Below are 57,671 nucleotides of genomic sequence, written 5' to 3'. Positions count from 1 at the left end.
AATGTAGTATGATAGAAAAGGGGTTGGCGTATCTTTGCTTCAAAAAAATAGTAAACTTGGTCTCACAATTGATGAAATTACAGTTGGCGAGAAGATCCATATAACAGAAAAAATCGAGGATAGGGATTTATTGCTGTATTTAGGGCTGACAAACGATAGTAATCCGCTTTATATTCAACATGATTATGCGGCGATGACACCTTTTCAAAAACCAATTGTGCCGACAATTATGTTAAATGGAATTATTACATCAGCTGTGTCCAAGTATATTCCGGGGCCAGGTGCGCGAATTATTGAGCAACATTTAAAATATTTAGGTCCTCTCTATCATTATGAATTATTTGATACGCTTTTAGAGGTAACGGCAGTCAATAAATACGACAATACGATTACGGTATCTGTACACTCATATAATGAGCAAAAGGAGCTTGTGATTGAAGGGATGCTGTTGGTGACACCACCGCTTATATTATAGACGTCTTGAGATTTGAAATGGGGGTTTCAAATCACTTACGGAGGCATTATACATGACAAAAACAATTTTAGTTATTGAAGATGAATTTTCGATTGCAACATTATTGAAATATAATTTAGAACAGGCTGGCTATGTCGTTGAAACGGCTGCTGATGGTCAGGAAGGACTTGAAAAAGCAATCGACCTACAGCCCAATTTAATTCTTTTGGATTTGATGCTTCCAAAACTAGATGGTATGGAGGTATGTAAACAAATCCGACAGCAACGTATGAATACGCCTATCATTATGTTAACTGCAAAAGATGACGAATTTGATAAAGTTCTTGGTCTTGAGCTAGGCGCAGATGATTATATGACAAAGCCTTTTAGTCCACGTGAAGTATTGGCACGTGTCAAGGCTGTGTTAAGACGTTTCACACAAAATGTTGTGGTAGATGATAAGGATGAGCCTAAAGAAAAAATGTATGAGTTTGGACAATTGAGAGTGTTTCCAGAGCGTTTTGAAGTTTTTTTACAAGACGAAGCATTGGAATTTACACCAAAAGAGTTTGAGCTACTTATTTACTTACTTGAAAATAAAAATCGAGTTTTAACACGTGATCAGCTATTAAGTGCTGTATGGAAATATGATTTTGCTGGCGATACTCGAATTGTGGATGTACACATTAGCCACCTTCGCGATAAAATCGAGGAAAATAGCCGTAAGCCAATGTTCATTAAAACAATCAGAGGCCTAGGTTATAAATTTGAGGAGCCGAAAACGACATGAAATCAATGAGCAACCGCTTATTCTTGACATTCATGCTTTTACTTGGAACGATACTAGCTGTCCTAATGATTGTTATAGGTCAGCTTTTTCCTGTTTATATCAAACAATACAATGAACAAGCAACCACGCAATTACAGGCGTCGATGGATCAAGTAATCGATGAACGCAAGATGGAATTATCAAAGGAAGATCAGGAAGCATTGTATGCAGTACAAAGCATGAAACAAGAGGAATCCTTGTTGTCCTATGTGCATGCCCGACTCTACTTAGTACTAGCTGTTCTTTTCACCATCACATTAATTTTAATCGCCATTGTAAGCCGTTATATGATTCGCAATTTTACGGCACCTATTGATAACGTGACAGAAACGGCTCTTGAGCTTGCCAAGGGAAACTACCGTGCACGTGCCCATGAAAATGAACATGAACGCATGATACCACTCAGTCATTCCATAAATATTTTAGCACGTAATTTACAGGATATTACGACGATACGTGAAGTAGAGGAAGAACGACTGAAGACCCTAATTGAAAATATGGGAAGCTCTCTCATGATGATTGGCCGTGAAGGAAATATTTCCATCGTGAATCGGGTATTTCTAGAGCGCTTTGATATGCAGCTTGATGATGTACAAGGAAAGGTATTTCGTACAATAGGTTTACCAAAATCATTAGAGCAATTTATCGATCATGTCTTTCTAACAGAGATGCCTTATCGACAACAAATCAAAATGGAAATACAGCAGGAGCTCTATAATAAAGAAGTCTACGGGGCACCTGTCATCGGGGATCATGGACGATGGCTAGGCGTTGTTATCGTTATGCACGATATAACGGAACTTGTTCGATTGGAGCAAATTCGAAAAGACTTTGTTGCTAATGTATCACATGAATTACGTACACCTATTACTTCTATTAAAGGCTTTTCGGAAACATTATTGGATGGGGCCTATAAGGATGAAAAAATGCTGATCTCCTTTTTAGAGATCATTTATAAAGAAAGTAATCGACTTCAAATGCTCATTCAAGATTTATTAGAGCTGTCAAAAATTGAGCAGCATGGCTTTACTGTCAATATTATGCCGATGGGCTTACAAGATGTTTTAATCCGTGGAGCAGAGCTGACTGCACCGCGGTTAGATGAGAAAAATATGAGCTTCCAAGTGGATTTCGAACGAGATGTCCAAGTAATGGGGGATGCCAACCGTATTATTCAAATCGTGACGAATTTAATTACCAATGCTATTACATATTCTCCTGAAAACACGACTGTTTCCATTCGTTTAAAGGAAAATGAAACACATGGCATTATCGAAATAGAAGACCAAGGAATCGGTATTGAAAAGCATGAAATTGCTCGTGTTTTTGAGCGTTTTTATCGTGTGGATCGAGCAAGAAGTCGTAATTCTGGCGGAACAGGATTAGGGTTAGCGATTGTGAAGCATCTTGTAGAGGCCCATCATGGTCGTATTCAAGTAGAAAGCGAAGTCGGAATGGGGACTAAAATGATTGTCATGATTCCAAAAGATTAACAATTCCTTTACATGAACAACATGTTATATTCATATTTGGGTACTATACTAATTACTAGAAACCCCCTATATGATTGTTAAGACGATAACCATAAAAAATCTACTATCTAGTTGGAGATTTTTTAATAAGGATTTTATTTTCACCACAGAAAGAATGTAGTGTCTTTTTTAGGCACTACATTCTTTTTCTGTTTTACAGGGAGGAAAAATAGGTGTAAAGTATAGTAGCATAAAGTTTAACAACAATTTTTTTGGCAATTGTTTGTTAAACCATCGCTTTGACAGTCAGTGAATCAACCTTCTTTTCATTTTGAATTGTGTTTTTCTGACTGTTGAGGCAGAGAAAAAAATGAGAGAAGGATGACCATGAAAATCGTCAAAAGTATCGTGCAGATCGGCTATCTTTACATCTTATTATTTATCGGAAATACTATTGCACGCCTACTTCACTTGCCGATTCCAGGGAGCATAATAGGGCTCGTCCTATTATTTTTACTTTTACAGTTTCATATAATCAAGCTTGAATGGATTGAATTAGGAGCAGCTGTATTACTAAGTGAACTCTTACTATTCTTTATCCCATCTGCCATCGGTGTAATTGATTATCATGCCTTATTCGGTGTGCAAGGAATGAAGGTTGTGCTGGTCATTGCTGTAAGTGCAATTGTCGTGATGTTTGTAACGGGCTATACAGCACAATGGCTAGAGCAACGAAAGAAGAGTGATACAGTATGAGTCTATTTATTGCTACCATCAGCTTATTAGGAACTATTGCTATTTTCTATATTTGTAAAATGTTCTATAAGAAATATAAAAAAGAATGGTTATCACCCATGTTGATGACGCCTTTAGTGATTATAGGTATTTTATTGCTGACAGGCATACCTTATAAAACCTATAATACTGGAGCGAATGTTTTAACAAATTTACTAGGGCCAGCAACCGTTGCGTTTGCGATTCCGATTTATAAAAATGTGAATCTATTAAAAAAACACGCATTCGAAATTTTCGTCAGTATTGCGGTTGGCTCTGCAGTTGCTATCGTATCATCCTTTATCATGGCTCTAGTGGTAGGGCTGAATGATGAGTTGGTGCATAGCTTAGTGCCACGTTCAGTAACAACACCTATAGCGATGGACATTTCAAATATGATTGGAGGTTCCCCTACTCTTACAGCCGTATTTGTTATGACGACTGGTATTTTAGGGAGCTTGTTGGCACCCATCGTTATTAAAATATGCCGTTTCCACAGACCTTCATCTAGAGGCCTAATGCTTGGGATGGGTGCTCATGGAACTGGTACTTCTAAAGCATTTGAACTTGGCGAGCTAGAAGGAACATTTGCTAGCCTGGCAATGATCGTTGCCGCCTTAATCAGCATTGTATTATCTACAACCATTTTCCCAGTATTTGAACATCTGGTTATCAATATCCTGTTGCCATAAAAGGTAACAGGATTTTTTTATCTTGCTTCAGAAATGTTTTTACAAAGCGTCACGTAAAAATAATTATATGAAAATATTTTGAAACTTTTTCTTAAGGTCTCCCGTAAACAATAGTACTAAGCAAAAGGGAGGAATAGACATGAGTGTGAAAAGGACACTAATGATAGTTGGACTTGGAATATTTGGTATTATTGCACTTATTACAGTTTTTACATCATGGTACACGGTGGATGAATCAGAACAAGCTGTTGTCATTACATTTGGTCGTGCCGATGATATGGTTACAAATCCAGGCCTTCACTTTAAATTACCTTGGCCAGTGCAGTCGGTCGAAATTTTATCAAAAGAAACATTTAGTTTACAATTTGGCTATAAGCAAAATAAAGAGGGAGATCTAGAGGCCTACGATGCTGAAACAAAGATGATTACAGGGGATGAAAATATTGTTTTAACAGACCTTGTTGTTCAATGGAAAATTACTGAGCCTAATAAGTTTCTATTTAATTCACAAGATCCTGAAAGAATATTACATAGCGCGACATCGAGTGCCATTCGTTCTATTATCGGAAGTTCTTCTATCGATGCAGCGTTAACAGAAGGTAAAGCTGATATCGAAGCAAAAACGCGTCAATTATTAGTATCTCTTATAGAAAAGTACGATATTGGAATTAGTGTTTTAGGTGTAAAATTACAAGATGTAGAATTGCCAAATAAAGATGTGCGTGCAGCATTCACAGCTGTTACAGATGCACGTGAAATGAAAAATACGAAAATAAATGAAGCTGAAAAATATGAAAACCAACGCATTAATGAAGCCCAGGGTGAACGAGATGCGATTATGTCAAAGGCAAAAGGTGCTAAAACAGCTCGTATTGAGCAAGCACAAGGTGATGTAGCTGTCTTTAATAAAATGTATGAGCAGTATAAAGGCAATCAACAAATTACACGTGAGCGTTTAATTTTAGAGACGCTAGAAAATGTCTTACCAAAAGCACAAATTTACATTATGAATGATGATGGTAGTACGATGAAGTACTTGCCGCTACAGTCACTACAACCTCAGCAGACACAAACAGAGAAAAAAGAAGGGAGCGGTAACTAATGGACCAAAAAAATAAGGATCTTGACAAATTCCTCAATTTTTTATCGGGCAAAAGTAAAAAAGCTGCTCCATCAGAAGGCGACTCAGGGGACAATGTAGTGAAAATGTCAAAAAAAGGTCCTAATAATCCAAAGAAGTATATCTCTTTAGCTGTAACATTAACAGCTATATTTGCTCTAGTGATTATTTTATTAACGAATATTTATATAGTGAAGGAATCGGAATATGCAGTTGTTCGACAGTTTGGAGAGGTTGTTAAGTTCGAGCGCGAACCCGGTTTAAATATGAAAATTCCATTTATTCAAAGTGTCACTAAGTTACCAAAAAACCAAATGACATATGAAATTTCAGAAGAAGAGATTAATACAAAGGATAAGAAGCGAATAATTATCGATAATTATGCTGTATGGCGTATTACAGATCCAAAATTATTAATTTCTAATGCTGGGACGATTGAAAAAGTGGAATCACGAATGGAAGAATTTATTTATTCTGTTATTCGATCTGAGCTTGGACGAATTGATTATAATCAAATAATTAATGATGAGGATTCTTCGAGAGGCAGCATTAATGATACGGTGACTGAACGTGTTAATGAACTGCTTTCAAACGATAAATACGGCATTGAAGTAGTAGATGTACGTATTCGTCGCATTGATTTGCCAACTGAAAATGAGCAATCTGTTTTTACGAATATGATTTCAGATCGTGAATCCATTGCCCAAAAATATCTTTCTGAGGGAGATGCTCAGAAACGTCGTATTGAAGCCAAAACAGATCAAGAAGTACAAGAAATGCTAGCTACAGCCAATAAAGAAGCTGCCATTATTCAAGCTGAAGGTGAAGCAGAAGCTGCAAAAATTTATAATAAATCATTCTCTCAAGATCCTGAATTTTATTCCTTATACCGCACGCTAGAATCATATAAGAAAACGGTTGGAGAAGATACGGTCATCATTTTACCTTCTACTTCACCATATGCCAATATTTTGTCTGGTTATATAAAATAAACAGTCAATTAAAGTCGTCTCTTATGAAAGAGGCGTCTTTTTTATTGCTACAAAATTATAATTATCTATTTATTTGGATTGTTATTTTATGAAAATAATAGAAATTTATAATTTTATATTCCCCAATCTACTATAATTTGATAGAATGAAAATGTTTAAAATGAATAGTTGGGGGTAAGAGCTTTGAAATTAAAAATTAGCACATGGCTCCAAAATTTAGGGATCGCTTGTAGTATAGCATCGTTATTGACACTCTTCTTTCGCCTATCTGAATTTTCCTGGGTGACGAAAAGTGTTTATCATATACCAGTCTTTTTTGTTTGTATCTTTTTAATGAGTATTATTATTGCAGCGGATGTAAGAAATTTGTTTAAAAAATTGTTTTGGTATGAAAAACGTAAGATTCAGCGTCCTATTTGGCAAGTAGGGATCGGCTTTATTTTCTTTTTGGCACAAATCAGTATGGTAATGGTATTTAGTCAAGAGTTAACACAGCCACAATTAGGTGGCATGCCATTATTTCTAGTGATTGCCTTTATGAATGCATTTATATTAACCGTCATATATGAAGAAATTTTTTATCGTACATCCAATCAATAACAGCTATCGAATATTGAAATTTCAGATGGACCCAGATTATAACCTTTTAACGATTTGATGATGTATTAATAAAGCCAATCGCATTGAGCGGTTGGCTTTTTGCTATGGATCGAGAGGCAGAAGTGATGGATAAAACCACAAATGTGATGGATAGCGTGCCGAAAGTGACGGTTAGCACCTCGAAGGTAGCGGATAATCTTGCGGATGACCGTCTGCTTTTTTTACTTGAAATGCATTGTTATGATAAAGTAGAGGGAAGTAGAAGACAACGCAGGAGGATAAAATCATGACCAAAGAAAAATTACTATTATTGGACGGTAATAGTTTAGCGTATCGCGCGTTTTTTGCGTTGCCATTGTTAACGAATGATAGTGGCATTCATACTAATGCTGTATACGGCTTTACAACAATGCTACAAAGAATATTAGAGGAAGAACAGCCAACGAAAATATTGGTGGCCTTTGATGCAGGAAAAACTACGTTTCGCCATGAAACTTTCACGGAATATAAAGGTGGACGACAAAAGACACCACCAGAACTATCAGAGCAGTTCCCTTATTTACGAAAGCTTATAGATGCCTATGGTATTAAGCAATATGAGCAAGAATTATATGAAGCGGATGATATTATTGGGACTCTTGCTAAAGAGGCTTCGTCACAAGATATGGATGTCATCATCGTAACGGGAGACCGCGATTTAACGCAGCTGGCGACAGAGCAAGTAACCGTTTATATTACGAAAAAAGGCATAACAGAAATTGAGAAAAATACACCTGCCTTTATTGCAGAAAAATACGGTTTATCACCGCTACAAATTATCGATATGAAAGGTTTAATGGGGGATGCCTCCGATAATATTCCTGGTGTGCCAGGTGTTGGTGAAAAGACCGCTGTTAAATTATTGAAAGAGCATGGCTCCGTTGAGGCACTTTATGAGGCGATGGATACATTGAAAGCTTCTAAAATGAAGGAAAAGCTGGTGGCTAATGAAGAGCAGGCTATCATGAGTAAGAAGCTGGCAACGATCTATACAGAAGCCCCTATTACGATTTCACTTGCTGACCTCGCCTATAACGGACCAAATGAAGAAGAATTAATCAATGTCTGGCGTGAGCTTGGCTTTAAATCACTCCTTGATAAAAGTGATTTTACAATGCAGGAAGAAGAGCAAGCACCTTTCGATTATGTACTAGCCGAAGAAGTGCAACCAGAGGATTTACTAGATGTAATGGCTGTCCATGTTGAACTGGAAAATGAGCATTATCACACTTGTCAGCTACTAGGAATTGCGTTGTCAGATGGAACAAAGACGCAATATATTCCATTTGATATTGCAGCAAAATCGGATGCGCTCCGTCGCTGGCTAGAAGATGCTACAAAAATAAAATATATGTCCGATTCAAAGGCAGCTCAAGCGGCATTAAAGCGAGTAGGTATTCAATTGGCAGGCGTTGACTTTGATCTGCTACTAGCCTCTTATATTAATAATCCTGGATTAAGTGGGGATGATGTAGCAACACTTGCGAAGGAATTAGGTTACTATGATGTTCAAGCAGATGAGACGGTTTATGGAAAGGGAGCTAAGCGTGCAATTCCTGACATGGATCAACTTGCACAGCATGTTAGCCGTAAAGCCTTTGCTGTGTGGTCATTACAGCCAAAGTTAGCAACCTTATTAAAAGAGAATGAACAATTTGAACTTTATAAAAACCTAGAGCTACCATTGGCAGGGATTTTGGGCGAGATGGAAAGTGAAGGGATTACTGTTAACCGTGCTACGTTAGAGAAAATGGGTCAAGAGCTTAATGATAAGCTGATAGTGATTGAGCAAGAAATTTATGCGGAAGCTGGAGAAACCTTTAATATTAATTCCCCTAAACAATTAGGTGTTATTTTATTCGATAAGCTAGGGTTACCTGTCATTAAAAAGACCAAAACGGGCTATTCAACAGCGGCTGATGTACTGGAAAAATTACAGTCAGAGCATGCTATCATCAAACATATTCTGTTGTATCGCCAGCTTGGAAAATTACAATCCACATATATTGAAGGCTTATTAAAGGAAATCCATGAATCAGATAGCAAGGTCCATACACGCTTCCAACAAGCATTAACGGCGACAGGGCGTTTAAGCTCCACTGATCCAAATTTGCAGAATATCCCGATTCGTTTAGAAGAGGGTCGCAAAATCCGTCAAGCATTTGTCCCATCAAAAGAGGGGTGGATTCTGTTTTCTGCTGACTACTCACAAATTGAATTGCGAGTGCTTGCACATATGTCGGAAGATAAAAACCTTGTAGAGGCCTTCCGTGAAGGGATGGATGTTCATACACGTACTGCTATGGATGTATTCCATGTAGCCGAAGAAGAGGTTGATAGCAATATGCGTCGTGCAGCGAAGGCTGTTAACTTTGGTATTGTCTATGGTATTAGTGATTATGGCCTTTCACAAAACTTAGATATTACACGTAAGGAAGCAGCCACGTTTATTGAAAAGTATTTCGCAAGTTTCCCAGGTGTGAAACAGTATATGGATGATATTGTGCAAAATGCGAAATTTAATGGTTATGTCACAACGATTTTAAATAGACGTCGCTATTTACCAGACATTACAAGCTCCAACTTTAATTTGAGAAGCTTTGCAGAGCGTACTGCGATGAATACGCCGATTCAGGGAAGTGCTGCGGATATTATAAAAAAAGCGATGATCGATATGGATGCTCGATTGAAAAAAGAAAAAATGCAGGCAAAGCTACTTCTTCAAGTGCATGATGAATTGATCTTTGAAGCACCTCAGGAAGAAATTGCATTGCTAGAAAAAATTGTACCAGAGGTAATGGAAAATGCTATTGAGCTTTCAGTACCGCTCAAAGTAGATTTTAACCATGGCTCGACATGGTACGAGGCAAAATAAGGAGGGATTCAAATGCCTGAATTACCAGAGGTGGAAGGTGTCGTCCAGGCATTGAAACCAAAGATTGAAGGACGCACCATTCAACAGGTTCAACTATCTGAAAGAGTACATTTCTCTTTTAGTGAAGGGAAACAATGTATTGTAAAACAAGCAGAGCCTGATGCTTTTGAAATAACGATGTCCCAGATGACCATTACCAAAATTGAACGACGAGCGAAATACATTTTCTTTCATTTGCTGAGGGATAATGTTCCATATGTCCTTGTCAGTCATTTAGGCATGACAGGTGCCTGGTTTGTTGTCAATTCACCAGAAGAAATCCATGAGGCAAAATTCCAAAAGCATATTCATGCCACATTTAAAATGGCTGATGGAGGATACTTGATTTATTCGGATATTCGCCGCTTTGGCGAACTTCGCTTTCTAACAAAAATTGAAGATCATGCGCCATTAACAAAAATGGCCCCAGAGCCATTTGATGAGCATGCATGTGACTTTTTTATAGCAAAATCTAAATTACCGAAATATGAAAATAAGGCGGTAAAAGAAGTGATTATGGATGGGCAAGTCATATCGGGCTGTGGCAATATTTATGCTACAGAGGCATTGTTTGCTCAGAAAATTCACCCAGCACGCAAAATGAACCGCATCAGTGAAAAGCGGAAGCGGGCATTATTCAAGGAAATTGTTACTGTCCTACGTCAAAGCATTGAAGCAGGCGGTTCAACAATATCTGACTATCGAAACATTAATGGGGAAGCTGGGAGTATGCAAAATCGACTGCAAATGTATGGGAAAAAGCTATGTCCAGTATGTGAAACGGCAACAAGTCAAATGACGATTGGTGGGCGTACCTCAGTTTATTGCCCAAATTGTCAACATTAAAGGGGATTTAACGATGATTATCGGACTTACAGGGAGTATTGCAAGCGGAAAAAGTACAGTAGCAAAAATGATGATCGAACTGGGGTTACCGATTGTCGATGCAGATGTTGTAGCACGAGATGTTGTAGAACCAGGAACAGAGACTTTAGCATTCATTGCTGAAAGCTTCGGACAAGCCATTTTGCTTGAGGATGGCCATTTAAATCGAACAATGCTTGGGGATATCATTTTCCATGAGCCTGCTAAGCGCAAAATATTAAATGATATTATGCATCCAGCTATTCGCAAAGAAATGCTACGTCAGCGCGATGCCTATTTAGAGGCAGGACATGAGCATGTGGTAATGGACATTCCATTGTTATTTGAAAGTAAGCTGCAGCATTTTGTAGAGCGTATCATTGTGGTATCAGTCAGTGAAGAAGTTCAGCTCCGTCGCTTAATGGAACGCAATCATTTATCGAAAGAGGATGCATTGGCGCGTATGCACTCGCAGCTACCGATGTCTGTCAAAGAAAAAGGTGCACATGCGGTCATTTATAATAATGAGAATATAGAAAACACAGAGGAACAATTAATAAAAATCCTGCGCTATTGGAGTGTTATTTAATTGGTCAATCAGGTGCGTAGCAAGCCAATCTTGCTGCGCATTTTTTTATGGGAAAATGCCATAATAAAGAATAATTTTTCAGAAAATAAGAACTTTTATATTCTCAATATATAATGTTCATCTTTTTTAAAATTGTGTTATACTAATCACCATAAAGTATATAATTAATTAATTTGAGTTTGTACTCACGGGAGGATATTATAAATGACAGTATCAATTGCTATTAATGGTTTCGGGCGTATCGGACGTATGGTTTTCCGCCAGGCTATCGTACAACAAGGTTTAAACATCGTTGCAATTAATGCAAGCTATCCAGCAGAAACGTTAGCACATTTGATTAAGTATGACACAAATCACGGAACATTTGAGGGTACGGTAGAACCAGCAGGCGATGCTTTAGTTGTAAATGGTAAACGTGTTCAAATTATTAGTGAACGTGATCCATTAAAATTACCTTGGGCTGAAATGGGTGTAGATATTGTTATTGAAGCTACTGGTAAATTTAATGAGCGTGATAAAGCAGCTATGCACTTAGAGGCTGGGGCAAAAAAAGTAATCCTAACAGCACCTGGTAAAAACGAAGATGTCACAATTGTTTTAGGTGTAAATGATGACAAACTCGATATTGCGAAACATGATGTTATTTCAAATGCTTCTTGTACAACAAACTGCTTAGCGCCAGTTGCAAAAGTATTGAATGACACATTTGGCATTGAAAATGGCTTAATGACAACGGTTCATGCATATACAAACGACCAAAAGAACTTAGACAATCCACATAAAGATTTACGTCGTGCACGCGGCTGCGCACAATCTATTATTCCAACATCTACAGGTGCTGCAAAAGCATTGAAATTAGTTTTACCTGAATTAGAAGGTAAAATTCATGGTATGGCACTTCGCGTTCCTACACCAAACGTATCTTTAGTAGACCTTGTAGTAGATTTAAATACGGATGTCACAGTTGACTCTGTCAATGCAGCATTCGTAAAAGCTGCAACAGAGGGGCCAATGAAGGGCATTCTCAACTTCTCAGTAGAACCATTAGTATCTGCTGATTACAATACAACTACTTACTCTTCAACAGTTGATGGACTTTCTACAATGGTTTTAGGCAATCGCAAAGTGAAAGTACTTGCTTGGTATGACAACGAGTGGGGCTACTCTGCACGTGTTGTAGACCTTGTGAAAAAAGTGGCGAATGCTTTAGAGACAGTAAACGCGTAATAATTTTTTATAGAGAGCACATTGAAATCGACATGGTTTCAATGTGCTCTTTTTTTGGAGAAACTTTCCTTGTGCTTTAGGTTCTTTAGGTTTATCATGAGCACACAAACATGAATGCACTTTTCTTACATGTAGGAAATTTGTTATAATAGAAATATTAAAATGTTGTAAATCAGGAGAGTAATTATATGAGATGTCCATCTTGCCAATTTAACGGAACGCGTGTTGTGGATTCGAGGCCAGTAGATGATAACAAAGAAATTCGTAGACGTCGTGAATGTGAGTCATGTGGCTTCCGTTTTACAACGTTTGAAAAGATTGAAGAAACACCATTAGTTGTAGTGAAAAAGGAAGGTTCACGAGAGGAGTTTAGCCGTGAGAAGGTACTTCGTGGGCTTATTCGTGCTTGTGAAAAACGTCCAGTGGCGCTTGATGTACTGGAGGAGCTTGTCCTGTCAATTGAAAAGGATCTTCGCCGTATTGGAAATTCAGAAGTACGTTCAGAAGATGTTGGTGAAATGGTAATGGACCGCCTAGCCAAAATCGATGAGGTCGCTTATGTGCGTTTTGCATCGGTTTACCGTCAGTTTAAAGATATCAATGTCTTTATTGAGGAAATAAAGGACATTATTCAACGTCAGACGGAGAAGAAATTATAGCAAACAGAGAGGATGAATGACGTTGATTCATTTATATAAGGAATTGCAGCCTGGCGATCCTTTCGACATTCGTCTACCTCATGCATTTTCTACACAGGAGCGTCAATTAGTTACATTATTTTATCAACCATTAACGGGTTCAGAGCCAATCAGCCTTTATTTAACATTATGGGCGGAAGCAGAGCAAATGCCAAAACAACAAATGACACATTATTATTTAATGAATGTGCTTGGATTGCCCATTGGTAAAGTGTTTGAAGCTCGTATTGCACTAGAGGCAATTGGTTTGCTGCGTACATGGAAAAAGGAAAATGCTGGTGAGCGTAGTTTTTTATATGAGCTACAGCGCCCACTAGATGCAGATAGCTTTATGAAAGACCCGTTGCTGTCGATGTTTTTGTTTAGCAAAATTGGCGAACAGGCCTATCGAAATTTACGTCAGCGCTTTATGTCACCAATAAAGGATACGGAGCTTAAGGATGTGTCCCGTGCCTTTATTGATGTCTTTAAGCCTGTTCACGCTAATATTCCAGCAGATATACAAGTAGATACGAGTCATAAGGATAAACAACCGAAAGTATATCCTTTTTATTTGGAGCAATTTGATTTTGAGCTATTACAAGCAGGTTTGTCAGAGCAATTGGTACCTTCCAATTTGCTGACATTAGAAGTACGTGAAGCGATAGCAAAACTGGCGTTTTTATATCATTTAACGGCCCTTGATATGCAAAAAGTTGTGATTCTTGCTTTGGATGATGATTTAGGAATTTCCCAGGAACGTTTACGTAAGGCTGCTGCCGATTTTTATAAATTAACCGTGTCAAAGGAGCCGCCAAAATTAGCACGGGTAACTGAACCATTACCAGCAGCAGAAGCAGGGCAAAAAACGAAGGATCAAGAGCTCCAACACTATTTAGAAACGACAGCACCTGTACAAGTGTTACGTGATATTAATAATGGAAAAGAGCCTTTGCAAACTTCTGTCCAGCTAGCGGAAAATTTAATCGTTCAGCATGGTATGCCTATTGGAGTGGTCAATGCTTTGTTAGAATACGTTATGCTAACGACAGATATGAAGCTGCCAAAAAAATATGTGGAAACGATTGCGGATCACTGGGTACGTAAAAATGTTCAAACAGCCAAGGAAGCTATGGAGCTTGCACGTCAAGAGCATGATAAATATACGGCTTGGAAAAATAAGCCACAGACTACAAGTAAAACGAATCAGCAAAACAAAAGACGTTCAGGACAGCAACGTGAAGAAAAAGTGCCTGAATGGTTCTATAAACGGAATGAAAAACAAGAGGAATCTACTTCTAGCACAATAGATTTTGAAAAAGAGCGACAGAAAATATTAGAGATGCTAGGAAAAAGTGAATAGTAAAGAAGGTGAACAACTATCGAACCTATAAATGGACCATTAAAACGAGCAATTAATGTACCCTCGTTTCAAGAACGCTATGAAGCAATGCGACGTGAAATTTTAGAACATCCACGTGTGCAGGAATTCTTAGCTCAGCATGCAGATGAATTAAACTATGACAATATAGAGCGAAATTTACCTAAGCTTCATGAGTTTATTAGTCAATCTACTGAGTGCTGTGGCTGTGACAATACGGAACATTGTACAAACTATTTAAAAGGCTTCCTTCCTACATTAAGGGTAGTACGGAATTCTATTGAAATGGACTATGTACGCTGTGAGCAAAAAATCAGAGAAGAAGAACGTCGAGATGTTGCGAATATGATTGCCAGTATGCACATGCCAAAAGACGTGCTTCAAGCAACTATTCAAGATTTAAGTATTGATGATGAATCACGTGTGACAATTGCACAAAAGGCAGCTCAATTTGTAAAAATGACAAAAGAAACAGGTCAATTACCTTCAAAAGGTTTTTACTTATACGGTAAATTTGGTGTAGGGAAATCTTTTGTACTTGGAGCACTAGCTAATGAATTAGCGTCCACTAAAATTCGCTCTGTTGTGGTTTTTGTTCCAGAGTTTTTACGAGAAATGAAAAACGCCATTGGCGACAATACCTTGAACGAGAAAATTGATTATATAAAAAAAGCTCCTGTTTTAATGCTAGATGATTTAGGCGCAGAAACGATGACGGCTTGGACACGAGATGAAATATTAGGAACTATTTTCCATTATCGTATGGCAGAGCAATTGCCAACGTTTATTACATCTAATTTTAATTACGATGAATTAGAGCATCATTTAGCACAGTCACAAAAAGGTGATATCGAGGTTGTAAAGGCAGGACGTATTATGGAACGAATAAAAGCCTTGACTGAGCCCATTGAAATGCGAGGTAATAATCGTAGAATGTAACATGGCATTGATAGTTGCATTTTTCGACAATCGAGCGTATACTGACTCATATACTTAATATCAATATGCATTGATGAGGACATGAATTTTGTGTATCGGCTTATAGAGAGGGAAGTCATTGGCTGAAAACTTCCTAGTGTGAGCACATCATTTACTACCTACTGAGCAGCGAAAGGGATAATCTTTCGCCGGTCCCTAGCCCGTTAGCTAGCCTTGAGCTTCGTCTGACTTTGGATAAGTCGGAAGGAAGAAGGGTGGAACCACGAGCATACGCTTCGTCCCTTTCGTAGGGACGGGGCTTTTTTATTTGTCTCAGATTTCATTGAAATCGTTGTGTGAAATGGTGGCTCCGCTCATAAAAGGAAAGAAGTAGCTCATGAAAGTAATGTCTCCACTCTAACCGAGTAGGACCCCGCTCAATTCAAGCCGAAGTCACACAAACAATGACTCAAGCTAATCATCAAGCATTATGTATTCAACAAAATGAAGGAGTGCAAAGAATATGTCAGAAATGATTAAATTAACTTTCCCAGATGGCGCTGTAAAGGAATTTGCAAAAGGTACATCAACTGATGATGTAGCATTATCTATTAGCCCTGGCTTACGTAAAAAAGCTTATGCCGGTAAAATCAATGGTGTGTTAGTAGATTTAAAAGCACCAATTGAAGAGGATGCAACAATTGCGATTATTACACAAGATGATGTGGAAGCACTTGAAATTTTACGTCACTCTACTGCCCATTTAACAGCACAAGCTATTAAACGTCTATTCCCAGATGTGAAGCTTGGTATTGGCCCAGTCATTGAAGGTGGTTTCTACTATGATATTGACTCACCAACACCAATTACTGCTGAAGATTTGCCAACAATTGAAAAAGAAATGAAAAAAATTATTGCTGAAAACCTAGAGGTAGAACGTAAAAATGTAAGCCGTGCCGAAGCACAAGCAATCTATGAGGAGATTGGCGATGAATACAAATTAGAATTACTTGAGGCCATTCCAGCAGATGAGCAAGTATCTATTTATTATCAAGGCGAGTTTTTCGATCTTTGCCGTGGTATTCACGTACCATCAACTGGGAAACTACGTGAATTCAAGCTGTTATCATTAGCAGGTGCATATTGGAGAGGGAACTCTGATAACAAAATGCTACAACGTATTTATGGTACAGCGTTCTTCAAAAAAGAAGAATTAAAACATCACCTACAAATGCTAGAAGAAGCAAAAGAACGTGATCACCGTAAAATCGGGAAAGAGTTAGAACTATTTACAACTTCTCAAAAAGTAGGTCAAGGTTTACCACTTTGGTTACCAAATGGTGCAACAATTCGTCGTGTTATTGAACGTTATATTGTCGATAAAGAATTATCACTAGGTTATAAACATGTTTATACACCTGTATTAGGTTCGAAAGAGCTTTATCAAACTTCGGGTCACTGGGATCATTACCAAGATTCTATTTTCCCACCAATGGAGATGGATAACGAGACATTAATTATGCGTCCGATGAACTGTCCTCACCATATGATGGTATACAAAAACAGCATGCATTCTTATCGTAACCTACCATTACGTATTGCAGAGCTTGGTACAATGCACCGTTATGAAATGTCAGGAGCGGTTTCAGGTTTACAACGTGTACGAGGAATGACTTTAAACGATGCACATATTTTTGTTCGTCCAGATCAAATTAAAGCGGAGTTCCAAAAAGTAGTACAGTTAATTTTAGAGGTTTATAAAGATTTCGATTTAAATGATTACTCATTCCGTTTATCTTATCGCGACCCAGCAGATACTGAAAAATACTTCGATGATGATGCAATGTGGGAAAGAGCACAAAGCATGTTAAAAGAAGCAATGGATGAGCTTGGCTTAGATTACTTCGAAGCAGAAGGTGAAGCGGCATTCTATGGTCCTAAACTTGACGTTCAAGTAAAAACAGCGATTGGTAAAGAAGAAACTTTATCTACAGTTCAATTAGACTTCTTATTACCAGAGCGATTTGACTTAACGTATGTTGGGGAAGATGGAAAACCACATCGTCCAGTTGTTATTCACCGTGGAGTTGTATCAACAATGGAACGTTTCGTTGCCTTCTTAATTGAAGAATACAAAGGGGCATTCCCAACTTGGTTAGCACCAGTACAAGTAGAAGTTATTCCAGTATCGAATGAAGCCCACTTCGACTATGCAAAACAAATTGAAGAGCAATTAACAGCAGCTGGCTTACGTGTGGAAATGGATGATCGTGAAGAGAAATTAGGCTATAAAATCCGTGAAGCACAAATGAAAAAGATTCCGTATATGCTAGTAATTGGTGACAAGGAAGTAGAGGCGAATGGCGTAAATGTTCGACGCTATGGCTCAAAAGATTCAGAAACAATTAGCTTTGAGGATTTCCTAGCAACTATAAAAGCCGAAATTACAAAATAAGCTTTCATAATAAAGTACGCTTGCCAAAGTGAGGGTTTCTGTGTAAAATGAATCTTGTTTTTGTATAGAACATTTGCATTTAGGCTAAGCTAGTAGTGATAAGAAAATAAACATTTGACAGCTTATCATATACATGCTAATATAGTTAAGGTTAATGAATACAAAGTTTGTGGTTGAAGTAGAGGCTGCCCGCTTCTCACCTGATACAACGCTTTAAAGGCTGTGAACAGGTATGACACGTTGAATTGTTTTGCGTAGACTTGCGCATGCACATATAGCGGGCGGACATCTTCAAAAATGTCCGTCCTTTTTTTATGGACATGACAAGAGGATGTACCGTTCAACCGGGCAAGACTTTGCCCAAACCATGTATTCGCGACAACTACTTGGAGGTGGATTACTATTAGCAAAGACATGTATGTAAACGAAGGCATTCGCGCACGTGAACTTCGATTAATCGATCACAATGGTGACCAGCTTGGTGTAAAGACACGTAATGAAGCGCTAGAAATCGCCACTCGTGTAAACTTGGATCTTGTCCTTGTGGCCCCTCAAGCCAAGCCGCCAGTCGCTCGTATCATGGACTATGGTAAATTTAAGTTTGAACAGCAAAAGAAAGACCGTGAAATTCGTAAAAATCAAAAGGTCATCGTCATGAAAGAGGTTCGTTTGAGCCCATCAATCGATGAGCATGATTTCCAAACGAAGTTACGTAATGCGATTAAATTCCTTGAAAAAGGCGATAAAGTAAAATGTAGCTTACGTTTCAAAGGTCGTGCGATTACACATAAGGACATTGGTCAACGTGTGTTAGATCGTTTTGCTGAAGCTTGTGCTGAAGTATCAACGGTAGAACAAAAACCGAAGATGGAAGGCCGAAGCATGTTCTTAGTTCTTCAACCAAAGAACGAGAAATAATATTAGACGAACAGTTTAGGAGGAATTCGACATGCCAAAAATGAAAACTCACCGTGGAGCTGCGAAACGTTTCAAAAAAACGGGTTCAGGTAAATTAAAATATGACCGTGCTTATGGAAGCCACTTATTCGCAAACAAATCTACGAAACAAAAACGTCACTTACGTAAAGCAAACATCGTTTCATCTGGTGACTTCAAACGCATCAAATCTTTACTTGTTTACATGAAATAATTGACTACAAAAATACTAACATTCATTTTTAAATGAAAAGCAGGAGGTAATTCATATGCCACGCGTAAAAGGCGGAACAGTGACGCGCAAACGTCGTAAAAAAGTATTAAAATTAGCTAAAGGTTACTATGGTTCAAAACATACATTATATAAAGTTGCTAACCAAGCGGTAATGAAGTCAGGTCAATATGCATACCGTGACCGTCGTCAGAAAAAACGTGATTTCCGTAAATTATGGATCACTCGTATCAATGCAGCTGCTCGTATGAACGGTCTTTCTTACAGCCGTTTAATGCACGGTTTAAAAGTTGCTGGTATCGAAGTTAACCGTAAAATGTTAGCTGACCTTGCTGTAACAGATGCTGCAGCATTCACTCAACTAGCAGACGCTGCTAAAAAAGCAGTAGCTAAATAATAGTTGACGTAGTCAACTATTATTTCTGCACCGAAAGCGCAGCGGCAGGTGCAAAATAGGAATTTTCTGCACCGAAAGCATAAGCGACAGGTGTTAAAAAAGACTGATGGATTTTTCCATCAGTCTTTTTTGTGTTAGATTAGTAGTATAACGTTTTCTAGATAAAGGAGTAAGAAATGGGACAAGCATTATTAGCGTATATGAGCATTGTATCGATTGTGCTGCTCATTTTAATGGGTATGGATAAATCACGTGCTAAAAAACATGAATGGCGTATTGCGGAGCGCACGTTGTTTACGCTTGCCATAGCAGGAGGGGCAGGAGGTGGCGTGCTAGGTATGTATTTATTCCGCCATAAAACACGCCACAATCGTTTTGCATTTGGTTTTCCACTATTAGCAGCCATTCAAATTTTTATCATTGTACAATTGTGGTCATAATTGACATGAATTAAAAACACATCCTCATGATGGGGATGTGTTCCGCATAAGCTGTTCAATGGGCTGCTTCCAATTAATTTTTGCGTTTGGATAGTTCAATAAAATTTCCTGCTGTAAATATTCAAAGTCGCTTTTGGAGAGGCCTTGCAGCGTCGCAGCGTCACGCGCACCGACAAAAATAGTCACAACCTCGAAAGCATCCTCTGTCGTGCCTAGGTATTTTTCACCTTCAAAAAGAGCACCCTTATAGGAAATGAAGAAATTCTTTCGCACATTTTTAACGTCATCGTAAAAATAATATTGGCCTTTTTCATAGGCTTCATCAAGTTTGCGTTTAGGATCGGTTATATAACGAATCGCTTTATAAAATACATAGATAATAAGCGCTATCACAGCAAGTCGAATTAGTAACGGCAACATTTTTAAATTTTCCCCCTTGAAGAAAGGTTATTCTTTCCTATACGATTAGAGAGGTCAAATAGTTTCATTTTATTTAAAATATTTTTTTAGAAATTTAGGAGATAAAAATGAATTTACAACAATTGTTTACAATGCAACAAGAGCTGGATGATTTTATCGAGCAAACACAAAATATTCAGCAAGATGTGTTTCAGGAAAAGGGCTTAGCCTTAATGGTAGAGTTAGCAGAGCTTGCGAATGAAACGCGCTGCTTTAAGTTTTGGAGCACAAAGGGGCCTTCAGCACGTGAGGTTATTTTAGAAGAATATGTGGATTCTATTCACTTTATCTTATCGCTTGGCTTATTAAAGGGCTATACATCGATTGAAAAGTGGCCTGTGGTAGAAGAAAATCGAGATTTAACAGCCATTTTTTTAGAGACACAAAGTGCTATTTTAACATTTATTCAGCAACCTACCAAGGAGCGCTACTTAGCCATTTGGCAATGCTACGGGGTACTCGCGTATAACCTCAGTTTTACATTTGAGGACGTGGTTGGCGCTTATATTGAGAAAAACCAAGAAAATTACCAGCGTCAGCGTTCAGGATATTAAAGTAAGAAATACACTAATTTTCAGACGATTAAGCTAGGAATATTTCGGTAAACGAAGTATAATAAAGTAGATACGAGAAGTAGGAGGCAAAAGGATGACACAACTAGATTCAACATTACAAATGTTTAAAGATTTAACAGATGCGAATGGTATTGCAGGTAATGAGCGTGCACCTCGTGAGGTCATGAAAAAATACATTGCACCATATGCAGACACTGTAGAAACAGATAACTTAGGTAGTGTAATTGCTAAAAAAGTAGGCGATGAAAACGGTCCTAAAATTGTCGTAGCAGGACATTTAGATGAAGTAGGTTTCATGGTAACGCAAATCGATGACAAAGGCTTTATCAAATTCCAAACTGTAGGTGGCTGGTGGAGTCAAGTAATGCTTGCACAGCGTGTAACGATTACTACTCGCAAGGGTGATGAAGTGATTGGGGTTATTGGTTCAAAACCACCTCATATTTTACCTGCAGATGTACGTAATAAAGTAGTAGACATTAAAGATATGTTTATTGATATTGGTGCTGCTTCTAAAGATGAAGTACTTGAGTGGGGCGTGCGTCCTGGCGATATGGTAACACCATACTTTGAATTTAATGTTATGAAAAATGATAAGTATCTATTAGCAAAAGCTTGGGATAACCGTATCGGTTGTGCTATTGCGATTGATGTTATGAAAGCGTTACAAAATGAAAAGCATCCTAACATTCTTTATTCAGTAGGGAATGTACAAGAAGAAGTGGGGCTTCGCGGTGCTAAAACAGCAACACATAAAATCCAACCAGATATTGGATTTGCAGTAGATGTAGGTGTAGCAGGAGACACGCCAGGTGTTACAGCTAAAGAATCAACTAGTAAGATGGGTGCTGGCCCACAAATCGTTGTGTATGATGCATCTATGGTATCACATCGTGGCTTACGTGAATTCGTATTAGATGTAGCAGATGAGCACAATATTCCATATCAATTTGAAGCGATGGCTGGCGGTGGGACAGACGCTGGCTCCATCCACGTAACAGCAAATGGCGTACCAGCACTATCCATCGGTATTGCGACACGCTACATCCATTCACATGCAGGTATCCTACATCGTGATGATTATGATAACGCTGTTAAATTAATGGTAGAAGTTATTAAAAAATTAGACCGTGATGCAGTCAATAAAATTACATTTGATTGATTGAATGATAAGAACTAAATAGAATTCCCATAGTTTTGCCTTCTAACGACAATGTTAGGAGGCTTTTTTCGTTGCTTAAACCAATATAGCTTACTTAAGAGGGAATAGTTAGGATATCATAGCAAATATTACACAATAGTCATTAGTACATACTAGATAGCAAGTTGAAAATGAAACCAAAATACTATTTTTGAAAATTAATTTTGTATGGTATAATTTCCTATAAAAGGAGTGGATTTATTTGGTAATTCAAAAAGTAATCAAGTTTTTATTATGTTTATCTCTTAGTTTATGTATCATAAATTATCCTAGTATTTCTTTTGCTGAAACACTTGATATGAATACATCTAGTGAAAAAAGCATATCTGACATTGATACAGGTATAGCAAACTTGAACTACAATAACAAGGAAGTATTAGCAGTGAATGGTGACAAGGTTGATAGCTTTGTTCCAAAAGAAGGTATTAACTCAAATAATAAATTTATAGTGGTTGAACGTAATAAAAAATCACTTACAACTTCACCGGTGGATATTTCAATTATTGATTCTATGGCGAATCGTACATATCCAGGAGCATTACAACTTGCAAACCGAGCTTTTGTAGACAATCAACCTAGTTTATTGGTAGCTAAAAGAAAACCCCTAAATATTAGCATTGATTTACCTGGCATGAAAAGGGAAAATACTATAACGGTGGATAATCCAACATATGGTAATGTGTCTGGTGCAGTAGATGAGTTAGTATCTACTTGGAGTGAGAAATATTCCACAACACATACTTTACCTGCAAGACTACAATATTCTGAATCTATGGTTTATAGCAAATCTCAAATAGCGAGTGCTCTGAATGTCAACGCTCAAGTTCTTGACAATTCACTAGGGATTGACTTTAATGCGATTGCGAACGGCGAGAAAAAAGTGATGGTTGCAGCATACAAACAAATATTTTATACCGTAAGTGCTGAACTACCTAACAATCCATCAGACCTTTTTGATGATAGTGTCCATTTTGAAGAATTAACGCGTAAAGGGGTAAGTAATGATGCTCCTCCCGTTATGGTATCAAATGTAGCTTATGGTAGAACAATTTATGTGAAATTAGAAACAAGCTCTAAGAGCAAGGATGTACAAGCTGCTTTTAAAGCCTTACTGAAGAATGTCAATACGAATGTAGAAACTAGTGCACAGTACAAGGATATTTTTGAAGAAAGCTCCTTTACGGCTGTAGTATTAGGAGGAGATTCACAAAAGCATAATCAAATTGTCTCAAAGGACTTTAATGATATTCGAGGAATAATTAAAGATAATGCAGAATTTAGTCTTAAAAATCCAGCATATCCAATTTCGTATACAAGTGTTTTCTTAAAGGATCATTCAATTGCTGCTGTTCATAATAATACAGATTATATTGAGACGACATCTACAGAATATTCTAAAGGAAAGATCATCCTTGATCATTATGGTGCATATGTTGCTCAATTTGAAGTAGCCTGGGACGAATTTTCCTATGATGAAAATGGAAATGAAGTATTAACCCATAAAACTTGGGATGGAAATTGGAAGGACAAAACAGCTCATTTCTCTACAGTAATACCACTTCCTGCTAATTCAAAAAATATAAGAATTTATGCAAGAGAGTGTACAGGTCTTGCCTGGGAATGGTGGAGAACGGTTATTGATGAATATAATGTTCCAATGTCTAATGAAATCAAAGTCTCCATTGGAGGAACGACATTATACCCAACAGGTAGTATTAATTAACATCAAAATTCATCATAATGATGTGAAAAATGATATTCAATTTCGATAATAGCGTTTTACCTCCTAACAAATTATTGTTAGGAGGTTTTTTGCGTTGGTTAGAACCTGTACAAGTCCGATTGGTGAAAGCAATTAATCCGTGGGAGATGAAAGCCCCCACGGATTGCATTCAAGATTCATAAACCATCTTATTGTTGAAAGAGGTGATGATAGTCTGTAAAGATAATAATTCAATAGCATTTGCTTCAATAGCTTCAGTAGAGCAGCAAGCAAGCGAATATTGTCCTTCGAGATGGGTGGATAAAAAAGAAAGAATGTCACAATGGTTACCATGGAAATGAATAGTGCCATCCATTATTTTAAAAGAAAAAGATTGAAGTGGCGTTGATAAGCCAATGCCTAAGTATTTGATGTAGGCTTCCTTTAATGTCCAAAGCTTAAAAAAATAATCTAATTGATCCTTGTCCGATAACGTGATGAGATCCTTATATTCCTCAGAGGAGAATATATGCTGGGCAAGATTGAGATCCAATAAATGATGCTTTTCAATGTCAACGCCAATTTCTGTATTACTGACACCACAAAAAACATAATTTCCTGAATGAGAAACATTGAAAAAGGCATTTGGTAAATTTTTAATAAAAGGTTTGCCATACGAATTATTAGCAAATTCAATAGTACAGGGGGCTATATTAAAATTTGTTGAAATTAAATATCTAGCTAATATATCCCCTAATAGCCCTCGCTTGTAGTCTTCTTTATAGTGAAATTTTTGAAGTCTATTTTTTTTCTCATTGGAAATAAAAGCTGTAAGTTTCGAATGGTACATGTCAAAGTGTACATCTGTAATTGAAAGTAAAGCCAGTTTTATAATAATTATACCCTCCTATTCGTTTAGCCTTTCGATAATTGCTGTCTATATTCTTTAGGTGTGAGGTCTAGATAACGTTTAAATAGTTCTGAAAACCTTCCGGCACTTTGATAGCCTACTTTCCGAGCAATCTCATTAATAGGAAGCTCTGTATGAGCTAGTAGTTTCTCAGCCTGATGGACTCGTTGCTTTTGGATATATTCAGTAATTGTACAATGATACACTTCTTTAAATAGCTTTTTTAATTTTGTAGCACCCATACATGAAATTTTCGTTAAATGATCTAATGTTAGTTGAAGCGTATAGTAATTTTCGATATGAGCGGCTACATGCTCAATATGGTGAATATCTTCTTTAGAAATTTGTGAGCAATGACATGTTTTATCAGAAAGGGCTCGTTCCATAATGAGAGCCAATGCTTCATATACTTTTCCTTCATAAAAAAGGGCAGAAGTTAGGTCGGAACCTCGATAAGCAGCTATTTGTCGAAGGAGAATAACCATCTCTGAAAAAGTAGATGTCGCTTTTAATGTTGTTAACGCTTGTCGTGGATTCACATATTTTTCACCATATTTATATGCTAAAAATTGATCACAAAATGTAGCAGTAAACTCAATGCCAATTGATTGTACTGGAATATTTTTATGAATAATAGCACTATATTTTTCACCTTTGCTCCAATAGCTTCTTATATAGCCAGACTTTAATGGTTGATAAGGATGAAGCTCCTCGCCTGAAATAGATTCGTAGTATGTGATTGTTAGTAGCTCAGGCATCGTTAATTCTAATCGATGATCCTCAAAAAAATAAAAATCATGAATAAGAATAGAAAACATATCTTTGGCATGATATATCCAATAATACCCGTTACCTAAAGCTGGATCAATTGTGAAAGTAGTTCCTATGGCGTTATATTTACTCTTCTGATCATCTTGTGAAAATCCATTTTTTAATAATAGAGGTTCAAAATGTTGTAAAGTCATTTGCTTTCCCCTTCCCTCAATTAGACATTCCTTTTCCTTGATTAGACGTAAACACAGTGTGGGCATATTTTTATGTACTGTTATTCATTATAATAGATAATGATAATCGTTATCAATTAAAGGTGCTAATTATAGTAAAAATTACAATAGAAAGGGATTGTGATGTAAATATGTATACACAAACGATGCAACAAAAAACGCTTACGATGAAAGATTTAATAACAGTCGGTATTTTCTCAGCGCTTTTCTTTATATTTATGATGATTGGGTCAGCCTTTTTCGCACCCAACCCTGTATTGACTTTTTTAATGCCAGCGGGTGCAGCCCTATTAACGGGCCCTATTTATTTATTAATGCTAGCGAAAGTACCGAAATTTGGCCCAATACTAATTTTGGGGATATTGATAGCGATTATTACGTTCGTAACAGGAATGTACTGGTTATGGTCATTAGCATGTATAGTACTAGCTTTGCTAGGCGAATTCATTGCATCAATCGGCAAGTATAAAAATAATACGATTAATATGATGAGTTATATTGTTTTTTCACTTCATCCTATGGGGTCTTACATAATGCTATGGTTCAATCAACAAGCATATAAGGAGTATTTAGTAGGTCAAGGAACAGAACAAGCTTATATGGATACGATGCTAACAACGGCCCAAAACTGGATGCTACCAGCAATGATTATTGGTACAATGCTCTGCGCACTCATTAGTGGTTTTTTAGGGAAAAAATTATTGAAAAAACAGTTTGAGAAATCTGGGGTACTGGCATAGCTAGAGTGGTGAAACTTTAAGATTAAGGGAGAAGATTTATATGTATGAGCAGAGCAATGTGCATATGCAAGTTTCCACCGTCAAGCTTGATCCAAGAACAAAAATATACCTGCTACTGTTAGTGAATGTTGCGGTGTTTTTGTCACCTTCTTTTCAATACGAACTGCTATTAATGGTCATCATATTTAGTCTTTGTCTATTGATGGGTATGTTGTCATTTTCAATAAAAATGATGCTAGGATATGGATTTATTCTAGGTATTCACTTTATAAGTGAAAGATTTTTATCTGGTACATGGGAGCTAATGTTTGTCTCGTTTGCTATGTTTATTAGAAAAATTTTTCCATGTGTTGTCATGGGAGGGTTACTAGTTGGGACTACCAAAATCAATGAATTTATGACGGCCTTAGGAAAACTACGACTTTCAAAAAAAGTAATTATTCCATTAGCCGTCATGTTACGCTATTTTCCTATGATTGGGGAAGATTGGCGCTATATAAAGGATGCGATGAAATTAAGGGGCATTTCTCCCTCCATCATAGGCTTTCTAACAAAACCTATGCAAACGGTTGAATGCATATATGTTCCTTTAATGATGGCAGCATCCAAAATTGCTGATGAATTATCTGCTGCAAGTATAGCGAGGGGAATTGAAAACCCGAAAGAGCGCTCTTGCTTTCAACATGTACATTTTCAACTAAGCGATAGTATTGTCGTTTTTGTATTGACGTTTTTTGTATTTGGAGGGCTGTTCATATGTTGAAAATCGAGCAATATTCATTCCATTATACAGATGAGAAAAGTGAAGGTATCGAAAATATAAATTTTCACGTGAAAAGAGGACAGTGCATTTTATTATGTGGTAAAAGTGGCTGTGGGAAAACAACGATTATCAGAGCAATTAACGGTTTAATTCCTTATTTTTATTTCGGCCAACTTAAAGGGCAAGTGATGTTAAATAATCTACCTGTAGAAAATAGAAAGATGTATGAATTAAGTGAACAGGTAGGGACAGTTTTTCAAAATCCACGATCACAGTTTTTTAACGTTGATACAGATAGTGAGATTGTATTTGGAATGGAAAACATGGCATATCCAAAAGAAATGATGGAAGAAAGAATGCAAGAGATTACATTGGAACTTCGTTTAGAAAAGCTTCGTCGTCGTAATATTTTTCATTTATCAGGTGGTGAGAAGCAGAAGATTGCCTTTGCGAGTGTCTATGCTGTTGCACCAGATATTTTTGTGCTAGATGAGCCTTCGTCTAATTTAGATGCGGCTGCTATTGAAGAATTAAAGGAGATGATTGCCTTACTAAAAAGGCAAGGTAAGACGATTATTATATCTGAACATCGACTTTATTATTTAAGAGATTTAATTGATACTGCCATTGTGTTAAATAAGGGACAAATTGTATCAACTTATACACAAAAGGAATTTTTACAGCTTTCGAATCAACAGCTGGAACAATTGGGGCTACGCACGCTTTATTTAAGCAATGTACAGTTTCAACATCGACAGCAGCCTGCTAAACATAAAGTCCATGAACTTGTTGTGAAGGATGTTACGATTTCACATAAAAAGAGAAATATACTGGAAAATATACACTTTGCAGCCAAAAGCGGCGAAATTATTGCCATCACAGGACATAATGGGGCAGGGAAAACGACCTTTGCTAGATCGCTATGTGGTCTACATAAAATAACATCTGGAAATATTTATTTTAATAAACAAAAACTAACTTCGAAAAAACAAGCACAACTCTCCTATCTGGTGATGCAAGATGTTAATTATCAGTTATTTGCTGAAACAGTCGAAAAGGAATGTGTCTTTGGGGTGAAAAATCCTGATTCAAATTTAGTACAACAGGTATTGGAGGAGATGGATTTATTAGAGTTGACAGAACGACACCCTAATACATTATCAGGTGGACAAAAACAAAGGCTTGCAGTAGCGGCTAGTTTAATAAGTGAAAAGGAAATTTTAGTATTTGATGAACCGACAAGTGGACTAGATTATGACAGTATGCAAAAGGTGGCAAGTATTTTAAAAAGTTTAGCGGAGGCTAATAAAATTGTTTTTGTTATAACACATGACCTGGAATTTATAGCGACCTGCTGTCATCGTATTCTTCGTTTTGAAGATGGAAAGAAGCAAGACGATTATATACTGAATAAAGAAAATCAGCAGTATACAATTGATGCTTTCACTCTACAGCAAGGTTAGCGGCTGCTGAGTAAAGTACAATGTGAAATTACACAGATGATTGTGTAGGGAGGGGCTGAATAACAATGGAAAAAGCACTACAAAATAAAAATCCGATCTTCATGCTTCTTTCTTGGGCAGGAAAAGATAAAAAATATTTATATTTATCGGTTTTATGTTCTTTAATTAGTGGTCTTTCTACAATTGTACCTTATTTCGTTATTTATCAAATTATTGAGCAAGTCTATCACAATACCTTAACGGAAGCCTTATTAATTCAAAATTTATTACTTTTGATTACATCGATTATTGTTCGATTTGGGCTCTTTGCTATTTCTGGTACTCTTTCGCATAAAGGAGCCTATCGAACGTTATTTAAAGTGCGTTGTCAAGTAACAGAGCATATGGCACAAGTACCATTAGGCTCTTTAAATGAACGAAATACAGGGGAAATTAAAACATTATTAAATGAAGAAATCGAAAAATTAGAATTATTTTTAGCCCATCATTTACCAGAGCTCGTCTTTTATATGAGTGGTCCAATAGCTGTCTTTATCTATTTATGTACGGTAAATGTACCGTTAGCGCTTATTTCGTTTATTCCATTAATCATTGCAGTAGCAGTTATGGCCATCATGTTTCGTGGTACGAATCAAATGATGGATCGTGCAGCACGTTCTATAGCTAATTTAAATGCAATCATTATCGAATATATTCAAGGCATGCGTTTAATTAAGGCATTTAACATGAGCAGTTCATCTTTTCAAAAGTTTGCTAAAGCTGTAGATGATGAATTTAAGACATGGAAAGAAATATCTTTGAAAATGGGCCCACCATATGCGAGCTATATCATTATTATAGAGTGCGGTTTATTGCTAATGGTGCCCATAGGTGGCATGTGGTTCTTAAATGGTAGCTTAACAGGAAGTGTCTTTATTCTTTTTGCATTTGTAGGTTCATTGTATTTAACAGAACTACGCCCTCTACAAGAATTAGGCATGAACTTTGCACAAGTATTAAATGCTGTAAAGAAATGTGTAACTTTTTTAGAAACACCTGTTTTTGAACAAGGGCAAGCATTTCCAAAGAATTATACTATTGAATTGAAAAATGTTAACTACTCTTATGATGGGCAGAAAGAACATTTAAAAAATGTGAATCTAACGATTGCTGAAAATGAAAAAATAGCTATTGTCGGTGCTTCAGGTTCAGGGAAAAGTACAATTGTCCAGTTGATTTCACGCTTTAATGACGTTCAACAAGGGGAAGTGTTAATCGGTCATCAAAACGTGAAGGCTATTGAGTATGAGGAATTATTAAAAAATATAACGATAGTATTCCAAAAGACATTTTTAACGAGTGGGACCGTTTTCGAAAATATTGTTATGGGCTCTAGCGCCACACTTGATGAAGTAAGAGAAGCAGCAAAAAAGGCCCAAATTGATGATTTTATCATTTCATTACCAGATGGTTATGATACGAAGGTAGGGAGCTTTGGCATTAGATTTTCTGGTGGTGAAAAGCAGCGTATTGCGATTGCACGTGCCATTTTAAAAAATGCGCCTATACTAATATTGGATGAAGCCACATCCGCAGCCGACCCAGAAAATCAAGCCGAAATTGATCAGGCCATTGCTGAGCTTTGTATAGGTAAAACGGTTATTATCATTGCCCATCGTCTTGGAATGATTAAGCATTGTGATCGAGTGGCCATTGTCGAAAATGAAACAATTCAAGCGTGTGGAACACATCAAGATATGCTAGAAGAATGCCCTTCATATAAAAAAGTTTGGCAGGATTATAGCAAAGCTAGAGAAATTACGTATGAATTGTAAGATATTTATCTTGGTTCAGCAGATATCACATATTTGGAAGAAAATTACCTACGTGGCGACGGGTACAATTACGCCAAGGCGTAATTAATGGATGAAGGAGAATTTAGTATGGACAAAAAACATGCATTTAGAAAAAATATTTCTTTTTATCTTTCTGTTGTTTTCAATGTCATCGAAGGGATGCTAGCTGGTTTTAATTTTATCGTTTTATACTACACGATCAAAGCCTTAATTACAGAGCAATTAACGATGAGCATGTTAACTCAAACTATATTATTATTAGGTGCTGTTTTTGTTATTCGCTTAATTGTCTATGCATTTGGTTATACGAGAGGGCAAATTGGTGGTGCGCAAGTGAGTAGAATTCTTCGCTTGTCGCTGGGCGATAAAATGAAAAAAATACCACTTTCCTCCTTTACGAAGGCACAAATTGGCGAGTACATTAATGCAACGACAACAAGTGTTAATAATTATGAAAGTATTTTGACTCATAAAATTGGTGATATTATAAAAAATACTTCGTTTAGCTTACTGTTAATTGGCTTCGTTGCAACGCATTCGATATCTGCTGGAATAGTTCTTTTATGTTCAGGCTTATTATTATTACCATCACTTTACTTGTCCTTTTTAATGGTAAAAAAATACGGGAACGAGAAGAAAAATATTATGACAAAAAATACAAGTGATGTAGTGGAGTATATTAATGGTATTCAAACGCTACGATCATTTGGTTTAGGTGGTGTTAAAAATAAAGCAACAACTGATTCTATGAAAGCCTATAGTGATATTAGTTATGTATATGAGATCAAAGTAATTCCAATTGGTACGATATTTAGTATTCTCTGTTGGTTCAGTTTACCGATTGTTCTTTATTTAGCAGGTCATCAATGGTTGGCAGGAAATCTAGAGGCTTCTTCCTTCTTTCTAATTAGCATCAGCCCTTTATTTACATGTAAATTGTTTGGCACACTTTTTATTGACCTTACCTCTTATAAAAATTTTATGATTGCCAAACGTCAAATTGAAGCTGTATTAGATGCAGAGGAAGAGCCATCAAGTGATGCCTTTTTTGAACCTGAACAATATAGTATAGCTTTTCACAATGTGAATTTCGCCTATAGCCAAGAAGAACCTATATTGCGTGATATTAATTTTGAAATTGGGTCTTCCCAGTTTGTAGCAATTGTCGGGCCATCGGGTTCGGGAAAATCAACTATTTTAAATTTAATCACAAAATATTATGAGCCTAATCGTGGTGATATTTTAATTGGTCAGCAAACGATTCAATCGATCGCTACTGAAAAAGTAATGCAAAAAATTTCAATGGTTGATCAAGATACTTTTTTGTTTAATGACACGATATTAAATAATATTCGCTATACAAAGCCAGAAGCAACAAAACAAGAAATTATTAATGCTGCAAAAGAGGCCAACTGCCATGATTTTATTGAGAAGTTGGAGTATGGCTATGACACAATCATTGGGGAAAATGGTAATAAGTTATCTGGTGGTGAAAGGCAGCGTATATCCATTGCACGTGCCATTTTAAAGGACAGTCCTATACTTTTATTAGATGAAGCGACCGCTTCGTTAGATATCGAAAATGAGTTAGCTGTAAAAGAAGCGATTAAAAATCTTTTGAAAAAGAAAAAAACAGTTGTGATGATTGCCCATACACTTTCCATTATTAAAAATGCAGACAATATATTAGTTGTGGATGGGGGACAAATCGTTGAAGAAGGGTCACATCAAAGTCTTATCGCTAAGGAGGGCAAATATGCAGCTATGTGGAAAAAAGAACATCAATTAAGTATCGTCTAACAAATAGATGTTAACAGAGAGAATGGAGGCGAAAAGGATGTCTCAGCAAATGGATTGGTATTTACAAGAAGTAGAACGATATGAAGAATTGGGCTTTTTAAGAAAGAAAACATTAATGGAAGAGCTTGACATCATTGCTCAACGATTTCCGCATCATCTGGCAGTAGTGGAAGGGAATCGACGCTTAACTTATGAAGAGCTGCTTCAAGAAATTGAGCAATTATCGACAGGCTTTTTATCTTTAGGTTGGCAGCAGGGTGATCGGGTTTTAATGCAGCTACCAAATACAATTGAATTTATTACTGTTTTATTTAGTCTGTTAAAAATAGGTGTGCAGCCTGTTTTGATGTTGCCATCCCATAGAGAAGTAGAAATCGATACAGTTGCCAAAATGGTTCAGCCAATAGCTTATATATGTTGCAGTAGTTATCTAGGTTTCCAGTATGAATGTATGGCCGCACAGGTAATTCCTCAGCATAAAAGTATTCGATATATTGTGACGGTTGGGGAATCCACCATACAGTGGCCAGCATCCTATACACATGTAACAGTAGATCAGCTGAAAGAAAGGAACTATTCATTAGCAATTAGCGCTTCACCTCACTATAGAGATACTGCATTATACTTATTGTCTGGTGGCACAACAGGCATTCCCAAAATAATTCCGAAAATACATGAAGCTTATGCCTATAATGCATTCGCCTCTGCTGAAAAATGTGGAATGACTCCTGAAACGGCATACATGGCTGTACTATCGATTTCACATGATTATCCGTTATGCTCACCAGGTATATTAGGTACTCTTTTTACAGGTGGAAAAGTGGTATTATGTCAAACCTCTAGCTTTGATGAAGCATTTCATGAAATCGAAAAAGAACAGGTGACACATACCGCCATTGTACCAACAATTGCTAGCCTTTGGTTAGAAGCATTTGAATGGTATGAAGATTTGAATATGTCGAGCTTAGAGGTGGTCTTAATTGGCGCTGCTCACATAGAGCAGGAAATGGCTGTTCAATTTATGAATACATTTCACTGTAAAATACAACAAGGATACGGACTCGGCGAAGGGATTACTTGTTTCACAGCATTAAATGATCCTGTGGAAATTGTTACAAGCTGTCAAGGGCAGGCAATTTCGATAGGTGATGAAATAAAGATTATAGATGAGCTAGGAAGAGAAGTTCCTCAGGGTCAGCTTGGAGAATTGGTGGCAAAAGGTCCGTATACATTTGGCGGATACTATCAAGCATCTGCTTTAAATGCGGAAATTTTTACTAAGGATTACTTTTTACGTACTGGTGATAAGGCTCGTATTACATCAGATGGAAATATACAAATTGTCGGTCGAGTAAGGGAGCAAATTAATCGTGCAGGTGAAAATGTTATACCATCTGAAATTGAAAGTTTTTTACGTACACAGCCAATGATAAAAGATGCTGCTGTTGTTGGTTTACCAGATAAGGATCTAGGAGAAAGCATTTGTGCATTTATAGTGACCGATGGACAAAGAATGGAACGAGATGAGATATGTAGTTATTTATTTCATATAGGTGTTGCTCCATATAAACTTCCAGATCGAATCATATATGTTGAGCGATTACCATTTATAAATGTAGGGAAAGTGGATAAAAAAAAATTAAAACAGATGGCTATGGAAAGTGAGGCGTCTATGCATTGAAATTAGAAAGTGATTTAGACATCATCCGAAATCTAGCATTAGAAGTCAATCAACTCCTCGGTATAAAGAAAGAAATACGCGCGGATCAAAATTTATTGGAGTTAGGCTTAAACTCCTTACAAGTCATGAAATTAGTCAGCAAACTAAAAAAAGCTGGCATTACCATTACTTTCAAAGAATTAATATCGGAACCTTATTTGAGCGCTTGGTACGAATTATTAAATAGAGAGGCTGTCCATTCAATAAATAGTGATAACTCCATATTAGAAAATCAAGATAAAACAATACCTAATATGTATGAGCCATTTCCATTAACAGATGTACAGTATGCCTATTGGGTTGGGCGACAAAGCGGTCAATATTTAGGCGGAAATGGCTGTCATGGTTATATGGAAATTAACGGTCAACATATTGATATAGAGCGGCTTGAATCGGCATGGGCCATCATTGTCCAGCATCATCCTATGCTCCGTGTTAAGTATACGGAGGATGGCCAACAGCAAGTTTTAACAGCATCCCCTTTTACAGCTATTGCTGTTCACGATTTAACAACATGTTCACAAGACGAGGTTAATCAACAATTAGAAGCTATTCGTGCGAATACTTCACATCGGCTATTGGCAATTGATCAAGGGGAAGTAGCTCGATTACAGCTATCTCTATTGCCTGATGGTAAAACGCGACTTCATTTCGATATCGACTTACTTGTAGCTGATGTGCAAAGTTTCCAAATCATTTTACATGATTTAGCGGCCGCTTATACTAGACAACAAAAACCAAAAGCACCTGAAAATTGGAACTTTGCGAAATATCTTTATGATAAAAAATTAGCAAATGCTGATGAAGAACGTTATGCCGAAGCCTATTGGAAAAACAGGTTAGCCACTTTACCATTAGGTCCTAAACTACCGTTGTCAAACAATGCTGCGTTGATACAACACGAACCTAAATTTACAAGAAGAGAGTACTTTTTAGAAGATACTGCTTGGAGCAAGCTGCAATTGATTGCCTCTCGTTATAACGTTACTTCTGCGATGGTATTGTTAGCAGCTTATGCTTACACATTAAATAAGTGGAGCAGTGAATCCCGTTTTCTTATGAATATACCATTGTTCAATCGAGATACTTTGTCTGAAGAGCTAGAGCATGTTGTAGCTGATTTTACTACCTTGTTATTATTGGAGGTTGATAGTGAAACACAACAGTCTTTTTTAGCCTTTACAAAAAGTTTACAACAGCAATTTCATCAAGATATGAACTATACGGCTTATTCAGGGGTCAAAATTCAACGAGATTTAGCTAAGTATCACCCAGATGAAAAAGTCTTTGCTCCAATCGTTTTTTCATGTAATTTAGGTGTACCACTTATTAATGAAGAATTTAAAGATGCATTTGGCAAGATTCATTACATGATTTCTCAAACACCTCAAGTTTGGTTAGACTTTCAAATGTTTGATATGGATGGTGGTTTATTATGTATTTGGGATGGTTTAGATGACATATTTCCATCAGGTTTATTGGATGACATGTTTGATCTGTTTATCAAAACCATTCATTGGTTAATTGAAGACGAACAGCATTGGCTCCAACATCCAGCTATCGAAACGAAAGCACAAATAGCAAGACGTCAAGTAATAGAAGATTCCATAGTAACAGATTCTGCACAGTGCTTGCATACGTCTTTCTTTGAAATAGCAAAGCAACAACCATATGCTATAGCGCTAATAGATGGGATAGACCATCATGAAATAACTTATAAACAACTGTCCTTACAGGCGGAACAGGTGGCTGCCACATTGTTACATAACGGCTTTAAAAAAGGTGATCGAGTAGCGATTTCATTGCCGAGAGGATTAGAGCAAATTCAAGCAATTTTAGGGGTTTTGGCTATTGGGGGATGCTTTGTTCCAGTACATGTGACACAGCCAAGTGAACGCTATAAAAAAATTATGGAAAAGGCTAATGTAAGCTTTATCTTAACAGCTGCTCCCTATGAGGCAAAATATAAAAATATTGATCAAGTACAAGTTATTAAAATAGAACAAACACAACAATTTGGTCATGTGACATTGCCTAAAGTGGATGTAAACAGCTCAGCTTATATTATTTTTACATCAGGCTCAACGGGAGAACCAAAAGGTGTGGAAATTAGTCATAAAGCAGCTTGGAATACAATTGCAGATATCAATCAAAAATATAACATAAGCATGGAAGATCGTATTTTAGCAGTATCCTCATTAGATTTTGATTTGTCTATATACGATATATTTGGTCTTTTGAGTGTTGGTGGCAGCATTGTTCTTCTTTCAGACGATACGGCTCGAAACGCTGATATTTGGTTAAAGTTGGTTCGTCATTATCATGTTACACTATGGAATTCTGTACCCGCTTTATTGAAAATGTTTTTAATAGAGGCAGAAAGTGCAAAATTAATTTGTTTAGATTTACGTATCGTCATGCTGTCAGGTGATTGGATTAACTTAGATATTCCTGACCGATTGTTAAAAGTAGCACCGAGAGGTTTATTAGTAGCGATGGGTGGTGCGACAGAAGCGGCAATCTGGTCCAATTACTATAATGTTGATCACCCGTTACCAGCAAGTTGGCGATCTATCCCTTATGGAAGACCATTGAGAAATCAGTTTTATAGAGTGATTGATGTAAATGGAGAAGATTGTCCGAATTGGAAAGCAGGAGAATTGTGGATAGGCGGCGCTGGTATAGCCAAAGGGTATGTAGGAGAACCACAATTAACTGCTGAGCGTTTTATAGAAGAAAAAGGTATTCGCTGGTATAAGACAGGGGATAATGGGCGATTTTGGCATAATGGGCTTATTGAATTTTTAGGAAGAAATGATTCCCAGGTAAAGGTACGGGGTCATCGTATTGAATTAGGTGAAATCGAAAGTGTTATGCGAAGCTATGAGAAAGTGGAGGATGCCGTTGTCACTGTCAGAGGAGAGGAAAGCCAATATTTAGCTGCTTATATTGTAAGTTGTTCAGAAAAAGAGCAGGTACAATCTATAAAGAACAATAAACCCATGATTGATTGGTCTAACATAGATCAATTAAAAGCGTCAGGGTATTTTTTAAAAAATGTAAATGAGAATGAATATCGTTATCGATTATTTAAAAATTATTGTACCCACCTCACTACGGAAACGATTTGTAAAATACTTGTCAGATGTGGTTTTCCAATAGAAAAAGATGCAAGCTACAATAGGATAACGATCATAGAGCGAGAAAAGATCAACAGTCGATATCAAAGCTTAATCGATCAATGGTTTAGATTTTTAGAAAAAAACAATATCGTTTCATGTGATGGGCCGATTATTCATAATAAACAATGCTTAATCGTCCAAAATGAAGAATCGTTTCATCGTTTAAATAAAAAACAAACAACATATATAAATGAATTTATTTCTACCTTTTTTGAAAAAAGCTATGCACTTTTAACTGGTGAAATAGAGCCTTTAGAATTATTGCTTCCTCATAATGTACACACTTTAGAGCAATTGACAGATAACCTATCTGATGGAAACAAACAGCAAGAAGTATTCATAAACTTGATTCAAACGGTATTAAATCATCGAATAGAACGTCAAGCACCACTCAAAATATTAGAGATTGGGACGCGTCATATCAACACACTTCAAATAGTAATGGAAGCATTTTCGACAGATGAGCTACATTATACGGCTACAGATGAATCCAACTATTTTTTAAATCGTGCTCAACAAATTGTAGGGTCACAGCCGAATATCCATTACAAAATGCTTGATATAAATAAGTGCCCGATTTCTCAAGGCTTTGTAGATGGTGACTATGATGTGATTGTGGCTTCTCATTCTTTACATAGAGCAGCCCATATTAGAAATTCACTTAAACATTTAAAAAAGCTATTAAAGCATGGCGGTTTATTCATTCAATTAGAAATGACGGAAAATAATCCTCTGCAATTAGTCAGTACAGCATTTTTAGAGGATGGCTTTATACATTATGAGGATGAAAGGGCAAAGACATGCCTTCCCTTATTATCAGAAAATGATTGGCTTTCAGTATTGACAGACGAGGGCTTCACCAATATGACGACGCAGTCTATTGATACCGCGTTTACACAGTATTTATTTGTAGCGCAAGTTGAACGACAATCAACATTAGATTTCCAATTAGAACCACTTCACCGTTACTTAGAACAACGATTACCAAACTATATGATTCCACAAGTCATTATTCAATTAGAGCAGTTGCCTATTACTGCTAATGGAAAAGTAGATCGAGCAGCATTACCAATCCCTCAACAAGAGCAAGCTGATCTAGCTAAAAAGGATTTTATTGCACCAACAACCTCAATCGAATTGAGATTAGCACAAATATGGAAAGAAGTATTAGGGCAAGAAGCCATTAGCATAGACGATCATTATTTTGAGCTTGGTGGAGATTCATTATTAGCTACTCAGCTTAGTGCAAAAATAAAAGAGCAATTTGCTGTCAAAATGAGTTTAGAAGCCATCTTTAATCAACCAGTGTTTCAACAAATGGCCTTGTTATTAGAGGAACTAGTGCACCAAAAGTCAAATGAGGACTCGGAGAAAAAGTTACCAAGTATAGAGCCTAATGAGCAGGATCGTTTTAAGCCGTTCCCATTAACAGACGTTCAGCAAGCCTATTGGTTAGGCCGTAGCGGCATTTATGCGTACGGGGATGTATCTACTCATTGCTATTTTGAAATGGATTGTTCTTCCCTCGATCATGCAAGAGTGGAGCAAACATGGAATCGTCTTATCCAACATCATGATATGATGAGAGCCATTATTTTAAATGATGGACAACAGCAACAAGTCCAAGAATTTGTAGCGTATTATTCCATTGCTTCCTATAATCTTACGAATCTTTCAGCAGAACAACGTAAAGAACAGCTCACGTTAGTGCGCAGTGAGATGGAACATCAAACTTTTATTCCGAGTGAGTGGCCATTATTTGATATTCGTATGTCGGCCATTAATGAACAAAAAACAAGAATCCATATTAGTTTTGACAATATCATTTTTGATGGCTTTAGTATGTTCTATTTATTTAAAGAGTGGAAGCGGCTATATGATGATTCTTCAGCAAAACTACAAACACTTCAAACGACATTTAGAGATTATATACTGGCTTATCAAAAAATTCGAGAGACCGAAATGTATAAGCGGGATATTCAATATTGGCATCAGCGAATTGACAATATGTATCCAGCACCTGATTTACCACTGCTTGATTATAAAGAAGATTTATCTAACTGTAAATTTACAAGATACGAGGAAAAGCTATCGACAGAAGAATGGCTAGTATTAAAGCAATTGGCTGCCAAAATGAACTTGTCACCAGCCTCGTTGTTAATAGCTGCTTATGCTGAAACGTTAGCGAGATGGAGTAGCCAACCGAAATTTACGATTAATCTTACTCGTTTCCATCGTGTGTTGTTCGAACCAGATGTTGACCAGCTCATAGGTGATTTTACATCTCTTAATCTGTTATCTATTGATATGTCAAAAGGAGAATCTTTTTTAGAGCGTGCAAGAACTGTTCAAAAGCAATTATTGCAGGATTTAGAACATCCTTATGTAAGTGGTGTTTATGTCGAACGAGCACTAGCAAAAAAATGGAATCGACAAATGGGGATTATGATGCCCTTTGTCTTCACGAGTGGCTTAGGGCTTGAAAAAAATAATGGATCTACAACAAAAACTAGCTATTTAGGGGATATTGTATATGGATTATCTCAGACACCTCAAGTTTGGCTAGATCATCAAGTTTCAGAGCAAAAGGGTGAATTATGGTTAAGCTGGGATGCCATAGAGGAGCTTTTCCCGCAGTATCTAATTCGCGACATGTTTGAAGCATACACCCGTATTTTAAAGGAGCTTGCTAGGAAAGAAGACTTATGGCAACAGCCAATTAGGAGTCTTGTATGTTTCCCATGTCAAGAGCAAGAAGGGAAATTGAAAGGACCAGACACAGCTATCTCCGACGAGACATTAATCAGTCTTGTTGAAAAACAAATAGCAGCAAATCCTACTAATCTGGCAGTGATTTCGGAAGAAAAAAATATGACGTACGAACAGCTAAGTCATTTAACGAACCATACTGCGCAAGCAATACTCGCAATGGATCGTACTAAAGGAAGATTAGTTGCTGTTGTTATGGAAAAAGGATGGGAACAGATAGTTGCTGTTTTAGGCATTATGAAGGCAGGGAAGGCATATTTGCCGATAGATTGTACAACACCGATTGAACGGATGAAATTTCTTTTACAGGAAGGAGAAGTTCAATCCATTGTGACGCAAGCACATGTACTTAAACAGCTACCTTTTTTAAATGATTATCATGTGACAGTCATTGATCCTGAATGGGCACATCAAGAATGTTTTATTACTAGTCTTGAATTATTGTCTTCTGATTTAGCGTATGTCATTTATACTTCTGGTTCTACTGGAAAGCCGAAGGGGGTCATGATTGATCATCGAGGTGCAGTGAATACGATAGTAGATATTAATGATCGACTTGGCGTTTGTGCAGAGGATCGCATTCTTGCGTTATCTAACTTGACGTTTGATTTATCGGTCTATGATATTTTCGGTTTACTTGCTGTTGGAGGAGCCATAGTAGTACCACGAGCTGAGCGCATAAAAGATCCCGTTCATTGGAATGAATTATTGCAAACGCAGCACATTTCCATTTGGAATACAGTACCTGCCTTTATGCAAATGCTGGCACAATATACTAAAAATATAGAGTTTTTCACATATCCAACATTAAGAGCGGTACTACTGAGTGGAGACTGGATTCCAATAAGCTTGCCAAGTGAAATTTGGGAAATTGCTCCAAAGACACAAATTTTAGGATTAGGTGGTGCAACAGAGGCGTCTATATGGTCGAATATTTTCGATATACAAACAGTAGATGGAAATTGGAAGAGTATTCCATATGGGAAACCTTTAGCCAACCAATATTATTATATTTTAAATGACCAAATGGCGGCCTGCCCTGTGAATGTACCAGGAAATTTATATATCGGAGGAGTAGGGCTTGCAAAAGGCTATTGGAAAAATGAAGAGCGTACAAATGAGCAATTTTTAATTCATCCAATGACAAAAGAGCGTCTATATGCTACAGGCGACTTAGGGCGATATTTGCCTGATGGCAATATTGAATTTTTAGGAAGAGCAGATGCACAAATCAAATTAAATGGCTATCGGGTTGAAATAGGCGAAATAGATTATCACTTAGCTAAATTGCCTTGTGTGAAGGAAGCAGCAACCATTGTTCATGAACGTAATGGAACATCAATACTAGTGGCATATGTAGTATTAGAAGATGAACAAGATGGACTAAATAATGAACAATTTAAACAATTACTTGCTCAAAAATTGCCTCATTATATGTTGCCTACAATCTATAAATCTATTGATAAAATGCCTCTATCAGAAAATGGGAAAGTAAACCGTAAGTTTTTACAACAGTTACCATTGAATGAGCAAGAGCTGTCAAAGAAGTATAGAGCACCTTATACAGAGATGCAAAAAGACGTAGCAGCAATATGGGAAGAAATATTATCCTACGAACAGCCTGGACTTGATGATGACTTTTTCACATGTGGAGGTAATTCTTTAATGGCCATTCAAATGATCGGAAAAATAAAAGAGCAATTCACTATAGAGCTTTCTATTCAAACACTATTCACGCATACACGCCTTGAACAACTAGCAGCATATGTTGAAGAGCAAAGTGTCACTATGGAGGAAGGAGCTCTATGAGACAGCATCTCCTTGCCCGAATATGATTATCATGATGGCTTGCATAAGTGGCTGTAGTGAAGAAACAAAAATAGCTAAGCATTCTTCATTAAAAATAGGTGTGTTACGAATCGATGATAGTCTGCCTTTATATGTAGCTGAGAAGGATCAACTTTTTCAAAAATATGGTGTCGATGTTGAGCTTATAGAGTTTGGCAGTGCTTCTGACCAATCCAAGGCGATGGAGGCTGGTGAGCTCGACGGCATGATGACTGATATGATAGTCCAAAATTTAATAAAAAAAGGAGGCTTGGATGTTAAAACCATTGCATTAGCATTAGGTGCGACGGAGAAGGAGGGAAGATTTTTAGTCGTTTCTTCTCCGCAAAGCGCTATTGTTGAACCGAAACAGCTAGAAGGACAATCTGTAATGATCGCTGAAAATACAATGATAGATTATCTAATGGAGCAATATGAGCGCCATTTAAAACTAGAATCCTCCCAAATAACAAAAATTCATTTGCCGAATCTTTCATTACGTGTAGATGCCGTATTAGCTGGAAAAGAAGCGCAGGTAGCTATACTACCAGAGCCATTGGCAAGCTATGCAGTTGCCCAAGGTGCAAATATTGTCATTGATGATACAAAGCTTGGCGAGAACTTTTCCCAATCAGTCATCGTGATGACACAAAAAAATATAACAAAAAATAGAGCTGAGGTTAAAAAATTTCTGGAAGCCTACAATGAAGCCATTAAACAGGTAAATCGGCAGCCAGAAAAATACTTTGAGCTTGCCTTACAAGTGGCGAATGTACCAGAAATTTTAAAAGAACAATATACAGTTCCAGCCTTTACGCCTAATCGTGTACCAGCACAAGAAAATATTGAGCGTCTTTCGGATTGGTTAGTTTCTAAAGGATTATTAGAGCAAGCCTTTTCATATGAAGAGCTAGTAGAGACATCCTTAGAAGAACAGTAAAAGGAGGATAGGCCATGTATCAAATTCAGCATGTTGACTTAGCATACAAATCAGCCTCAGGTATGGTGAACGCTCTGCAAAATATTAGCCTTCATATATCTTTAGGTGAATGTGTAGCTATTGTTGGTGTCTCAGATAGCGGAAAATCCTCATTTTTAAATATTGTAGCTGGCTTGGAGAAACCGACTAAAGGAACCATTTATTTTGATGGTAAAGAACTGAAAGGACCACAGCAGGAGATAGCGATTATTTTTCAAAATTATGGCCTGTTTCCATGGAAAAGCGTGAAAGCTAACATAGCTCTCCCTTTAAAGCTTGCTAAACGCTCTAAGCAGGAAAGGGACAGGGACACACAATTAATTTTATCGCAATTGAATATTCACGATTTGCAGAACCGCTACCCTTTCCAACTATCTGGGGGGCAGCAGCAGCGGGTTGCCATCGGTAGGGCTTTAATTCAAAAACCAAAAGTCTTGTTAATGGACGAGCCGTTTTCTGCGTTAGATATTTTAACGAAGGAGCAATTCATGCAGACATTACAAACAATACGTCATGAAAGAAATTTAACCTTACTATTCGTGACACATAATATTGATGAAGCGCTGATGATGAGCGATCGAATTGTTGTATTTCACACGAATGGAAAAACAATTGCAGGAATTATTGAGAATGATTATCAAATAGAGGGGCGTCATCATCCTGCTTGCATGTATCGTCAGCAACAACGGATTAAACAATTATTAAAGGGAGAGCCCTGTGAAGAAGACATATAGTATAGTGATTGCTGCCATCATGATTATTTTATTATGGCATCTGTCTAGCATTGCATTAAATAAACCTTTTTTACCTTCTCCCTTTAAAGCAGGACTATCATTTTTAACAGTAGTAACAAACGGTGATTTAACACCACATTTTGTCATTAGTAGTTATCGAGTAGCTATTGGTATTGGCTGCGCTCTTTTATTAGCGATTCCTACAGGATTACTTATGGGATGGAATAACAAAATAGACCTCATATTAAGTCCTTTATTATATGTGCTCTACCCTATCCCGAAGGTTGTTTTTTTACCAATTATTCTTGTGTTATTTGGATTAGGCGATGCCCCAAAAATCATTTTAATTGCCTTTGTTCTTTATTTTCAATTAGTCGTAGTCATCCGTGATGCAGCGAAGGGAATTCCTTATGATCAGAAGCAAGTTATCCGGTCATTAAATGCTACAAAACTACAAACATTGTCTCATTTGACATTACCCTATTGCTTACCGAGTGTAATGACTTCTTTAAGGGCTTCATTAGGAACAGCATTAGCCATTCTATTTATAGCAGAAACTTTTGCATCTTTTAGCGGATTAGGATATTACATTTTAAATCGAATGGATAGTAGAGATTATCTAGCTATGTATGCAGGTGTGATAGGACTAGCTTTATTGGGTGGAGGGTTATATGCCCTTATTAATATTGCAGAAAACACTGCTTGTAAATGGTATAAATTGATGGCAGATAATAGCAGTAACCATTAAGGAGAAAAACTATGGATATACAAGGAAATATGATACGTTCAACGATTCAAGGCTTTTCTACATCTTATTTGCTCTATACAGCTTGTGAATTAGGAATATTTGATGCCTTATATCAAGAACGAAGACATGTATCGTTATTGGCAGAGGAATTAGCAATTGATGAAGACATACTCTTTCGTTTTATGAGACCATTAGTGGCTTTAAAGTATGTGAAAGAAGAAAAAAATTATTTTAATTTACTTCCTTTAGGGGAACGGTTGGCAGGACAAGCAAAGGATTCTTTAAAGGATTTTCTGCTATTTACAGGGAGACAAGCAATGCCTTATTGGTCAAAACTATGTGAGGCAATAAAAATGAACAAAATCCCATATCAATTAGTAGAGAAACAGCCTTATTTTCAAGCACAAATACAGCAAAACGAAAAATTTGAAGTGTTTCATAATATGATGAGTAAAACAAGTGAACAGCTTCAATTAGACACCTATTTCGCAGCAAAAAAGGATTGGCACTGTATCAAGACAATTATTGATATTGGTGGTGGATCTGGAGAGATAATTGTGAAATTTTTGGAATATTATCGCAATGCTCAAGGGGTTGTAATCGATTTACAACATGTTCAACAAAAGGCGGAGGAGAAGCTGGCACTTTACGGTTTCGATAGTCGATGTACGTTTCAGGCAGGAGATTTTTTTCGTGCAGTGCCACGGTCAGGTGATCTCTATATTCTATCGAGAATTCTCCATGATTGGGAGGATGAAGCAGCAATCACAATTTTACGTAATATTGCCGAAAGTATGAGTGAAAATTCTGCACTAACTATTATTGAAAAAATATTACCAGAGGTCATTGAAGGAAATGCCTCGCATTTATATATGACAGATTTAAATATTTGGACGATGTGCGGAGGCAAGGAAAGAACACAATCGCAGTTTGAAGCGTTATTCCATCAAAGCGGCTTAAAGATCAAAGCACTTTATCCATTAAAAGAAGATGACTATCTAATAGAAGTTGTCAAAAAGGACTTCGAATATCAGGAGGGCATATTATAATATGAAAAAATTAGTAGCAGAGTATCGCGAATTGGGCGTAAATCTTTGGGTAGAAGATGGGAAATTACATTTTAAGGCTCCAACTGGTGTACTTACACATGAACGGAAAGAGCGGTTACGACAGCATAAAGAGCAGCTTCTTGACTTTTTACAAAAAGAACACCAGCCAATCACCCATGACGCAGAAAGACGTTATGATTCCTTTCCACTTACAGATATTCAATCAGCCTATTTAGTAGGAAGAAGCGGCAATTATCATTACGGTGGAGTAGGCTGTAAAGTATATGCTGAACTAGTTGGTACTATTTTTGATCCTATACAGCTTGAAAAGGCATGGCATCATGTCATAAAGCGTCATGATATGCTTCGTGCGATAGTGCATCAGGAGGGCTATCAGCAAGTACTAGAAAATGTAGAGCTTCCAGCTTTACAGGTTATTGATTTAACAGAGGAAGCACCTGAAGCTGCGAATCAACGATTATTACAAGTAAGAAATGAGCTATCTGTTAAACAGTATGCTCCTGATAAGTGGCCATTGTACGACCTCGTCCTGACACAGCAAAAAAATCAAAGTACTGTTCATCTATCCATTGATATGTTAATTGCGGATTTTGTCAGTATCAATGTATTAATAGCTGAATTAGAACACTTTTATTATACAGAAAATACGCCATTACCAGCTTTAGACATTCAATTTAGAGATGTCATGACCCAACAATATGAACAAAAACATAATCGATCGGCAGCCTATGACATAGCTAAAAATTATTGGACTAGCCGTTTAGAGACTTTTCCAGAAGCGCCAGAGTTACCAGTTGTAAGTGACAAAATGGATAGTCATACCGTTCGTTTTGAACAATTTAATTTTTTATTACCGAAACACGAGTGGCAAAGTTTAAGTCAGAAGGCAAAAGAGCATCGACTAACACCATCTAGTATTATATTGACGGCTTTTGCTGAAATTATCGGTGTATGGTCAAAACAATCGCATTTTTGCTTGAATATTACGATGCTTAACCGTCCTACTATTCATGCTCAAATTCATGATATAGTTGGAGACTTTACAACGATTAATCTATTAGAAATATATGCAAAAAGAGATAGAGCTTTTTATGAGCATGCGGCTGAAATTCAACAGCAGCTCTGGACAGATTTAGAGTATCGGGATTTCTCAGGAATTGAGGTATTGCGTGAATTAAAGCGACAGCGCAATCGAGATGTTATTATTCCTGTTGTTTATACAAGCACATTAGGTGCTGAGGTAAATAGCCATATGTCTGATAATGAGCCTAAGTTGAAGTTAGCCTATAAAATTAGTCAGACCCCTCAAGTGTGGATTGATTGTCAAGTATCTGAACAACCAAATGGGGTATTGATAAATTGGGATGTACGAGAGGGCATTTTTCCAAATGGTTTAATGGATACTGCTTTTCAGTTTTTTGTGGATCACCTAACAAACCTGGCAAATAACAAGGGAGCGTGGACTGATAGCGATGTGATAGGCTTACCAGAAGCAATGCAAAAGGTTAGAAATGAAATAAAGAATACAACAGTTAATTTACCTAAAGGATTACTGTATGACAAAGTGCTAGATGCCATTACTCAATATCCTAAAAATAGGGCTGTTTATGCAGATGGCAAATATTTTACATATGAGGAGCTCGGTCGCTATGTATTTGCTATTCAACAGGCATTGCTGAAGGAAGGTGTACAGCAAGGGGATTTTGTAGCCATTGATTTACCGAAAGGGATTTGGCAAATTGCTGCTGTATTAGGAACATTAACAGCGGGTTGCGTGTATGTACCTTTAGAAAGAGAGCAACCGATTGCACGGAAGAAAGATATTATCAATGAATCGCAAATCACATTTATTTTAAGTCATAGTCATTCTAGTAAATTATACGAACAAGATGCTCTTTCTTTTATTAGTGTCGAGCAATTAAACGTTGTATCAGAAGCACAATTAGTTCCTGTACGTGTAGACGTTGAGCAGCCAGCTTACATTATTCATACATCAGGCAGTACAGGTAAAGCAAAAGGCGTTATTGTCAGTCATAAAGCGGCGCTAAATACAATAATGGATATAAATCAGCGTTTCCATGTAACAGAGCATGATCGAGTTTTAGCCATTGCTAATTTAGCATTTGATTTATCCGTATACGATATTTTTGGCTTATTAAGTGTTGGTGGTAGCATTATATTACCAGAGCATAAACGTCATAAAGATCCAAAACATTGGCTGGAACTTATAACATCTCAGCAGGTCACTATTTGGAATTCAGTACCAGCTCAAATGCAACTTCTTTCCGCTTATATGCAGGATACGACAACAACTCTTCATAACGTATTGCGTCTAGTATTTTTATCTGGTGATTGGATACCTGTTACATTACCTAAACAAATGGCACATTATTTTGAAGAAGCGCAATTTATCAGTCTTGGTGGAGCTACAGAAGCAGCCATCTGGTCTATTTATTATCCAATAGATATGAATACGGCTTATAAAAATAGCATTCCTTATGGTAAGCCATTGGCCAATCAAAATTTTTATGTGTTGAATAAGGAGCTAGAAGAATGCCCTGACTGGACAATTGGTGATTTATATATTGGAGGAGAGGGGCTTGCCACTGGCTATCTACACGATGAAAAAAATACTACAGCGAAATTTATAATCCATCCTTACACAGAAGAACGGTTATATGCCACTGGCGATTTAGGCAGATACCGACCAGATGGTGTGATTGAATTTTTGGGAAGAGAAGATACGCAAGTAAAAATTCATGGGCACCGCATTGAACTAAGCGAAGTTGAAAGCTCTCTACAACGGATGCAGCAGATAGAGCATGCTGCCGTAATTGCAAATAAGGATTCGGCAACAAAAGAATTTAGTATTTCAGCATTCGCGCAAGCAAGAAAAAATACAAATGAAGTCACAACCTTCGTTCCTTCAGACAAGTTAGCAGCTATAGTGAAGACTGCTGGAGATCGAGCAACTCATGCTGTAGATCGCGAGCTATTTGCACAATGGTCTACAATTTCCAATTGGACAGCCGTCCTAGATATTATGAAAACATTCCAGGACTTAGATATATTTATAGATGATCGAGAATTTTCTTTTAGTGAGATTCAGCAAATTGTGAAAGTTCATCCCTATTATCATCAGCTACTCAGACGATGGCTGAATGTGTTATGTAAAGAGAATCTTATTCAGCAAAATCCAGCTACGACAAACTATTATCTAATTCATACAGATTTACCGCACAATGCTTCAGCAATGTCTTGGCTACAATGGAGAGAAATTGAGGAAAAAATGCAATATGGTAAAAAGCTTGTGGATTACTTTGAGGATTCAAGTAAGCATCTTCTAGGTTTACTTCGGGGCGAAATAGATTCGTTAGATTTATTTTTCCCAAAAGGCAGCTTTGAGATTGCCTTAGCAGCATATAAAGACAATCTGATTAGTCGTTCATTAAATCAAGTGACGATTCAAGCTGTTCATACGATTATAGATGAATTTAGAGCGAGTTATCCAAATAAACCATTTCGAATTTTAGAAGTAGGAGCAGGCGTAGGTGGTGTAAGTTTAGAGTTAATACCGTCATTAGATCAAAAAAATGTAGAATATGTTTTTACAGATTTATCACAATTCTTTTTAAATGAAGCACGTAAATCATTTGAACCTTATAAGTGGGTTACATATGGTTTGTATGATATCAATCAATCCTACTGGTCTCAAGGAATTCAAGCATCTTCCTTTGACCTGATTTTATGTAATAATGTTTTACACAATGCTAAAAAAGCACCACAAGTGCTACAGGCTTTTAAGGAAATGACAGTGGAAGGTGGGGCATTGATCGTGGCGGATACAACAGGGGAAAACTATTCCCTCCTTACATCGATGGAATTTCATGCGGGTCTAAATGATTTTGAAGATTTTCGTAAAGACAATGATCAAGTATTTTTTAATCGTGAACAGTGGCATGAGTTATTTGCAGCAGCACAAATGGAGATAGCAGGTGTATATCCTACCCCAAATGATCCATTATCAGCAGCCAATCAGGCAGTATTTGTTGGTCAGTTTAGAGGTGAACGCAAGCGAATTTATGCGAGTGAGATTCAACAATATTTAGAAGAACAATTACCAGCATATATGCTCCCAGCGCATATTGAAGTACTCCGTGAATTACCGTTATCTGAAAATGGTAAAGTGGATCGTGGTGCGTTACAAAGTCGCTTAGAAGCATCTAATCCATTTATTGCACAATCTGGAGAATCCCCACAAAGCGATTTAGAGAAAAGAATTGCAGCTATCTGGGCAAAGGCATTAAATCGAGAAAGTATTTGGCGTAATGAAAACTTCTATCAAGCAGGTGGTGATTCATTACTAGTGGCACAAATTGTGGCCGCCATGAGAGATACACTACCAGAGGTGAAGCATTGGGAGTGGGATCAATTAATGGTAGAGATTTTACAAACACCAACCATTGCAGAGATTGCAGAAAAGATAAGTCACTCAGTGGAAAATCATCAAACAGTGCAGGATGAAACTACTTCAGATAAGAAACCGTCTTTCGTTATTTTAGCTGAAGGTGAAATGGGCGGTAACATGAAAGTTCTATTTCATGATGGAACAGGGACACTTACACCATACAATCAATTGCTCCCTTATTTAATAGAAGAATCTAATCGCAAAGATACGATAGCAGGGTTTATTTTTGGCGATGAAGCAGATTATTTAGCCTATCCATCTGAATCACTCATTCAAAGTTTAGGGCAAAAATATGCCAAACAATTGTTAGAGCTAAATGCTGCAAGCTATGAACTGATAGGATACTGCATGGGTGGACTTATCGCTATTGAAACAGCAAAGGTGTTACTTGCAGAGGGTGTTCAAGTTGAACCGGTCATAACTATAGATACTACGCCGTGTGATGCCAAGCTTCGAAATGATTTATTAATGGAAAGAACATTTGGTTTATTAATAGGTGCAGATCTTGAAAAAAGCGGTCATGCTGTTGACGATGAATTACTCAAAAAAGCATTACAAGATTTAATCAAAAAAGAAACGAACATGATTACGATTGAAGATTTATGTGAACTAACGGGAGAGTTCACACCAGTTGCACACTGTTATCAAAAGCTTGCTAGTAAGTCACCTGAACAAAGATTGGTAGATTTATATACGACTGTTCCAGCTTTGCAGGGTGATATTTCTGCCTATCAAAAACAGCGAATGGAAACGCTATATCAAATTTTCTGTCAAAGCTTTAAAGGTGTTGTATCGTATGGAACAGAGCCTTTCATGGGAGATGTAGCTGCATTTAGCTGTATCGATAAAACGTCATCCTTTTTACCAGTCATGGGTACAAGAAATGAAGAATTTTGGAAAGAGATTACATTTGGTCACTTGAATATTATACCTATAAATGGCAATCACATTACCTGTTTACAAGAGCCATATGTGAAAGAGACTGCTCATTTACTGCTTAAAGGAGTTAGTCATGAACCATCAATTTAAAATAGGAATTATTGGCTACAGTGGATCCGTTGGACAAGCAGCTGTACGATTTTTAAAGGATAAATATCCACTACGCTGTGGTAGTAGAAGTGGCAATAAAGAACATGCTCACTCACATGAATATATAGATTATAGGCAAGTAGATATATATGACCAAGAGGCGCTAGAGACATTTTGTACAGGATGTACAATTGTATTAAATTGTGCAGGCCCATCGTATAGCATTATTGATAGAGTAGCACAGGCTACAAAAAAAGTGGGAGCCCATTATGTTGATGCATTTGGTGCCGATTTGTTGGAAAAAAAATTTATGCAGCAGGAGCTAACGAATATCATGATTCTTTCAGCAGGAAGTTTTCCCGGTTTATCTGGGATTCTTCCTCGTTTATTAGCTCAAGAAGGGTTTGATCAAATAGAGAAAGTAATCGGCTATGCAGGTGGTGAAGAAACATATAGTAAAGGAGCAGCTGCTGATTTAATGCTTAGCTCCATTTATGGATTTGGCACAGCGAATGCCTTTTATAAGAATAAAGAAATAGTACGAGATACTGTACAGCCAGAAAAAATAAATGTCACCATTTATGGTGAGGAAAAAGAAATCTATACTCAAAGGTATATAACAAATGAAACAATCCGCCTCGCAAAAAAGCTACAGATAACTGAAGCACATTGGTATAATATGTATCCAAATAAAGCTGTTTTTTCATTATTACAACAAGCATGTATACGATTGGCGATGAAAAATACATCAGAACATTTACATCAAATTATAGATGAATTGATGGAAAGACTCACTGTATTCCCTGTGCGGCAAACATGGTACACCGTTATCATTGAAATGATTGGAAAGTATCAGCAACAGCCAATACGACGAAAAGCTCAATTACTTAGTCAAAATAGCTTTATGATTAGTGGCATTATTTGTGCATTATCTGTAGAAGCAATTATAGAAGGAATGGTGCACGAAAATGGTGTTTATTGGGCATATGACGTATTAAACCCTACTATTGTGATGCGAGAATTGCGTGTGCAGGGTGCGATAGAAGATTTTAGCATCACTTCACATTCAGAAAATCATGTAAGCTTGTTGGAAGAAGGGCTATTATGAGACCGTTAAGGGTAGTGGTTTGTGGTACGAAATTTGGAGCGTATTATGTGCAGGCAATTTTAAACTTACCATCTCATTATAGGCTTGTAGGTATTTTATCTAAAGGTAGTAAACAGTCGGAAGAGCTTGCTAATACATTTAATGTACCGCTTTACACCGATGTGGATGAAATAACAAATGAGCAGGTGGATGTTGCCTGTGTTGTTGTTAAATCGACTATCGTGGGTGGAGCAGGGACAAGCATTGCACAAGCGTTTTTAGAAAAAGGTATACATGTTATTCAGGAGCATCCAGTGCATGAAGATGATTATTTAAAGCTAATTAAAAGTGCGAAAGCTGGTAATTGTAAGTATCACTTGAATAGTTTTTACCCAAATGTTGATGCCGTATATGCCTTTTTACAAACAGCGCAAACATTAAGAGAAGCCAGCGACATTATTTATTTAGAGGCGGCGTGTAGTATCCAAGTATTATTTCCAATGCTTGATATTATCGGACAAGCACTTGGGGGCTTACAAACTTGTACACTTGAACCAATTAATAATCATACAGAGCATGAACCCTTTTATACGCTATCTGGACAAATCCGGGATATTCCAGTGACGTTACGCATTTTCAATCAAATGGATTTAGCTAATCCAGAAAGTAATATTTATTTGTTGCATAGAGTGATTTTAGGAACGAACAGAGGAACATTGTATCTACCAGACCCGCATGGATCAGTACACTGGATGCCATGTATGAGCTCATCATTAAACGAGTCAACTATATTTAATAAGAAAAGAGACAATAAATTCTTAAGCTATCCGGTTGAGGAGATTGTCTTTCCTGCACAAAATACGAGCTTTGAAGATTTATATATAAAGGTATGGCCAAAAAGTGTTGAACGCTCTCTTATAACATTTTCAGAAGAAATTTGGAGTCGTTCTTACTTCAATCAAACAACACAATATTATTTAACAGCTTGTAAATTATGGAATAATATTGGGAAGAAAATGGGGCCGTCCCAAAAAGTCTGTATACAGGAACGAGAGCCGTTAAGAATGAGGGATATTAAGGGAGAAAAAGAATGGATATGATGAATGTGAAAAAATGGTTTCCTTTTGTGAAAGCGTTAGATTATGGTCATCCTTGTAAGCTTTTTTGCTTTCATCATGCTGGTGGCAGTGCAGCCATTTTTAAAAATTGGAAAACATGGGAGAGGAACTTAGCTGTCTTTCCGATCGAGCTACCTGGAAAGTCAACAAGAATAAAAGAACAGTACATGACAAATTATCATGATGTCATACCACAAATTGCAGAGGCTATTCATCAAGTGACAAGCCAAACACGAATTTATTTTTATGGTCATAGCATGGGAGCTATTCTTGCATTTAAGACAGCCTGTTTGTTAGAAGAAAAATATAAGAAAAAGGTGAATTTATTAATAGTAGCTGGCCGCCATGCCCCACAGGATGATTTTCCTGATGACTATCAAACAACGATGGACGATAGTGAGCTCATTCAAGAGTTAAAAAGAGTAGGTGGTACACCGAATGAATTGTTAGAAAATGAAGAAGTGCTGCAATATATTTTACCTATTGTAAAAAATGATTATCGCTTGAATGAGTCGTTTGATTATCAAGATGAATTATTCCATGGTCCGATTCTTGCACATTGTGGAACGAATGATCCTGATGCACCAGCATGTAATGTGAAAAATTGGCAAGTTGTCACGACTAATACCTTTCATTTGAAAGAGTTTTCCGGAAGTCACTTTTTCCCATATGAAAATAAACAGGATTATTATAAGGAGTTAGAACAGAGTTGTCAGGAAAACACCTGTCATATGAGTTATTAGTTACGCAAAGAATATATAAAGGATACCTTAAAACGGAGGTATCCTTTTTGTGCTTTAAAAGATTAGTATAGATGAATCTTAATGTATGCATAAATATTCTATATGGCGAATTTTTGTCACATTTAAAGTCTCGTGCTTACTAATTGAAATAAATTATAAAAATTCAGTTGATTTTATATTTATGCATGATATACTAATTTCAACAGCAACGATGTAAGGAGCGAAGGCGATGAAATTACTCGAAGAAGTACAGTTGAAGTTAGTATCTAGTTTAAAAGGAAAAGATCTTCTAACATTGCTAGACTATACAAGTCAAGAGGTTCAAGAACTGATTGAACTAGCAACACAGCTAAAAATGATTACAAAAGAGGGAAAATGTCCAAGATTATTAGAAGGTAAAACACTTGGCATGATTTTTGAAAAACATTCAACTCGTACACGTATTTCATTTGAAGTTGGCATGAATCAATTAGGTGGGAAAAGTATGTTTATGCATGCGCGCGATTTGCAAATTGGTCGTGGTGAATCGATTTATGATACAGCACATGTATTATCTGGTTATTTAGATGGGATTATGATTCGTGCAAATTCTCACGCGATGGTCAAGGAGCTTGCAGAGCATGCAGCTATTCCAGTCATCAATGGACTAACGGATATTTATCATCCTTGTCAGGCATTAGCGGATTTAGAAACGATTGCAGAAAATAAAGGCTTTTTAAAAGGGCTTAAAATTGCCTATGTAGGCGATGGCAATAATGTAGCGCACTCACTAGTCGTAGCTTCTGCACATGTCGGCATGAATGTCGCTGTGGCAACACCAGCTGGGTATGAGTGTGATGCGCAAGTAATCGCCAAAGCACAGGCGATTGCATCGGCAAATGGCAGTACGATTACGATCACAAATGATCCTGTTGAAGCTGTGTTAAATGCAGATGTGGTTTATGCAGATGTTTGGACATCCATGGGTCAAGAGGAAGAAGCGGCTAAACGTTTACAAGACTTTGCTGGTTATCAAATTAATGATGAGCTAGTTGCCTACGCAAAACCAAATTATATGTTCTTGCATTGCTTACCAGCACATCGTGAGGAAGAGGTGGCAACATCAGTTATTGATGGACCTAATTCTTATATCTTTGAACAAGCCGAAAATAGACTACATGCACAAAAAGCCGTACTGGCATCGATTCTTGCTTAAATTTGGACATATGCTTCTCGAGTTGAGAAGTACGATAAAAAGAGTTTACTTGCGCAGCAGAGGATGTTCAAGTGAATAACATAACAGTGGTAGCGCAGACAGAGGGCTGTAAACCACGCGCGATGTTTGTTGTCAAGATGGATGGCGACATCGCTACATAGTAAAGTAACCCAGGAGACGCTAGGTTACTTTCATGTTGTTGAAAAAAGGTGATATCAATAGCAGAAAAACCAACTTTGCAAGGTGAGAGGTTGATGTCCGTTCCGCCAGCGTCCTTTCCAGGGGGCGTCCGATGAGCCGCTTCACTCACTGCGTTCGCTCCAGGGTCTCCTCTGTGACGCTAAATCCCCTAGGAGTGACGCTGGCTCCACTCCAATCAACCATTCTGCAAAAGTGTCTTTTCCTGAACAAAATAGCCCATTATTTATATTATTAAGAAAGGATAGCCTCTTACTTTCAATGTGGAGAAGTGATGTGTGCCAACACCCCTCCATAAAAGAGTAGTGAATACCTTCACTTTTTTGCTAAAAAGTTAACATTTTATTTTATGGATTGGAGTGGAAGGCTACTTGACTCCCGTGGGAATAGCGAGACGGGCGAGCCCCTGCACGGAGGAAGCGGCTCGGCGCTCGCCCACAGGAAAGCAAGTAGCCTGCAACGGAAATCCTTTTTCACCTTTCACATAAATTCTATGGATGGTTTTGTTTTTCAACACTATGAAAGTAACCTAGGAGACGCTAGGTTACTTTTTCTTTTGATAAAAATTAAAAACATAGTTTTCCAATAAATTATAGAGAATATAAAGAATTATTTATATAATAGGATAAATAAGTATGAAGGGGTGAACTTCTCGTGAATATAGACCATATCGAGGCATTTTTATATGTTGTCCATTACAAAAGTACCCATAAGGCAGCCAATGCGTTGTTTCTCTCACAGCCGACTGTGACAGCACGAATCAAATCGTTAGAGAGGGAGCTTGGTGTTGAATTGTTTTACCGAGATGGACGAAGTGTGAGCGTATCGGAGAAAGGAAAAGACTTTATACCGTTTGCTACACAAATTGTCCAAACGTTTCAGCAAGGAAAGAAGCAATTAGAGGAAACACAGGAAACAGATGAAGTATGTATTGGGGCAAATGGGGTGACAGCACAGTATTTCTTAGCCTATGCATTGCCAAAATGGAAAGAGCAATTTCCTTATTTGCGATTTCAACTAATTACAGGTTCAACTACTATGATTTTAGAAAAGTTACAAAGCCATCAAATCCATCTAGGTCTTATTCAATATGTGCATCGAGATGGCATCAGTAATGAGCTATTATTAAACAATGCGGTGAAACTTGTGAAACATCGTGATCATCTATTACAACAACGTGAACGCATGCAAGCAAAGGAGTTAGCCCAACAGAAAATGGTGTTTTTTGAATGTGGAGCGTTTGATTGGAATTATGTGCATAAAATGTTTGAGATAGAGGGTGTGACAGCCAATATTGAAGTACGTACGGATCATTTAGAAGTTGCCAAGGAATTTATTCGGACAAAGAACTATATTAGCTTTTTACCACATCTTTGCGTCAAAAAGGAGCTCGAAAGCGGTGAATTTGTGGAGATAGACGTCAAGCATTTATTGGATATGAATCAACACATATTTTTAACCTATAAAGATAAAGAGGTGTTGACGACAGCCTTTTGGCAGACAATCTGTGAGACCGCTAAGCAATTTGAAAGCATGCAAGAAAGGCATTGATTAAATATTTTTTCAGAACTTAAAATTTTTTCTATTACGTAGCCTATTGCATATTGTCTAAAGGAACTGTAATATCATTTTCAATCCAAATTTATTTATGAATTAGCATAAATAAAAAATTTTTAAACAAAAACATACTTAACCACTAAGTTTAGTAAATAATAAGGATTGAGGAGGAATTGACATGGCTAGACAGGATAAAATTCGATTTGGGGCCATCATTCATGGAGTGGGGGGCAATATTTCTAGTTGGCGTCATCCAAAGGTAGCGAGTAATCAAAGTGTAAGCTTGCCTTTTTATATTCAGCAGGCTCAGAAGGCAGAGCAAGGGAAATTTGATGTAGCATTTATTGCAGATGGTTTATTTATTAATGAAAAATCCATCCCTCATTTTTTAAACCGCTTTGAGCCGATTACAATTTTATCAGCATTGGCTGTAGCGACGAAGAATATTGGCTTAGTTGGAACCGTTTCAACTTCCTATAGCGAACCATTTACAGTGGCAAGACAATTTGCTTCATTAGATCATATTAGTGCGGGGCGTGCAGGCTGGAATGTAGTAACTACTCCATTAGAAAGTACTGCTTTGAACTACAATAAAACAATCGACCAACATCCTAACCATGCAGAGCGTTATCAAATTGCGGAAGAATATTTAGAGGTTGTCAAAGGCTTATGGGACTCTTGGGATGATGATGCATTTATTGCTGACGTTGACAATGATCAATTTTTTGATCCAGAAAAATTACACATTTTACATCATAAAGGGACCTATTTTTCAGTTCAAGGTCCACTCAAT

45 protein-coding genes (1 of these 45 running past the window's edge) are annotated in these 57,671 nt (G+C 37.1%); 42 read left to right on the top strand and 3 right to left on the bottom strand.

Features of this window, described 5'->3' with window-relative positions; translation table 11 throughout:
* Nucleotides 1–34 precede the first annotated feature (34 nt).
* The 21 genes from NV349_RS16915 to NV349_RS16815 all read left to right on the top strand — a co-directional run bounded on the left by NV349_RS16915 (nt 35) and on the right by NV349_RS16815 (nt 20,002).
* The gene (locus tag NV349_RS16915) at nt 35–475 is read left to right on the top strand and encodes a MaoC/PaaZ C-terminal domain-containing protein (protein ID WP_036118931.1); all 441 of its coding nucleotides are present in this window, start codon (nt 35–37) and stop codon (nt 473–475) included.
* 52 nt (nt 476–527) lie between these two features.
* Nucleotides 528–1,244: a response regulator transcription factor gene (locus tag NV349_RS16910; protein ID WP_036118933.1), complete on the top strand. Its 717-nt coding sequence runs from the start codon at nt 528–530 to the stop codon at nt 1,242–1,244.
* Nucleotides 1,241–2,776: a two-component system histidine kinase PnpS gene (pnpS, locus tag NV349_RS16905; protein WP_036118935.1), complete on the top strand. Its 1,536-nt coding sequence runs from the start codon at nt 1,241–1,243 to the stop codon at nt 2,774–2,776. The genes NV349_RS16910 and pnpS overlap by 4 nt, the downstream gene beginning before the upstream one ends.
* Before the next feature lie 366 nt (nt 2,777–3,142).
* On the top strand, nt 3,143–3,511 hold the full coding sequence (locus NV349_RS16900) for a CidA/LrgA family holin-like protein (RefSeq protein ID WP_036118937.1): 369 nt from the start codon (nt 3,143–3,145) through the stop codon (nt 3,509–3,511).
* Nucleotides 3,508–4,221, top strand: coding sequence for an LrgB family protein (locus NV349_RS16895; RefSeq protein WP_058843383.1), 714 nt, complete (start codon nt 3,508–3,510; stop codon nt 4,219–4,221). The genes NV349_RS16900 and NV349_RS16895 overlap by 4 nt, the downstream gene beginning before the upstream one ends.
* Before the next feature lie 139 nt (nt 4,222–4,360).
* Nucleotides 4,361–5,323 (top strand): FtsH protease activity modulator HflK, encoded by a 963-nt coding sequence (hflK, locus tag NV349_RS16890; RefSeq protein WP_036118942.1) that lies wholly within the window; start codon nt 4,361–4,363, stop codon nt 5,321–5,323.
* The gene (gene hflC / locus NV349_RS16885) at nt 5,323–6,333 is read left to right on the top strand and encodes a protease modulator HflC (protein ID WP_058843382.1); all 1,011 of its coding nucleotides are present in this window, start codon (nt 5,323–5,325) and stop codon (nt 6,331–6,333) included. The genes hflK and hflC overlap by 1 nt, the downstream gene beginning before the upstream one ends.
* Nucleotides 6,334–6,516: 183 nt before the next feature.
* Complete coding sequence (locus tag NV349_RS16880; protein WP_036118946.1) at nt 6,517–6,933, top strand: hypothetical protein; 417 nt, start codon at nt 6,517–6,519, stop codon at nt 6,931–6,933.
* A 125-nt stretch (nt 6,934–7,058) separates the two neighbouring features.
* On the top strand, nt 7,059–7,223 hold the full coding sequence (locus tag NV349_RS16875; RefSeq protein ID WP_271910699.1) for a hypothetical protein: 165 nt from the start codon (nt 7,059–7,061) through the stop codon (nt 7,221–7,223).
* Nucleotides 7,220–9,847 carry a DNA polymerase I gene (gene polA / locus NV349_RS16870; RefSeq protein WP_036118950.1) on the top strand — a complete coding sequence of 876 codons (2,628 nt, stop codon included), beginning with the start codon at nt 7,220–7,222 and terminating at the stop codon, nt 9,845–9,847. The genes NV349_RS16875 and polA overlap by 4 nt, the downstream gene beginning before the upstream one ends.
* A gap of 12 nt (nt 9,848–9,859) precedes the next feature.
* Entirely contained in the window at nt 9,860–10,732 is an 873-nt protein-coding gene (gene mutM / locus NV349_RS16865; RefSeq protein WP_271910696.1) for a bifunctional DNA-formamidopyrimidine glycosylase/DNA-(apurinic or apyrimidinic site) lyase, read from the top strand.
* Nucleotides 10,733–10,745: 13 nt separating this feature from the next.
* Nucleotides 10,746–11,339 carry a dephospho-CoA kinase gene (gene coaE, locus NV349_RS16860; protein ID WP_036118953.1) on the top strand — a complete coding sequence of 198 codons (594 nt, stop codon included), beginning with the start codon at nt 10,746–10,748 and terminating at the stop codon, nt 11,337–11,339.
* A gap of 204 nt (nt 11,340–11,543) precedes the next feature.
* Nucleotides 11,544–12,566: a glyceraldehyde-3-phosphate dehydrogenase gene (locus NV349_RS16855; RefSeq protein ID WP_036118955.1), complete on the top strand. Its 1,023-nt coding sequence runs from the start codon at nt 11,544–11,546 to the stop codon at nt 12,564–12,566.
* 188 nt (nt 12,567–12,754) lie between these two features.
* Nucleotides 12,755–13,225, top strand: coding sequence for a transcriptional regulator NrdR (nrdR, locus tag NV349_RS16850; protein ID WP_036118958.1), 471 nt, complete (start codon nt 12,755–12,757; stop codon nt 13,223–13,225).
* 16 nt (nt 13,226–13,241) lie between these two features.
* Nucleotides 13,242–14,606, top strand: coding sequence for a replication initiation and membrane attachment family protein (locus NV349_RS16845; protein WP_036118960.1), 1,365 nt, complete (start codon nt 13,242–13,244; stop codon nt 14,604–14,606).
* Nucleotides 14,607–14,633: 27 nt separating this feature from the next.
* Nucleotides 14,634–15,563 (top strand): primosomal protein DnaI, encoded by a 930-nt coding sequence (gene dnaI, locus NV349_RS16840; RefSeq protein ID WP_255358782.1) that lies wholly within the window; start codon nt 14,634–14,636, stop codon nt 15,561–15,563.
* Between the two features lie 502 nt (nt 15,564–16,065).
* Nucleotides 16,066–17,997, top strand: coding sequence for a threonine--tRNA ligase (gene thrS, locus NV349_RS16835; protein WP_036118963.1), 1,932 nt, complete (start codon nt 16,066–16,068; stop codon nt 17,995–17,997).
* Nucleotides 17,998–18,411: 414 nt separating this feature from the next.
* On the top strand, nt 18,412–18,915 hold the full coding sequence (infC, locus tag NV349_RS16830; protein WP_025114499.1) for a translation initiation factor IF-3: 504 nt from the start codon (nt 18,412–18,414) through the stop codon (nt 18,913–18,915).
* Between the two features lie 31 nt (nt 18,916–18,946).
* A complete protein-coding gene (rpmI, locus tag NV349_RS16825; RefSeq protein WP_004226312.1) occupies nt 18,947–19,147 on the top strand; it encodes a 50S ribosomal protein L35 in 201 nt (66 codons plus the stop codon).
* A 55-nt stretch (nt 19,148–19,202) separates the two neighbouring features.
* Complete coding sequence (gene rplT / locus NV349_RS16820; protein ID WP_004226314.1) at nt 19,203–19,562, top strand: 50S ribosomal protein L20; 360 nt, start codon at nt 19,203–19,205, stop codon at nt 19,560–19,562.
* A 176-nt stretch (nt 19,563–19,738) separates the two neighbouring features.
* Entirely contained in the window at nt 19,739–20,002 is a 264-nt protein-coding gene (locus NV349_RS16815) for a DUF1294 domain-containing protein (protein WP_058843380.1), read from the top strand.
* A gap of 24 nt (nt 20,003–20,026) precedes the next feature.
* On the opposite strand, the gene NV349_RS16810 is transcribed toward NV349_RS16815, so the two are convergent.
* Nucleotides 20,027–20,422 (bottom strand): hypothetical protein, encoded by a 396-nt coding sequence (locus NV349_RS16810; protein ID WP_036121631.1) that lies wholly within the window; start codon nt 20,420–20,422, stop codon nt 20,027–20,029.
* Nucleotides 20,423–20,529: 107 nt separating this feature from the next.
* Between NV349_RS16810 and NV349_RS16805 the strand changes: the two genes are divergently transcribed.
* The 3 genes from NV349_RS16805 to NV349_RS16795 all read left to right on the top strand — a co-directional run bounded on the left by NV349_RS16805 (nt 20,530) and on the right by NV349_RS16795 (nt 23,960).
* A complete protein-coding gene (locus NV349_RS16805; RefSeq protein WP_036121628.1) occupies nt 20,530–21,015 on the top strand; it encodes a dUTP diphosphatase in 486 nt (161 codons plus the stop codon).
* Nucleotides 21,016–21,109: 94 nt separating this feature from the next.
* Nucleotides 21,110–22,198, top strand: a complete 1,089-nt coding sequence (locus NV349_RS16800) for a M42 family metallopeptidase (protein WP_036121625.1) — start codon at nt 21,110–21,112, stop codon at nt 22,196–22,198.
* A 241-nt stretch (nt 22,199–22,439) separates the two neighbouring features.
* A complete protein-coding gene (locus NV349_RS16795) occupies nt 22,440–23,960 on the top strand; it encodes a thiol-activated cytolysin family protein (RefSeq protein WP_442916372.1) in 1,521 nt (506 codons plus the stop codon).
* Between the two features lie 169 nt (nt 23,961–24,129).
* Here NV349_RS16795 and NV349_RS16790 read toward each other — a convergent pair whose 3' ends face one another.
* Together NV349_RS16790 and NV349_RS16785 are read right to left on the bottom strand one after the other, a co-directional pair.
* Nucleotides 24,130–24,789, bottom strand: a complete 660-nt coding sequence (locus NV349_RS16790) for a 4'-phosphopantetheinyl transferase family protein (protein ID WP_051891636.1) — start codon at nt 24,787–24,789, stop codon at nt 24,130–24,132.
* A 65-nt stretch (nt 24,790–24,854) separates the two neighbouring features.
* The gene (locus tag NV349_RS16785; protein WP_036121620.1) at nt 24,855–25,814 is read right to left on the bottom strand and encodes a helix-turn-helix transcriptional regulator; all 960 of its coding nucleotides are present in this window, start codon (nt 25,812–25,814) and stop codon (nt 24,855–24,857) included.
* Between the two features lie 56 nt (nt 25,815–25,870).
* Between NV349_RS16785 and NV349_RS16780 the strand changes: the two genes are divergently transcribed.
* The 18 genes from NV349_RS16780 to NV349_RS16695 all read left to right on the top strand — a co-directional run.
* Nucleotides 25,871–26,593: an MptD family putative ECF transporter S component gene (locus NV349_RS16780; protein WP_271910688.1), complete on the top strand. Its 723-nt coding sequence runs from the start codon at nt 25,871–25,873 to the stop codon at nt 26,591–26,593.
* A gap of 40 nt (nt 26,594–26,633) precedes the next feature.
* On the top strand, nt 26,634–27,356 hold the full coding sequence (locus NV349_RS16775) for an energy-coupling factor transporter transmembrane component T (RefSeq protein WP_051891635.1): 723 nt from the start codon (nt 26,634–26,636) through the stop codon (nt 27,354–27,356).
* Nucleotides 27,350–28,819, top strand: a complete 1,470-nt coding sequence (locus tag NV349_RS16770) for an ABC transporter ATP-binding protein (RefSeq protein ID WP_271910687.1) — start codon at nt 27,350–27,352, stop codon at nt 28,817–28,819. Before NV349_RS16775 ends, NV349_RS16770 begins: the two co-directional genes overlap by 7 nt.
* A gap of 65 nt (nt 28,820–28,884) precedes the next feature.
* Nucleotides 28,885–30,633, top strand: a complete 1,749-nt coding sequence (locus tag NV349_RS16765; RefSeq protein WP_271910685.1) for an ABC transporter ATP-binding protein — start codon at nt 28,885–28,887, stop codon at nt 30,631–30,633.
* Nucleotides 30,634–30,741: 108 nt separating this feature from the next.
* On the top strand, nt 30,742–32,454 hold the full coding sequence (locus tag NV349_RS16760) for an ABC transporter ATP-binding protein (protein ID WP_271910683.1): 1,713 nt from the start codon (nt 30,742–30,744) through the stop codon (nt 32,452–32,454).
* 37 nt (nt 32,455–32,491) lie between these two features.
* Complete coding sequence (locus tag NV349_RS16755) at nt 32,492–34,135, top strand: (2,3-dihydroxybenzoyl)adenylate synthase (protein WP_058843374.1); 1,644 nt, start codon at nt 32,492–32,494, stop codon at nt 34,133–34,135.
* On the top strand, nt 34,132–41,934 hold the full coding sequence (locus NV349_RS16750) for a non-ribosomal peptide synthetase (protein WP_271910679.1): 7,803 nt from the start codon (nt 34,132–34,134) through the stop codon (nt 41,932–41,934). Before NV349_RS16755 ends, NV349_RS16750 begins: the two co-directional genes overlap by 4 nt.
* A complete protein-coding gene (locus NV349_RS16745) occupies nt 41,906–42,892 on the top strand; it encodes an ABC transporter substrate-binding protein (protein ID WP_271910677.1) in 987 nt (328 codons plus the stop codon). The genes NV349_RS16750 and NV349_RS16745 overlap by 29 nt, the downstream gene beginning before the upstream one ends.
* Before the next feature lie 14 nt (nt 42,893–42,906).
* The gene (locus NV349_RS16740; protein ID WP_271910675.1) at nt 42,907–43,665 is read left to right on the top strand and encodes an ABC transporter ATP-binding protein; all 759 of its coding nucleotides are present in this window, start codon (nt 42,907–42,909) and stop codon (nt 43,663–43,665) included.
* Entirely contained in the window at nt 43,649–44,413 is a 765-nt protein-coding gene (locus NV349_RS16735; protein WP_271910673.1) for an ABC transporter permease, read from the top strand. Before NV349_RS16740 ends, NV349_RS16735 begins: the two co-directional genes overlap by 17 nt.
* A gap of 11 nt (nt 44,414–44,424) precedes the next feature.
* Nucleotides 44,425–45,462: a methyltransferase gene (locus tag NV349_RS16730; RefSeq protein WP_271910671.1), complete on the top strand. Its 1,038-nt coding sequence runs from the start codon at nt 44,425–44,427 to the stop codon at nt 45,460–45,462.
* A 1-nt stretch (nt 45,463) separates the two neighbouring features.
* On the top strand, nt 45,464–50,980 hold the full coding sequence (locus NV349_RS16725) for a non-ribosomal peptide synthetase (RefSeq protein ID WP_271910669.1): 5,517 nt from the start codon (nt 45,464–45,466) through the stop codon (nt 50,978–50,980).
* Nucleotides 50,964–52,088 (top strand): saccharopine dehydrogenase NADP-binding domain-containing protein, encoded by a 1,125-nt coding sequence (locus NV349_RS16720; RefSeq protein ID WP_271910667.1) that lies wholly within the window; start codon nt 50,964–50,966, stop codon nt 52,086–52,088. The genes NV349_RS16725 and NV349_RS16720 overlap by 17 nt, the downstream gene beginning before the upstream one ends.
* Nucleotides 52,085–53,167 (top strand): Gfo/Idh/MocA family oxidoreductase, encoded by a 1,083-nt coding sequence (locus NV349_RS16715; protein ID WP_271910665.1) that lies wholly within the window; start codon nt 52,085–52,087, stop codon nt 53,165–53,167. Before NV349_RS16720 ends, NV349_RS16715 begins: the two co-directional genes overlap by 4 nt.
* Nucleotides 53,158–53,928 (top strand): thioesterase II family protein, encoded by a 771-nt coding sequence (locus NV349_RS16710; RefSeq protein WP_271910663.1) that lies wholly within the window; start codon nt 53,158–53,160, stop codon nt 53,926–53,928. The genes NV349_RS16715 and NV349_RS16710 overlap by 10 nt, the downstream gene beginning before the upstream one ends.
* 229 nt (nt 53,929–54,157) lie before the next feature.
* Nucleotides 54,158–55,123 (top strand): ornithine carbamoyltransferase, encoded by a 966-nt coding sequence (gene argF / locus NV349_RS16705; RefSeq protein WP_036121573.1) that lies wholly within the window; start codon nt 54,158–54,160, stop codon nt 55,121–55,123.
* An 852-nt stretch (nt 55,124–55,975) separates the two neighbouring features.
* Nucleotides 55,976–56,872 carry a LysR family transcriptional regulator gene (locus NV349_RS16700; RefSeq protein WP_036128277.1) on the top strand — a complete coding sequence of 299 codons (897 nt, stop codon included), beginning with the start codon at nt 55,976–55,978 and terminating at the stop codon, nt 56,870–56,872.
* 184 nt (nt 56,873–57,056) lie between these two features.
* Nucleotides 57,057–57,671: the start of an LLM class flavin-dependent oxidoreductase gene (locus NV349_RS16695; protein WP_036128276.1), read on the top strand. 714 nt of this gene lie beyond the right edge of the window; the window shows 615 of its 1,329 coding nt (coding positions 1–615); it begins with the start codon at nt 57,057–57,059; its stop codon lies beyond the right edge, outside the window.

The organism is Lysinibacillus sp. OF-1 (assembly GCF_028356935.1).
In the GTDB taxonomy this organism is placed as follows: domain Bacteria; phylum Bacillota; class Bacilli; order Bacillales_A; family Planococcaceae; genus Lysinibacillus; species Lysinibacillus fusiformis_D.
The sequence above is the reverse complement of the archived record's forward strand: the minus strand, read 5'-3'. Positions and strand labels throughout refer to the sequence as shown.

Bases quoted from the DNA above. Each gene is read 5' to 3' on its own strand.
- thrS (WP_036118963.1), top strand. From the start codon at position 16,066: ATGTCAGAAATGATTAAATTAACTTTCCCAGATGGCGCTGTAAAGGAA.
- hflK (WP_036118942.1), top strand. From the start codon at position 4,361: ATGAGTGTGAAAAGGACACTAATGATAGTTGGACTTGGAATATTTGGT.
- NV349_RS16785 (WP_036121620.1), bottom strand. From the start codon at position 25,814: ATGACTTTACAACATTTTGAACCTCTATTATTAAAAAATGGATTTTCA.
- rplT (WP_004226314.1), top strand. From the start codon at position 19,203: ATGCCACGCGTAAAAGGCGGAACAGTGACGCGCAAACGTCGTAAAAAA.
- NV349_RS16775 (WP_051891635.1), top strand. From the start codon at position 26,634: ATGTATGAGCAGAGCAATGTGCATATGCAAGTTTCCACCGTCAAGCTT.
- NV349_RS16800 (WP_036121625.1), top strand. From the start codon at position 21,110: ATGACACAACTAGATTCAACATTACAAATGTTTAAAGATTTAACAGAT.
- NV349_RS16845 (WP_036118960.1), top strand. From the start codon at position 13,242: ATGACGTTGATTCATTTATATAAGGAATTGCAGCCTGGCGATCCTTTC.
- rpmI (WP_004226312.1), top strand. From the start codon at position 18,947: ATGCCAAAAATGAAAACTCACCGTGGAGCTGCGAAACGTTTCAAAAAA.
- NV349_RS16805 (WP_036121628.1), top strand. From the start codon at position 20,530: ATGAATTTACAACAATTGTTTACAATGCAACAAGAGCTGGATGATTTT.
- NV349_RS16910 (WP_036118933.1), top strand. From the start codon at position 528: ATGACAAAAACAATTTTAGTTATTGAAGATGAATTTTCGATTGCAACA.
- NV349_RS16790 (WP_051891636.1), bottom strand. From the start codon at position 24,789: ATGTACCATTCGAAACTTACAGCTTTTATTTCCAATGAGAAAAAAAAT.
- mutM (WP_271910696.1), top strand. From the start codon at position 9,860: ATGCCTGAATTACCAGAGGTGGAAGGTGTCGTCCAGGCATTGAAACCA.
- NV349_RS16755 (WP_058843374.1), top strand. From the start codon at position 32,492: ATGTCTCAGCAAATGGATTGGTATTTACAAGAAGTAGAACGATATGAA.
- NV349_RS16715 (WP_271910665.1), top strand. From the start codon at position 52,085: ATGAGACCGTTAAGGGTAGTGGTTTGTGGTACGAAATTTGGAGCGTAT.
- hflC (WP_058843382.1), top strand. From the start codon at position 5,323: ATGGACCAAAAAAATAAGGATCTTGACAAATTCCTCAATTTTTTATCG.
- coaE (WP_036118953.1), top strand. From the start codon at position 10,746: ATGATTATCGGACTTACAGGGAGTATTGCAAGCGGAAAAAGTACAGTA.
- NV349_RS16710 (WP_271910663.1), top strand. From the start codon at position 53,158: ATGGATATGATGAATGTGAAAAAATGGTTTCCTTTTGTGAAAGCGTTA.
- NV349_RS16760 (WP_271910683.1), top strand. From the start codon at position 30,742: ATGGACAAAAAACATGCATTTAGAAAAAATATTTCTTTTTATCTTTCT.
- NV349_RS16900 (WP_036118937.1), top strand. From the start codon at position 3,143: ATGAAAATCGTCAAAAGTATCGTGCAGATCGGCTATCTTTACATCTTA.
- NV349_RS16815 (WP_058843380.1), top strand. From the start codon at position 19,739: ATGGGACAAGCATTATTAGCGTATATGAGCATTGTATCGATTGTGCTG.
- infC (WP_025114499.1), top strand. From the start codon at position 18,412: ATGTATGTAAACGAAGGCATTCGCGCACGTGAACTTCGATTAATCGAT.
- NV349_RS16730 (WP_271910671.1), top strand. From the start codon at position 44,425: ATGGATATACAAGGAAATATGATACGTTCAACGATTCAAGGCTTTTCT.
- argF (WP_036121573.1), top strand. From the start codon at position 54,158: ATGAAATTACTCGAAGAAGTACAGTTGAAGTTAGTATCTAGTTTAAAA.
- NV349_RS16720 (WP_271910667.1), top strand. From the start codon at position 50,964: ATGAACCATCAATTTAAAATAGGAATTATTGGCTACAGTGGATCCGTT.
- NV349_RS16855 (WP_036118955.1), top strand. From the start codon at position 11,544: ATGACAGTATCAATTGCTATTAATGGTTTCGGGCGTATCGGACGTATG.
- NV349_RS16725 (WP_271910669.1), top strand. From the start codon at position 45,464: ATGAAAAAATTAGTAGCAGAGTATCGCGAATTGGGCGTAAATCTTTGG.
- NV349_RS16895 (WP_058843383.1), top strand. From the start codon at position 3,508: ATGAGTCTATTTATTGCTACCATCAGCTTATTAGGAACTATTGCTATT.
- NV349_RS16740 (WP_271910675.1), top strand. From the start codon at position 42,907: ATGTATCAAATTCAGCATGTTGACTTAGCATACAAATCAGCCTCAGGT.
- NV349_RS16765 (WP_271910685.1), top strand. From the start codon at position 28,885: ATGGAAAAAGCACTACAAAATAAAAATCCGATCTTCATGCTTCTTTCT.
- NV349_RS16875 (WP_271910699.1), top strand. From the start codon at position 7,059: ATGGATAAAACCACAAATGTGATGGATAGCGTGCCGAAAGTGACGGTT.
- polA (WP_036118950.1), top strand. From the start codon at position 7,220: ATGACCAAAGAAAAATTACTATTATTGGACGGTAATAGTTTAGCGTAT.
- NV349_RS16770 (WP_271910687.1), top strand. From the start codon at position 27,350: ATGTTGAAAATCGAGCAATATTCATTCCATTATACAGATGAGAAAAGT.
- NV349_RS16810 (WP_036121631.1), bottom strand. From the start codon at position 20,422: ATGTTGCCGTTACTAATTCGACTTGCTGTGATAGCGCTTATTATCTAT.
- nrdR (WP_036118958.1), top strand. From the start codon at position 12,755: ATGAGATGTCCATCTTGCCAATTTAACGGAACGCGTGTTGTGGATTCG.
- pnpS (WP_036118935.1), top strand. From the start codon at position 1,241: ATGAAATCAATGAGCAACCGCTTATTCTTGACATTCATGCTTTTACTT.